Here is a 55,588-nt window from a genome sequence, read left to right as displayed (position 1 = left end):
CGCCCGGGTCATCAAGATCGAGCCGCCGGGATCGGGCGATCCCTATCGCAACCTGCCGAATTTGCCGGGCTACCCGCAGAGCGAACATAATTTCGCATGGCTGCTGGAAGCCCGCAACAAGCGTAGCCTGGCGCTCGATCTGAGCAAGCCGGAGGGACAGGCGGTGTTGCATCGGCTCGCCGCCGAGGCGGATGTCTTCATCACGAATTTTCCGCCGGCGGTGCGCGGCCGGCTCGGCATCGCCTATTCCGAGCTTGCCCCGCTCAATGAACGGCTGATCTACGCCTCGTTCACCGGCTATGGCGAAAAGGGCGAGGAGGCCAACAAACCCGGCTTCGACAGCAACGCCTATTGGGCGCGTTCGGGCCTGATGGATCTGGTGCGCGCCGATACCACCACCACGCCGGCGCGCTCGGTGGCCGGCATGGGCGACCACCCCTGCGCGATGGCGCTGTATGGCGCGATCGTCACCGCGCTCTACAAGCGCGAGCGCACCGGCAAAGGCTCGCATGTCGCCTCGAACCTGATGGCCAACGGCGTCTGGGCCAACGGGGTGATGGCGCAGGCCAAATTATGCGGCGCCAAATTCTCAGAGCGGCGGCCGCGCGAACACGCGCTCAACGCCGTGACCAATCACTACAAATGCCGCGACGGCCGCTGGATTATCCTGTCGCTGCTCAACGAGGAAAAGCAGTGGCCGGCGCTGACCCGCTGCCTCGGCCGCGAGGACCTGATCAGCGACTCGCGATTTGCCACCAAGACCGATCGCCACGCCCGCTCGCTGGAACTGATCAAGCTGTTCGACGAGATCTTCGCCACCCGGGACCTGGCCGAATGGCGCGCGCGGCTGGACGGTAACGGCCTGGTGTTCGGCGTGGTCGGCATCCTCGACGACATTCCGACCGACCGGCAGATGATCGACAACGACGTGCTGGTGCCGTTCGAAGGCGACAGCTTGCTGACCGTCAACAGCCCGATCTGGGTCGATGGCAGCACAAAGACCGCGCCGCGCCGCCCGCCCAATATCGGCGAGCACAGCGACGAGGTGCTGCGCGAGGCCGGCTATGACGAGGCCGCGATCCGGCAATTGCGCAATTTGGGCGCGGTCGGCTGAGCACATCCGTCATTGCAAGGAGCTCTTGCGACGAAGCAATCCAGTTCTTTCCGTGACCCTGGATTGCTTCGCTTGCGCTCGCAATGACAGCTTCTAGTTGTTGTGCAGCAGCACCCAGCCGACGGCGGCGAGGCCGATGACGACGGCGACCGCGATCGCCCATGTCGAGACCCGGATCGCGCTGACGGTTTGCCGTTGGGCTTCGTTCTCGGCGATCTCGCGGTTGCGTGCCTTGTCCTCATTAGCCTCGCCCATCGCCCGCCTCCCGGCCTGTTCGTTGGTTCCACCTGATCGAAGACTACCCTACAGGCCAGCCGTCGTCGATGGACGCAACGCCGCTTCGAACGCCGCCGATGAATCCGGCGCAGCGCCGCCATGGCCGCCGATGCCCGTCAGCCGGCTCAGGGAAAACGCCGCCAATGCGGCGCAGAGCGCGGCACAAGCCGCCGTCATGAAAACCTCCGCGGCGCTCCATTTCATGCTCAACAGGGCGCCGCCGACCAGCGGTCCGACGATCGAGCCGATCCGGCCGATGCCAAGCGCCCAGCCGACCCCGGTCGCCCTGACCGCGGTCGGATAGAACGCCGCGGCCAGCGCATTCGCCGCGATCTGGCCGCCGACGATACACAATCCGGCAACGAAGATCGCCAGCGTGACCAAAACAGCGGAATGTCCGAGATGGCCGATCGCACCGATGGCAAACACGGCGATGAAATAGACCAGCGCCAGCGCGCGAAACGAGAAGCGGTCGATGATGCTGCCGAGCGCGAACGTTCCGACAATGCCGCCGACCTGCAGCATCGAGCCGATCACCGCCGCTTCCGACACCGACGCGCCGAGGTCATTGAGAACCGTCGGCAGCCAGTTCGACAGGAAATAAAGGTCGAGCAGGCTCATGAAGAACACCACCCACAGCAGCAGCGTGACCAGGGTTCGTCCATCTCGAAATAGATGTAATACCGGAATCCCCGTCAGTTCCGGCTCATGCACGACGAACCGTGTCCCCGGCGCGAATGACGCCTTCGGGCCGATCGATCCGAGCAATTGCGCGACCCGCTGCGGCGCGCGTCCCCTGAGCACCAGGAACCGGACCGATTCCGGCAGGCGCTGCGCCAGGATCGGCACCAGCAACAGCGGCACGGCGCCGCCGACGACAAAGACCGAGCGCCAGCCAAATAGCGGAATGAGCGCGGCCGCAAGCAAGCCGCCAAGCGCCGCCCCCACCGAAAAACCGCAGAACATCATCATCACCATGGTCGCGCGGCGACGACGCGGATTGAATTCGGACGTCATCGCAATCGCATTCGGCATCGCGCCACCGAGGCCGAGCCCGGTCAGAAACCGGATCGCGAGCAGCGAATGGACGTCGCCGATAAAGGCGGTCGCGAACGTGCCGATGCCGAACGCCAGGGTCGAGAAAATAATAATCTTGCGGCGTCCGATGCGATCGGCCAGCGGCCCGAACAACAGCGCGCCGATCATCAGCCCGAACAAGCCCGCGCTGAACACCGGGCCAAGGGCCGCCTTGGTCAGGCCCCATTCACCGGCGAGCGCCGGGGCGACATAACCGATCGCCTGGGTGTCAAAGCCGTCGAGAAACAACACCGCCGCGCAAAGCAGCAGCAATTTTATCTGGAATCCGCCAACCGGCTGTTGATCGATGAATTCAACGACATCGACAGGCGCCGTGCTGCTTTGAGAGTTCGAAATGGCCATCTTGTTTCCCCGGAAACGTCACCGCGCGAGTCTTGTCAGCCCGGCTTCCTTGACGCTGTTGGTTTTCTATGTTCGTCATTGCGAGGAGCCCTTGCGACGAAGCAATCCAGTTCTTCGCTTGCGGCACTGGATTGCTTCGCTGCGCTCGCAATGACGATCCTTACGCACTACCCGCGCAACGCATCCTTCGAATAACCGGCGATCCGCTTGTAGGCTTCCGACAACCCGACCAGCTCATCGCGGCTGATAACATCCTCAATCGCCGCGAACGGACGATCGCGGGTGCGCTCGAACACCTCGCGCAGGATGGCGTCGGGCGGGTTGCTGCGGTTGGTCAGCACGATGCGCGTGGTGGCTTCGAGACGCTGCCTCTCGTAGACCGCGAGCGCCGCAGCCGGATCGGCATTCTCGAGCAGCGCCGAGGTCAACGCCCGCGCGTCGAGAATGGCCTGGCCGGCACCATTGGAACCGCGCGGCACCATCGGATGCGCGGCATCGCCCAGCAACGTCACCCGATCGAAACTCCAGCGTGGCAACGGGTCCTGATCCACCATCGGAAATTCCAGCACGCTGTCGGCGCCACGAATCAGCGCCGGGACATCGAGCCAATCGAAGTGCCAATCGGCGAAGGCGCCGATGAAATCGTCGATCGAGCCGGGCCGGTTCCAGTCACGCTTGCGATAAACCGGCGTCTCTATTTCCGCGACCCAGTTGACGAGCTGCAATCCGTCGGCAGCGGCGGGACGGATCGGATAGATCACCATCTTGCCGTGCGACATCCACCCCGCCCGCACCATGCTGGCGCCCGACAATATCGGTTTCCATCGCGTCACGCCGCGCCACATGTTGATGCCGGAATAGCGCGGCTCACCTTCGTCCGGGAAAAACTGCTTGCGGATCGCCGAATTGATGCCGTCGCAGGCGATCGCGACGCGGCCGCGTACCGTGCACCGGTTGTCGCCGTCCGGACGATCGGAAAAATGCACGCTGACGCCGCAAGCGTCCTGCTCGACGCCGGTGCAATGATGGCCGGTCAAGAACCGGTCGCCACCCGCGCGGGCGCGAAATGCATCGAGCAACGCCATCTGCAGATCGCCGCGATGGATCGAGAATTGCGGGTGCGCGTACCCCGCCGCCCGTCCGAGCGGCTCCTGATAAATCAGTTGGCCGAAGCGATTGAAGAAGGTCGCGTCGCTGGTCTCGATCGCAATCCGCGACAGCGCCTGTTCCAGCCCGAGCGCTGCAAGTTCCTTGCTGGCATGCGGCAGCAGATTGATGCCGACGCCGATCGGCCTGATTTCGGCCACCGACTCGAAGATCCGGCAGGGAATTCCGGCCGCGTGCAGCGCGAGCCCGAGCGTCAGCCCGCCAACGCCACCGCCGACGATGACGATATCGTCCATGTTTCCTTCCCGCACGCCGCGTTGGGCGATCCAGATCGTTGGGCGGATGAAACAGATTGATCAGTCTACTGTCAATCTCGAGGCTGTAGGCAGCACCCATTTCTAGCGGGTTTTGACGAAGCACATCCCCATCCGCGAAGCCTTGTCGACGACCTGGCACGCCAGTCCTTTGGCGCAGGTCCATGATCTAAAACTGCGGTCGTTGTCGGCGGCGCCGGCATGCGGCGCATAGCAATGCGCGCCCCAGCCGTCGTCATATTCGGTGCCGGCGAGTTCGGAGCTGCCGCGCAATTGTGGGCGGCTGGAGAAGCCGCGGGAATAATCCGGCGTCTTGCCGTCGCGCAACGCCATCAGGATATCGCGACGCCGGGCCTGGTCACCAAAGAAATGCGGCGACGCCGGCACGATATTGGCATTGGAAGGGTTGGGCGCCAGCCAGTCGACGCCAGGAAAATGAAAGCCGCCGATGCCGCGGGTCTGATGGCAACCCGCGCAGGTCACGTCGTTGAGCCGGCGTTCAAAGCCCGCCAGCGAGCGGATGTTCTGCAACGGGCCGCCACGCTCGGCGGCCTTTTTCAGGGCCGTGACGACATCGTCATTGCTGAAGACCGGATCGATCTTCGGGTCGATCTTGGCGGCATCGCCCTGCACCAGGCCAAATTCGGGCTGCAGGTTGGAGGCCGAAAATCCGACCGGTGTGGCGGCAATCGCGCCGGTGGCGAGATATTCGGGCGGGATCACAAGCGTGCCGCGATCGAGTTCGGTGAAATGCTGCGGATCGAGCAACCACGCCTTGAAGGCGCGCGCCAGCTTACGGTCGGCCAAGAGACGCGCGCGATCGATCTGGTTCTCGAGCGGCGTTTCCTCGAACGCGTGGTTTTGCGCATTATAATCGAACACCTTCAAGAGATAGTCGGTGCGGAAATCGCGGGTCGGCGATTTCAGCGCATGGACAATCTGGATGTTGGTTTCGATGCGGTCGATATTTTGCGGCGCAACCAGATCGAGCGGCCCCTCCGGCGCGGCCAGTTTTTCCGCAAGTACAGCACCGGTCAGCGGCAAGTCACCCGCCGCGAGCCATCGCCGCGCCACTTCGGCGCAGGTGACCGCCGCGCCATTGACTGCGACCGCGTGATCGCCTTTCGCCTTGAGCACGACATTGAGCGTCATCGGCAAGCGCGGCGAGGCCAGGCTGTCGGTGGCTTGCGCCGATTTGGTCGGGATCAGGCGGTAGATCAGCCGGATTTCGCCGCAGGTCTCCGGCGCCACATAGGCGCGGTCCATCCGGTTGACGATGCCCGACAGCACGAAGCGCGACTCGTCGGAATAAAGCTGCGCGCGATCGAACAGTTGAAAGTCGTTGGTGTCAGCAACGCCGATGCTCTCACCCGGATGATCGGCCTTGTGACTTGCGACGTAGCGGTCGAACTCGGCATCGATCGCGCTGCGGACCGGCGCCATCGACGGCAAGGCAAACAACTCGCCGTCCACGATCGACGTATCGGCTGATCGATCGGGCATCAGGATGCGGCCAAGACCGAACCTGCCGCGATCGAGTTCGCGCAACGCCAGCGGATCGGTGATCGCGGTGCCGCGCTCCAGCGGCGCGCCCTGCACCGCGTGCCACGCACCACAAAGCGCCAGCAATGGTACAAGAAATCGCAAGCCGTGACTCATATCCAGACTAACACCGTATCCTGACGCTTATTCAAGGCGTGTCGCACCCGGTGTGGGCGATAGTGTGGTAGCCCGAAATGCGAAAAAGCGCCTCACATGACAGTGAAGCGCTTTCGCAACTATAGCCTGTTTAATCGCGGCGATCGCAGCCTAGCGGGCAACGACCAGGCCCCTGCTGGTGACCACTACCCAATGGCCATCCTGGCGCCGCACCGCATCGATGCGGCCGAGGCCCGGCACCAGATCGCCGGCATAGACTTCGAAGATGCCTTGCCGTCCCTCGATCAGCGCGCCGCCATTGGCGACGTCGCGCAGGATCCAGCCGTCGATGGTCGGCAAGCGGCCGACCTCCATCTTGACGTCCGCGACCTTCGGCCCGGTCGCTGCGGCGTTCCCCGGCGGCGTAATCGAACCGGTCACTTCCTTCGGGGCCGCCGGCGGGGGTGCCGCGGCCGCGACCGGAGTTGGCGGCGTGGCGTGAAGCTTTTCGACCTGCTCGGAGAGCTTGGCGAGTTTCGCCAACGGTTCAAGCTCGGCCTTCTCGACCTTGTCGAGGCGGTCATTGGTCTTGCCGAACTGCGCCAGACCGACTTTCGAGGTGTGTTCGACGCTCGCCTTGAGTGCTGCGATGTCGGCGTCGATCCGCGCCACCGTCGCATCGAAAGCGGCATTGGTGGAGGGCATGGCGTTGGCGGCAAGCGCTGTGTCGTGACCGGCGAACTGCTGAAGGCCCGCGGTCGCCATGGCGCCGCCAATTGCACCCGCGATCGCGGCCAGCGCCACCACGGCGGCGAGCGCCGAAAGCCGGCGCTTGCCGAACATGCTCTGGCTTGGTTCGGAGTCTTGCGCCGGGCCGGTCTCTTCATGGTCCCAGCCGCGGTTGGCGGACGACATGATCATGACGTTGCCGGGCACGCGCGGTTCTGATTTGGAAGCCTCTGCCTTGAAGGACTCGGCCTTGAAGGCCTCAACCCTGGGAGCCTCGACCTTGGGAACGCTCACTTCCGGAGCTTCGCCAGCGCCTTGTTCAGGTACCAAAGCTGGAGACTCCACCTCGACAGGCGCTTCCGCCGATATCGCGGTGGGCTCGCTTGAAACATCCGAAGAATGGGCAACGATCGGCTCGGCCCCGGAAGAACCGGATTCAGCGCTCGTCTGCTCGGCTTGTTCGCTCACGGCTAAGTCTCCACAATGGGTTGACCTTTTGGTAACTTTCATTGCTTGCGAAATCGTTACCGGCCATCGGCTTACGGAAATTTTAGGAAGTCGTCCGGCCCACCTTTCTTGCGCCGCCAAGTTGTTGTTGCGGCGCGTTTGCCGCACCCGAACCGGCTGCCACTTGGCCTGAAAACGCGATAGCATGGCCCGACCGACCAGCCAGAAGGCAGGGGGCGCCATGACGATCGAAAAGTGCATCAACGAATTTGCGGTGGGCGACGTCATTTTCGAGGAGGGCTCGACCGGCCGCGAGCTGTTCGTCGTGCTCGACGGCAGGATCGACATCGTCAAGCAAAACGGCGCCAGCAAGACCGTGATCGTGACGCTCGGCAAGGGTGAGTTCTTCGGCGAAATGGCGGTGATCGATGGCTCGGCCCGTTCGGCCACCGCGATAGCCGCCGCCCCCGGCACCCGCGTGATGCGGATCAATCACGCCCGCTTCGTCTACCTGGTCAGTCAGCAGCCGGCCTTCGCGCTGATGGTGATGGATGCGCTGAGCAAGCGGCTGCGGGCCTCCAACGCCCTCACCTTCCGGGCCGCCACCCCATGAGCGAGCACAGACCGAGCCCGTTTCCGGTTCTCCGTGACAATAGCGTCTGCTCGCTGATTCAGGCCGCCGAGGACGTCTACCAGGTGCGGTTCAAGAATCGCGCCGCCAACGCCTATCTGGTGCGCGGCAAATCGCGAACCATCATGATCGATGTCGGGCTGTCCTCGAATTATCCGGCGCTGCTGGAATGCCTCGAACATGTCGGCTGCCCGCCGGACAAGATCGATATGGTGATCCTCAGCCACGAGCATCTCGATCACATCGGCGCGGCCTATCATTTCGGCGGCCGCACCATCATCGCCGCGCATCGCCTGGCCGCCAACAAGATCATGCTTCGTGACGACTTCTCGATGCTGCGCAAGATGTTCAACGAGCCGGATGTTCCGATCAATATCGATATCTGGCTGGAAGAAGGCAATCTGATCGACCTCGGCAATTTCCGCCTCAGCGTGATGTACACGCCGGGTCATACCTCGGCCTGCATCAGCCTGTTCGACCATGAAAAGGGACTGCTGTTCGCGGCCGACACCCTGATGCCGGGCGGGGTGATGGGCGGCGTGTTCGGATCGGGCAGCATCAGCGACTACATCCAGTCGCTGGAGCGGCTGAAGGGGCTGAATTCCAAAATCCTGCTGTCGGGTCATGGCCGCCTGTCCGACACGCCGCAGGACGATGTGCGGATCGCACTGCAGCGATCCCATGGATTGCTGTCGGACACAGCGCAATTGTTCGATGCGCTCGACGCGCGATCGAATTTCGAGCCGATCATGCAATCGGTGCGTGACCTCAACAAGCTCGACGACGGCTGAATCTTGTCGTCACCGGTTTGACAGACGCCCCGGCGGTCTGCTCAAAAGCGTCCCACAACGATAAAAAACAGGGGAGCAAACCGTGAAACTGTATGACTCGATCGGACCCAACCCGCGCATCGTCCGGATGTTTATGGCGGAAAAGGGCATCGACATGCCGCGGCAGGCTGTCGACCTGCGCAAGGGCGAGAATCGCGAAGCCGATCATTTGAGGCGGAATCCGCACGGCCAGATGCCGACGCTCGAACTCGACGACGGCAGCTACCTCTCCGAGATCACCGCGATCTGTGAATATCTCGAGGAGAAATATCCGGCGCCGCCGATGATCGGCGGAACGCCGGAAGCGCGCGCCGAGTGCCGGATGTGGACCCGGCGCGTCGATCTCAATATCTGCGAACCGCTCGCCAACGGCTATCGCTTCGGCGAGGCTCTGAGATTCTTTCAAAAGCGGATACCGGTAGCGCCGGACGCCTCTCCCGGCCTCAAGATGATCGCGGCTAACCGCCTGCAATGGCTCGACGGCCAGATCGCGGGTAAGGACTATCTGTGCGGCAAACGTTTCACGCTCGCCGATATCCTGCTCTATTGCTGGGTCGATTTCGGAGGCGAGGTCGGCCAGCCGCTCGATCCCGCCAACACCAACATCGCGAGCTGGTTTGCGCGCGTCGCGGAGCGGCCATCCGTCAAGGCGTGAGATCAGGTCTGGAACAGGATTTTCATGACCCTCGTTGGCCGGACTCGGATTGCCTTGTCCCGGTTGGCGACTACCGAAGAGAGCGTTTTCGAGCCAACGGGTCGCGCGACCGAAACCCGGACAAACCATCGACAACGCGGCAGGTTACGGGAAATTAAGTTGAGGTCTTCGTCGAACTTGAAACAGTAACGGATGCAGCTTGGTGCTGCGATGGGAGGCCAACCGGTGCGCGCGTCCAAACGCTTTGCGGCTCTGTTTCCAATGATTTCAATCGTCTCGGTGTTCGCACTGTCCGCGCAGGCAGAAGAACCGAGAAGGCCCGAGGCAAAGGGCGGACCGGCGCGGCCGGCCGGGCCAGCGATGCGCCCCGGCGGACCGGTACACCCCGGCCCCGGCGGACCGCAACATTTGGGAGGGCCCGGAGGCCCGCGCGTGGGGCGGCCCGGCGGACCTCGCATGGCGCACGGACCCTTGCCGATGCGCAATTTCGGCGGACACGGCTATCATGGTCATCTCGCCTGGGGTGGCGGCCGCTGGCATCACGAGGTTCGCGATGGCCGCGACGGCTGGTGGTGGGACGTCGGCGGCGCATGGTATTTCTATCCGCAACGGCTCGATGGTCCGCCGACCTACGTGTCCGATGTCGAATTTGCCGACGATGCCTATGCCGACGAAGGGCCGCCGCCCGGTCCGGACGGTTATGCGCCGCCCCCCGGAGGAGGCTATCCGCCGCCCGCGGTTGCTGCCTATCCCCCGCCCCCACCACCACCGCCTGACCCCGCTGCGAGCGCGATTGGCGGCGCGTTGATCGGCGGCATCCTGGGTGGCGCGCTGACCGGCCGGCCTGGTGGCGCGATTGCCGGCGCCGTTGTCGGCGGCACGACCGGAGCGCTGGTTGGCGCATCGGCCGCGGCCCGTCCCGGCTATTATCTGGCGCAAGGCGGTTGTTATTATCGCTACCCGTCCGGGCAATATGTCGTGGTCGACCCGCGCAATTGTAATTGAGGTGGGCCGCACAATAACGAAGGGCGTGCAGGCTTCGGCCTGCACGTTTGACCTGATTAAATCACCACCGGCGCGTCCGGCAGTTCATTCGGGCCCTTGCCGTGCGCGGGGAAATGCTGCGCCAATTGCCGCGAGACCGCCTCGATCCCCCGGATCACGCCGCTCTTGAATTTTCTCGCCTTGAAATCGCTCTCCATCCCGGCGCAAATCTTTTCCCAACCTGCGGCATTCACCTTCGCATCGATGCCGCGATCCGCGACGATCTCGACGTTTCGATCGGCCAGCAGCAGATAAATCAGAACGCCGTTGTTGTGGACGGTGTCCCAGATTCGCAACTGCGCGAAGACATCGATCGCGCGCTCCCGCGCCAGCTGCCCCCGAAACAGGGGCGCGCCGTCGAGCGCACCCTCCACCACAAAGCGGACCTGGCCGGAATGGGTGGTCTCACCGGTCTTGATCGCCTGTTCGATCGCGGCCAGCACCGGTGGCGGAAACAGCCGCTGCGCCCGCCAGCGGTGTTCGAGGAGATGTTTGCCGATACGCGCGATGCCCATATGCCCACCAGTTCCGATCTACCAGCTACCGGATGCGCCGCCGCCGCCGAAACTGCCGCCACCACCGCCGCTGTCGCTGCTTGAACTGCTGCTGCTGCCGCCGGAATAGGATCCGCCGCTATATCCGCCGCCGGACCAGCCGCCACTTCTGCGGCCGCCACGGCCGACCGGCGTCGGCGCCGTGATGCTGTCGGCGAACATCGTGAAGATCGATGTGACCACGCCGGCGAAGCCTGCGAGGATCCACGAGGTGAAGAAATACCAGGCGAGCAGCGCCGCCAGGCCACCGGCTGCCGCCGAGCCGAGCAGGCGGCCCAACAGTTTCCGCAACGCTCCGCCGAAGATCAATAACCCGATGAGAACGAACGGATTGAACGGGTTGAGAAACTCGAGCGAAGGCGAGCCCGATCGCGACTCCCGCTGCGGCGGCGGGGGCGCCGACAGTGGCTCGCCATCGACGACGCCGATGATGCGGTCGACGCCATCGGAAATGCCGCCGGCAAAATCCCCGCTGCGAAATTTCGGCGTAATGATCTCGTCGATGATGCGCTTGGAGGTCGCGTCGGTCAGCGCACCTTCGAGGCCATAGCCGACCTCGATGCGAAGCTTGCGATCGTTCTTGGCGACGAGAAGTATCGCGCCGTCATCGATTTTCTTGCGTCCGATCTTCCAGGCTTCGGCCACCCGGATCGAGTATTGCTCGATGGCCTCGGGTTCCGTGGTCGGCACGATCAGCACCGCGATCTGGCTGCCCTTGCGCGCTTCGAAATCCCTGATCTTCTGGTTCAGCGAAGCGATGTCGTCGCTGGACAGCGTGCCGGTCTGATCGACCACGCGCCCCACAAGCGGCGGCACCGCGACCTGGGCTAACGCCAACGAGGCCCAGCACAGCAATAACGCAACGAGAGAGGCTCTGGCAGCGTTCATCGCGCTCAATCTCTTTGCCGGATTATTTGGCGGGCGCCGGCGCCGGATTGAAATCCACTTTCGGCGCGGTGGAGATTTCCTTCTCGTTCTCGACCGAGAAGTTGGCCTTCTCCTTGTAGCCGAACACCATCGCGGTCAGGTTGGTCGGAAACGTGCGGATGCCGACATTGTAGTCCTGCACCGACTTGATGTAGCGATTGCGCGCCACCGTGATGCGATTTTCGGTGCCTTCCAGTTGTGACATCAGATCGTGAAACAGCGCGTCGGATTTGAGCTGCGGATAGTTCTCGGTGACCACCAGCAGTTTTGAAAGCGCGCTACTGAGCTCGCCCTGGGCGGCCTGGAATTTGGCGAACGCGCCGGGATCGTTGACGAGTTCCGGCGTGGCCTGGATGCTGCCGACCTTGGCGCGGGCATTGGTGACGCCGAGCAGCACGTCCTTTTCCTGCTGGGCAAAGCCCTTCACCGAATTGACGAGGTTGGGCACGAGATCCGCGCGGCGCTGGTACTGGTTCAAAACCTCCGACCAGGCCGACTTGACCTGTTCATCATTGGTCTGGATCGCGTTGTAGCCGCAATTGGTCAGGCTCAACATCGCCAGCGCTGCCAGCACCGTCCAAAGTCTGCGCATCGAATCCTCCCGGTTAACTCGTGGCAAACTAGCAGAAGGATTGGAACGGCTGTAGTATTTTAAGTCGTCGTTCCGGGGCGCGCTCCTGCGCGAACCCGGAATCCAGACTCCCTGTGGCAACGTTTCGTGCGGACAACAACACAGGGGTTATGGATTCCGGGTCTGCGCCAAGAGGGCGCATCCCGGAATGACGAGCGTTGATTCAGTAACCGCCAGCCCCTAAACTCTCGCCGCCTTCGCTTGCTGGATCGCCTGCCAGATCTTGACCGGCGTCAGGGGCGTATTCAGGCCGCTGATGCCGAGGTCGCTGAGCGCGTCCATCACGCCATTGGCGATGCAGGGCGGGCCGCCGATCGCACCGGATTCGCCGCAGCCCTTGGCGCCCAGCGGATTGGTGCGGCAGGGCGCGGAATCATCCAGCGTGACCGTGATCGGCGGAATGTCGTCGGCGCGCGGCACGCAATAATCCTGATAGCTTGCGGTCAGCAACTGGCCTTCCTCGTCGTAAGACACGCCCTCATAGAGCGCCTGTCCGATCCCCTGCGCGACACCGCCGTGAACCTGTCCCGTCACCAGCATCGGATTGACCGCGACGCCGACGTCATCGACCGTGGTGTAGCGTACCACCTTGCTGACGCCGGTCTCCGGATCGATCTCGACCTCGCAAATGTGCGTGCCGTTGGGCCAGCTCGGACCGTCGACCTCACCTTCGCTATCGACGCTGAGCCGCGCGCCAGTTTCCTTTTTGGCGATATCGAACAACCCGATGCGCCGGTCGGTGCCGACCACCGTGAGCCAGCCGTCGCGGTATTCGATGTCGTCGATCGAGGTCTCCAGCAGGTTCGAGGCCTTTTCGCGCGCCTTCGCGATCATGTCGTTGGTCGAGACCGCCACGGCCGTGCCGCCGACGAACAGCGAGCGCGAACCGACGCTGCCGAAACCGGTCGCCAAATCGGTATCGCCCTGGATTACATCGATCTTGTCCATCGGGACGCCGAGCGACGCCGCGACCATCTGGGTGTAGGTGGTCTGCAACCCCTGCCCCATCGCCATGGTGCCGGAATGCAGCACGATGCGGCCCTCGGCGGTCGCGTGCAGGCTGACCTTTTCGGTGTGCGCCCGGCCGCCGGTCCATTCGATGTAGCTGGTCAGGCCGCGGCCGTAGAGCAGGCCTTTTTTCTTTGCCGCCTTCTTGCGCGCGGCAAAACCATCCCAATCCGCCAGCTCGGACGCGCGCTCCAGCATGTGCGCGAACGCGCCGCTGTCGTAAACTTGCCCGACGGCATTGGTGTAGGGCAACTGTGCCGGCTTGATGTAATTGACCTTGCGGATGGTGCGCGGATCGATCCCGATCTGGCGGGCTGCTGCGTCCATCAACCGCTCCACGATGAACACGCCTTCCGGCCGGCCCGCGCCGCGATAGGCTCCGACCGGCGCGGTGTTGGTCATCACCGCCTTGATCTCGTAGTGAACCAGCGGAAGGTCATACACGCCGGACTGCACGAAGGGCCCGAGCACCAGGGGAATGATCGCGCCGGTGCCGGTGAGATAGGCGCCGGTGCCGCCGACCGAGCGCACCCGATAGGCCTGCACGCGACCTTTGGCGTCGAGCGCGAACTCGCCGGTCGAGGTCAGGTCGCGACCATGGGTGCCACCGACGAAATCGTCGGTGCGCTCGCCGCGCCAGCGCACCTTGCGCCCCAGTTTGACCGCCGCGTAAGCCACGATGCCGTCTTCCGGATAAAGGCTGGTCTTCTGGCCGAAGCCGCCGCCGATATCGCCGACCAGCACCCGCACGCTTTCCTTCGGCCGCTTCAATACCGCCTCGGCCAGCAGATCTCGGGTCGAGCCCGGCGTTTGCGACTGGACGTGCAGGGTCAGCCGTCCGGATTTCTTGTCGACCTCGGCGATGGTCGAGCGCGGCTCCATGGCCGAGGGGATCAGCTTCTGGCTGATGAGATCGAGCGAGACCACATGCCTGGCGCTGGCGAAAGCCGCCTCCACGGCGGCTGCATCGCCATAGCTCATGACCGCCGCGATATTGTCCGGCGCCCCGGACCATACCGCCGGCGCGCCGGGCTTGATCGCGGCCACCGGATCGACCACCGACGGCAGCACGTCGTATTCGATCGCAATCGCCTCGGCCGCGCTCTGAGCCGTCACCCGCGAGGTCGCCACCACAGCGGCGATCGGTTCGCCGGCAAAGCGCACGATCTCATGCGCCAGCAGGCGGCGGGGCGGCGCCGTCATCGGCGAGCCGTCCGGCCGCTTGAATACCAGCAGCGTCGGGAGGGTGCCGATGTCGTCGGCAATCAGATCGGCGCCGGTATAGACCGCTTCAACGCCCGGCATCGCCTTGGCGGCGGCGGTGTCGATCGACCCGATCCTGGCGTGGGCGTGCGGCGAGCGCAGCACATACAGCCACAGCGCGCCGTCCTCCGGTTTGTCGTCGATGAACTGCCCCTTCCCGGTGAGCAGTCTTTGATCTTCCAGGCGCTTGACCGGTTGGCCCGCACCAAAACGCATATTGCCGGGAAGAATATTCATCCGTTTGTCCTTCGAGTATTTTTGCTAAGTCTTTCGAGCATTTAGTCGGGTTTTAACGGGTTTTTCGAGCAAAACAACTCGCCGTCATTCCGGGGCGCGCTCTTGCGCGAGCCCGGAATCCATAACCACTGCCGGGAGTATGGATTCCGGGCCTGCGCCAAGTGGCGCATCCCGGAATGACGGTGCCATTGGCAAGCAGCCCGCGTGCCAATCACCCGATATCCCGCAACACCGCGGCGACCACCTCGCGCTGGTCCGCGGTCAAGGCCGCTTGCGGCGGGATCGGATCGCCGACATCGTAGCCCTGGATCGCAAGGCCGGCCTTGATGCAGGCCGCCAGATTGTAGCGCGCGAAGGCTTCGTTGATGCGCCACAGCCGCCGCTGCAAGGCCATCGCCTCGTCCCAGCGTTTGGCCTTGCCGAGGTTGTAAAGCTCGACGCTCTGGCGTGGGATGATGCAGGCCGGCCCGGCCATCCAGCCAACCCCGCCGATCAGCATCACCGCGACCGGAATATGCGCCGACGCCGAGAACACTTTTATCCCGTCGCCGCATCGGTTCATGATCGACAGCAAGCGCCCGGTATTGGTCGAGGCATCCTTGATGTAACCGATGCGCGGATGGGTCGCGAGCCGTGCAATGACATCGAGCGTCAGGTCGGAGCGCTGGAATTGCGGATTGGTGTAGATCACGACGGGGATATCGACCGCGTCGGCAATGGCGCGGAAATAAGATTCGATCTGCGCGTCCGCCAGCGGAAAATACGCTTCCAGGATTGCGAGAATGCCGTCGGCGCCGAGCTTCTGGTAGGATTTCGCCTGCGCGACCGCATCCGCGGTCGATGTCGAGACGACGCCGGCGACGACGGGGACGCGGCCCCTGGCGGCCTCGATCGTGGTCTGCACCACGACCGTGCGCTGCGCATTGTCCAGATAGGCGAACTCGCCGGTCGAGCCGAGCGGCGTCAGCCCGTGCACCCCTGACGTGATCAGATCGTCGCAGAGTTTTGCCAGCACGCCGGTGCGGATCTTGCCGTCGGGATCGACCGGGGAGACCAGATAGGGAAAGACGCCGTGGAAATCGGTCATGGGGCGAGCCTCGAAAGCGCGGGAACTTGACGTATCTTTTGCCGTGTCTTGCCGTCTCTTGGCGTGCCCCCAGGGCTTAGTCAATTGCGCGGCTGTCGAGGGCTTCGTCACCAGCGATCGGTATATTTTCGCTGGAAACCCGCGGCTTTAGTGACCGGCATCACACCTCGAGCCCATGCTTTACCGCTATAACGGCCGGGTGATACCCTCCATGGTCCGCATCCGGGATCTTGCATGCGCGCCTGTGCCGCCATCGTCTTTGCCGTTCTGGCCTTTTGCGCCTCTAGCCACGCCGCATTGGCGGAGAAGCGGGTCGCGCTGGTGGTCGGCAATTCGGCCTATGAAAACGTCGTCGGGCTGACCAATCCGGCGCACGACGCCGCCGTCATATCGGACATGTTCAAGCGCGCCGGCTTCGACGTGGTGGACGCCAAGCATGACCTGAAGAACGCCGAGATGCGCCGCGCGTTGCGCGAATTCACCGACAAGGCGCGCGATTCGGATATCGCGGTGATCTATTACGCCGGCCACGGCATCGAAGTGAACGGCGTCAATTATCTCGTCCCGGTGGATGCGATGCTGGAGCGCGACACCGACGCCTATGACGAGGCGATCTCGCTCGACCGGATCCTTCAGGCGATCGAGCCCGCCAAGCGGCTTCATCTCGTCATTCTCGATGCCTGCCGCAACAACCCGTTCCTGAAAAAGATGACGCGCACGGTGGCCTCGCGATCGATGGATCGCGGGCTGATCGGCGTCGAGCCGAATGGACAGAACACCTTGATCGCCTATGCCGCCAAGGCCGGCTTCACCGCGATGGACGGCGACGGCCAGAACAGTCCGTTCGCGCTGGCGCTGTTAAAACACCTGACGACGCCGGGCCTCGACCTGCGCAGGTCGTTGGGGCTGGTGCGCGACGACGTGCTGGCCGCCACCGCCAACAAGCAGGAGCCCTATTACACCGGCTCGCTCGGCGGCGAGGACATGGCGCTGGTGCCCGCGCCGGCGGCGCCGGTTGCTCCGCCGGTCGCCGCGAAATCCGACGTGCGCGGTGACTATGAACTTGCCGAACGGGTCGGCACCAAGGACGCCTGGGATTCCTTCGTCGCGGCCTATCCGTCGGGCTTCTATGCCGATCTGGCCAAGGCGCAGCGCAACAAGCTCGGCGCTGAAACCGCGCGTCTGGCAGCGACCGAAAAGGCGCGTGCCGCGACCGAGGAGAAGGCCCGATTGGCCGCCGAAGGCGCCAAGGCCAGCGAGCAAGCCAGGGCAGCCGCGGAAGCAAAGGCGGCTGAGGACGCGCGGCTTGCCGCCGAGAAGAAAAAGCAGGCCGAGGAAGCCAAGGTAGCGCTGGCCGCGCAAGCCAATGCCGCGGCGCAGGCCAAGGCGGCCGAAAAGGCCGCCGCAGAAAAGCCTGCCGAAAAGCCGCGCGAGCAGGTCATCGCGTCGCTGCCGTCTGCCGATCAGGCCGGCCCCAAAGCATCAACATCGTCGAGCTCCGATGCTGCCGTTCCGCAGGACGTTCCGCGATTGCTGCAATCCGAACTGAAGCGGGTCGGATGCGGCATTACTGACATCAACGGCGAATGGAGCGCACCGTCACGACGGGCGCTGGATTCCTTCAACAAAAACGCCGGGACGAAATTCGACATCAAGCTCGCGAGCCTCGATGCGCTCGATGCGGTGCGCGGCAAGACCGAGCGGGTCTGCCCGCTCGAATGCGACAGCGGCTATCGCGCCACCGGCGACCATTGCGTCAAGATCACCTGCGACGACGGGCAGGCGCTGGGATCGAACGGCACATGCCACGCCAAGCCGGAACCGCAACGCGCGGAAAGAGCCCCGGCGCACAGGGCCCCGTCCGGCGGGGGTGGCAAGTGTTTCTCGTTCGAGGGAACGCGAGTCTGCCAGTAGCCGCGGTTAAAGCGGCTCGCAGGAGGCGCTGACGACGCGCGGACGGCCGCAATACGCCAGCCCACCAAAACGCGTCGTGAAGGTGTATTCCCGCTTGCCGGGCTTCAGTCGGTTGTCGATCGTCAGCGTACAGCCGTGGCCGACCACGGTAATATCGGCAACCAAGATGTTGTTCGGATACGACCTGATGGCCTGAATATGGTGTTTGCCCAGCACCCGCAACGAGGCCGAGCCGGCCGCCGCCTCGGTGGGCCTGCCGCCGAGGGTGGTCTCATAATGCTCCTGCCCGGAGACGGTGCTGTCGACATCCAGCGACGCATGTCGGTCGACGGTTAAAGTTCCGGTTCCTTCGGCATGAATCGGGAAATTGCTGACGGAAGGATTTTCGCAATCGGCAACGCCGTCATAGGTAAATTTGGCTCTCATGGTCGAACCCGCGGCAAAACAGCTCGCCGGCAACACGATCAGCCCCGCAACGACTGCCGCGCCGAACGCGCGATTGAAATTTTTGCGTTTCATCATCCATCCCTTCAAATTTCCGACCGGTCCATCCGTCGGGCCGCGATCGATCAAGCGCCGGAGCACCGGCAAGGCATGATCGGTCGCCCGCGGAAAACCGCGGCTGTTCAGTTAGTTGCAAAAAGGGTTGTACGGTTCAAAGCTGGCCGCATCATTCGCGTCGCCGCCCTCTGGCGCAAAAGCCGGCAGCACCAGCACCGGGCCGATAAACGGCAGATTTGGCTGTTCGACCAAACGATCGATCAGCGCCGTTCGTAACAGTGAAATGCACCGTAGATGCCGGACCGGTCGCGCTCAAAGCCGATCGCGCTGCGCTCCTCGTCGCGGCGCCAGATGTCGCGCAGCGGCGCAAGCTCATGGCTTTCCAACGGGGATTCCGTGCCCGCGGTGCGGAAGATCACGCGGACATCGTCGCTGCCGGCACGATCGATCGCGTTCCAGAGCGCACCGATTTCGTCCGGCGCCATCCAGTCCTGCGAGTCGAGCAGCACGACCGCATCGATCTGGCGCGCGGGAAGGCTTTCGAGGAACTGGCGCAGATTGGCGTGAACCGGAATGATCAATCCGGCGCCATCGCGCATGCGGGCGAATTGGCTGGCCTGTAAATAAGGCGGCAGGCAGAGGTCGCCGGGACCGCGGTAACGGCGATGAAGCGCCTGCCAGGCGAAATAGTTGGTGTCGTTGGGATGGCCGTTGATCAGGCGCGACAATCGCTCGTAGAGCACCTCATGGAGCGGCGCGCCTGCGCCCAACAGCTCGCGCTGCTGCGGCGGAATGCCCAGGCTGAACAGCAGGGCCGGCGTGCCCGTGATCAGCTTGGCGAGCGGCGAATGAAACAGACGATGCAGACGGGCCAGCGCCTCAATGCGCTCGGGAGCATCGACCTTGCCGCTCAGCAACGCCTTGAGATCGATCCGGGCCAGCTTTGCCAGCCTATGCGCAAGGCCGATAAAACGGCCGAGCATGCCGTGGCGATAGAACCCGTCGGTGAAATAACGATACCGCGGACGCCCGACCACATTGCGCTTGTCCCAGTAAGCCCGCGCATCGGCGTCGAGCCAGAGCCACAAATGATCGCGATAGAGTTCGGCGTTGGCGGGCGAGGCGGCCTCGCCGAAGAACTGCCAAAAATCAGCGTATTTGGAAAACGCGCGAAGCCCCGCGAGCTTGAGCTTGAGCAGCGACAGATGAGCTTCGTTGAGATCGACGGCGAACACTTGGGCAGGCCGGGCCGTCAGGTAGGATAATGCGTTACATCCGCCGGATGAGATGGTGACGATGGTCGAGCCTACCGGCAATTGCAACGCCGCGAGGTCGGCTTCCGGATCTTCCCATATCTGGGTGTAAACCAGGCGGCGAAACCAGAAGGAAAACAGGCGGTCCCACACAGTCGATTGTTCGTCACCTCGGCTGTTGCGGACCGCGTCCGCGATAAGTTGCGTGCTCATCTATTCCCCGAATCAGCAATCTGACGACGGTATCGTGCTCTCGCTGCAGTTTTGCGACAGCCGCGAATGCACCCGCGCGTCACTGTCACATCCCTGTCGCGCGAACATCGGAATAAGCGAGACCTGCCGCAGGAGGCTGATGGATGTCCGCATTTCCTTCCGATATCGGCGCAGACATGGCCGGAGATATCCCCGCTAATCTCAGCGCCAATTTTAGCGACAATCTCGGTGACAAGTTTTTCTGGGCGACCGAAGCAACCGATCGCATGAACCGGATGTACCGCCGGCAGCGTCACATCTACGACGGCACCCGACGATATTACCTGCTCGGCCGCGACCGGCTGATCGCCGATTTGAAGCCTGAGGCCGGCGCCAATGTGCTGGAAGTCGGCTGCGGCACCGGCCGCAATTTGGTGCTGGCCGCCCGCCGGTTTCCCGGGGCATGCTGGTTCGGCATCGACGTCTCGACGGAAATGCTGACCTCGGCGATTACCGCGATCGCGCGGCGAGACCTGACATCCCGGATCAAGGTCACCCATGGCGATGCGACCGCGTTCGATCCGGAGCTGCTGTTCGGCATCCCGTCGTTCGACCACATCATGATTTCCTACAGCCTCTCGATGATCCCGAACTGGAAGGCGGTGCTGGAAGCCGCCATCAGCCGGCTCAAACCCGGCGGCCGTTTGCACATCGTCGACTTCGGCCGGCAGGAGCGATTGCCCGGCATCGCCCGCGCGCTGCTGCTGCGATGGCTCACATTGTTTGACGTCACGCCGCGCGACGATCTCGAGCGCGTGCTGTCCACGATGGCCGCCGCATCAGGCGCTGGTGTGAAGTTCGAACGTCCGTTCCGCGGCTATGCCCAATATGCGGTGCTGACGCTTCCATCGGGGCCGGCAAAACCGTGAACGCGTGGCTTGCATTGCTGGCGGCGGGCGTGTTGGAGATCGCCTGGGCACTGGGCCTGAAATATTCCGACGGCCTCACGCGATTTTGGCCGACCGCGCTGACCTTGGTGGCGATCGCGCTGAGTTTCAGCCTGATGGCGCTGGCGCTGCGATCGCTGCCGTTCGGCACCGCCTATGCGGTGTGGACCGGCATCGGCGCCGCCGGCAGCATCATCGTCGGCATGCTGATGTTCAGCGAATCCGCCGATCCGGTGCGGATCCTCTGCCTGACATTGATCGTGGCGGGAATGGTCGGGCTCAAGCTTAATTCGCCGGTTTAAAGGCGGCGCGTTGTTCTCGGCGCTGCCGCTTCGCACGCAGGCCTCGCCAGCCTTCGACGGCGCCGAACAATGCGAGCGCCAGCACGAACGGAATAACGTGATACAGCACGCGAAACATCAGCAGTCCCGCGATCAACGGATCCTTGTCCTCACCGCCAAGCCCGAGCAGGATCGTCGCGTCGAATACGCCAAGGCCCGCCGGCGCGTGGCTGGCGAATCCAAGCAAGGTCGCGACGATGAAAACGACGACGAGCTGAAAGATCTCGACGTTGGCCTCCGGCGGAATCAACACGTACATCGCGAGCGCCGCGGCGCAGAGATCGAAAACGCCGATCAATATCTGCACCAACGTCATCGGCCCGGACGGCAGCCGCACCGGCCACCGAAGCGTGCCGATATTTCTCGGCGACAGCCAGCTCCACGCCAGGAAAACGATCACGCCCAGCAACAGCGCGACCGCGAGGCATCGATTGAGCTCCGGCGAGAGCAAATCGATCACGCTGATGGCATCAGGTTGCGACAGCACGCTGAGCCCGAATGCGGTCAAATTGCCTAACCAGAATGTGAGTCCGGTCAGGAAGCAAATGTTGGCGACATCGAGGCCGCCAAGGCCGCTGGCCGAATAGATCCGGTAGCGGATCACCGGCGAGATCAGCGCCACCGCGCCGATGCCGTGCGCGATCGGATAACTGGTAAAGCTGGCCAATGCCGCGATCCGGTAGGGAACATCGGCGCGCCCGATGGTGCGCAGCGCCAACAAATCATACAGCGTCAAACTGCCATAGGACGTCGCAACCAGCAGCAGCGCCAGTGCGATCGAATGCCACGGGGTATGCTCGATGACCGCCAGGACGTCGTCGACATCGATGCGTTTGATGGCATGCGTCAACGCGAATATCGCCATCACGGCAATCGCAATGCCGATCACGACACCCAGGCCTTTGAGCCGGGCGCTGGGCAGGATCGGCTTCTGCAGCACGTTGATTTCCAGGGTAGCTATCCATTCGGGCCACGACTTAGCATCGTCGTGCCACCTGATTCGGCGCGGTCTGAGTCATCCATTGACACGTAGATGTGACAGCCGCGTTACCTGCCATCGTTAACCACACGCGACTTTAGAATCGCTGCAACGGCCGGAATCCCGGCGCATTGCCGTCGCAACTTGTTCACGCCGCCTCGGTAAGACCCGCGCGAAACCAACCGATCGATTCGAGGAATCATGAGTGCGGAATTCGATTACGAGCTCACGCCCGACCAGTGGGACGTGCTCCGGGCGCTTCGGCGGCCGACGCCGAGAAGCCGGCGCCTGAATGTATCAGTGGTGGACGGCCTGATCGCGTTGCAACTCGCCGCGATGATCGACGATGGACCGGTCATGACGCCACGCGGCCGCGAAGTGCTGGTGCGCGGTTCGTCGCGGCTGTTGTTGGATCTCGCGGCTTGAGGTCCACTATTTCGACGAACTCATTTCGTGGCGCATTTCCCTCTGAGACGACGCGAGACGTCACGTCATAAAAAAGCGCCCCTCAGGCGTATCGTCTGAGGGGCGCGTCGATTTGACGAAAGCAATGACGACAGCGACGCCGGAAAATTATTCCGCGGCTTGCGCCAGACCGTCGGCTTGCGCTTCCTTGTTGTAGTCATAGACCACGCGACCGTAGGGCAGCGTGAGGTCGGCGAGGAAATGATGCGCGCCGATCACCCGGCGCACCGGGAAATCAGCTACCGGTGCGTTGACATGCGGCACCAGATGCAGTCGGCCAGGTCCGCTCCACGATCCCTTGACGACGATATCGGTGAGATTGATCGCGACCAGTTGGCAGACTTCCGCGCGGCCGTCGACGCCGGGGATCAGTTTCAGATTGATCTGCGTCTTGGACAATGTCGCGAGCGTCGCTTCGCCGTGGCCTGCCATCGCTTCATGCTTGTAGCCCATGGTGCCCATGGCGACGAGCTGATTGGCGTATTCGAGCGTGCCGGTCAGCGTGTCCTTGACGATTTCGAGCTTTGGGTGCGCATATTTCTTCGGAAAGCCCCAGATCTCGCGGCCGGCGGCAATCGGCGGGTCATCGTCGAGATACATCTGCGAAACGAAATTGACTTCTTCGCCGTTCAGGCGCGCCGGGATCACCAGGCCGGACTCGGTATAGCTGCCGAATCCGGAGCTGTCCGGCATCTTGATCCATTCATAATGGACGATCGCCTGGTCGATCGGCTCCAGCGGCTCGGGCAAACCAGCACGGATCAACTCCGGATCGGTCTCATAGGTGATCACCAGGAATTCACGATTGATGAATCGATAGGGCCCCGCCGGATAGCTCGGGCTCGCCATCGGCATCGACGGCAGCTTGAGAATATCAGCCTTGCGCATGTGATGATCCCCTATTCCCCGGTGAATGATGAGCGACGAGTTGCCGTCATCGGCCGGCAGCCCGCCATAAGAAATTGCTAACGGCAGTGTTTGACAGCGATGTGAAGCGGTTTGCGACCGTTAAGAATACCGGCGCGATATCGCGCAACGGCGCCGTCCCCGTGCCGAAACAAGCGTCCTTGTCACACCAGCGTCATCGCCTCCGGTGAATTCTAACCGTCGCCCGCCACCCTGGAAATTCAGGAAGAACTCCGGGAACAAATCCGGGAATTCTTCCAGAGAACGCGTCAGAACAACGCTTCCAGAAAAACATCGAGAGCATCATCATGGACGCACGAACGCCGGACTCAGACGTTGCCGCGATCGCGAACTGGCGGCCCGACCATTGCGACCGGGTGGCGCTGGTGCTGCAAGGCGGCGGCGCGTTGGGCGCTTACCAGGCCGGCGTCTACCAGGCGCTGCATGAAGGCGGCATGGAGCCCGACTGGGTGTGCGGCGTGTCGATCGGCGCGATCAATTCGGCGATCATCGCCGGCAATCCGCCGGAGCGTCGGCTGGAACGGCTTCAGATCTTCTGGGACCGGATCACCGCGCGCAAGGTGTGGCACTACACGCCTGACGGCGACGTCTATCGCAAAGCGCGCAATCTCACCAGTTCATGGCTGACCACGACGCTGGGCCAGCCCGGCTTCTTCAAGCCGCACGACATGAATCCCTGGTTCAGTCCCGCCGGCGCCAAGACCGCGACCAGTTATTACGACACCACGCCGCTGCGCGACACCTTGCTGGAGCTGGTGGATTTCGACCTGATCAATTCGCAAAAAATGCATTTCGCGGTCGGCGCGGTCAATGTCCTGACCGGTAACTTCCTGTATTTCGACAACAAGAAGGAAGTGATCGCGCCCGAACACGTGATGGCGAGCGGCGCGTTGCCGCCGGCGTTGCCGATGGTGAAGATCGGCACCGATCATTTCTGGGACGGCGGCATCGTCTCCAATACGCCGCTGCAACATCTGTTGGACCAGGACGACAGCAAAAACTCGCTGGTGTTCCAGGTCGACCTGTTCAGCGCCCGCGGCGCGCTGCCGCGCGACATCCAGGAGGTTCTGGCGCGGCAAAAGGACATCGTCTACTCCTCGCGCACCCGTCACAACACCGACATCTACCGGCGCATGAACAATCTGAAGGCAGACTATTTCAAGGCGCTGTCGAAGATCCCGGACGATCAGTTGAGCCCGCAGGAACGCATCAGCCGCGATCATCTGGCGCATCTGCCGGGGATCACGATCCTGCAGATGATCTATCAGCAAAAGGCCTATGAAGGCGATTCGAAGGATCACGAGTTCTCGGCGACCTCGATGCACGAGCACTGGCAAAGCGGCCTGGAAGACACCAGGCGTACCCTGCAGCACCGCGACTGGCTGACGATGCCGGAGGATAACATGGGCATCGTCGTGCACGACGTGCATCGCGAACGGGATTATTGATCGACCAAGACGTTGACGGCGTCATCCTGAGGTGCGAGCTCTTGCGAGCCTCGAAGGATGGCCGCACGTACGGTGCTGAACACCATCCTTCGAGACGCGGCGAAGACGCCGCTCCTCAGGATGACGCCCGAGATAACTTCACGGGCTCTCAGGGTGAGGTAGCTATGTTTTCCGCGCTCGTATCGTGGCTTCACCACATGGAATTCTTGGCGCGTTCCGGCCATTCCCGGTCGTAGCTGTCGCCGCCGACCTTGTCGTCGCTCATCGAGGCCAGGATCTGTCCCGGGGTCGGCAAGCTCCTGGGGTCGACGCGCTTGTCGGGGTTCCACAGGTCGGACCGCACGATGGCGCGGGCGCATTGAAAATAGATCTCGTCCACGGTCATGACGATGACCGTACGCGGCGCCTTGCCGTCCATCTTGAACGACGCCAGCAAATCCGGGGCCGCCGAGACCTCGGCGCGGCCGTTGACGCGCAGCGTGCTGCCGGAGCCCGGAATCAGGAACAACAGCGCAATCCTGGGATCGCGCACGATGTTACGCAGCGAGTCGACCCGGTTGTTGCCGCGGCGATCCGGCATCATCAGCGTCTTTGCGTCGTGGATGCGGACAAAGCCGGGCAGATCGCCGCGCGGCGAACAATCGAGCCCCTCCGGTCCGGAAGTCGCCAGCGCCGCGAATGGTGACTTTTCGATCAGCACGCGATAGAGCGGCGTCACGCGATCGGCGACCTTCACCATGGAGGCATCGCCGGTCTCGCCGTAGATCGCCTCAAGCTGTTCGGTGGTCGCGATGATCGTCATGCTTTCTCCTGCTAACCGACAAAGTCAACGCAACGGCGAAATCCTATTCGTCCCACCGATCGCCCTTGATGATCCGAACCAGTTGGCGCGCGTGATATTCGGCGCTGCTGACATTCATGATGGTGAAATCGGGAGCCGCTGCGGCATCATCGACCGTGCGGCCAAGCCGTTGCTCGATTTTCCCGTCGCTGCCGCGCGCGCGCATCGCCAGCCGTTCGGCCAGAACCTGCGGCGGCGCCGTAATCGACACCACCGCGACGTCGGCGTAGGCGCGGCGCGCCGCACCGATCACGGTGCGCGACACATTGGCGATCACGGTATGGCCGGCGCGGATATCGTCATCGATCGCGCGCGGCAACGCGTAGCAATGGCCGTGCGCCTCCCAATGCATCGCGTAGGCCTGTTGCGCGAGCGCCTGCCGGAAGGCCTCGGGGTCGACTTGTTCATTGTCCTCGAATACCGAGGCCTCGCGCGTGACGACACGGCGTGCAAACACGATATGGCGATCATCGGCGCAGGCAGCTTTCGCCAATCCGAGCAGCGTGTCCTTACCGGCGCCGCTCGGGCCCACCGCCAGGACGAGCCGCCCCGGCCCGATCGCTCCCGGCCTGGAGCCGGTTATCGTGATCTGTTCGCTCACGCCACCCGCTGCCCTTTGCGCCAGACCGCGCGCACCACCGGAACGTCGTGCGCGACATGGACGCGGATCAAATCGGCGCGCTTGCCCACGGCGATTTCGCCACGATCATGAAGCCCGACGGCTTCGGCGGGCGCCTTGGTCACGGTGCGCACCGCCGCGGCCAGATCGATCGCGGGAACATGCCGCGGCAATTGCAGCGCGCCCATGAGGAGACTGGAAGGGACGTAATCGGACGACAGAATGTCCAACAGTCCTTCGCGCGCCAGATCGACCGCGGCGATGTTGCCGGAATGCGACCCGCCGCGCACGACATTGGGTGCGCCCATCAGGATGCCGATGCCGGCCTGGTGCAGCGCGTGCGCAGCTTCCATCGTGGTCGGAAATTCCGCGACCGAGACCCGGTCGCGGATCGCGTCGGTAACATTCTCGCCGGTGGTGTCGTCATGGCTCGCCAGCGGAATCTTGTGCGCATGGGCCTGCGCCACCACTTCGCGCAGATTGGTTTCCGCATACGCCTTCTGGTAGGCGGTGCGCCGCTCGAACATCACGTCGAGTTCGGCATCAGTCTTGCCGCCCTTGCCGCGATAATAGATGCGCAGCTTGGCCTCATCGCGAAACTGGCGCTGCCCCGGCGTGTGATCCATCAGCGACATCAGCCGCACATCCGGCCGGCCGATCAGCTCCTGCATTTCGTCGAGCACGTTCGGCATCGGGATTTCGCAGCGCAGATGCAGGAAATGATCGACGCGCATCATGCCGGCGTCGCGCGCCGACGTGATGGCCTCGGCCAGCCCGCCATCCCTCACGTCGTCGTCGCGCCCGACCCGCAGCGAATCCAGTACCGTGGTGATGCCGCAGGTCGCCAATTGTCCGTCATAGGAAACCACGGCCGCGATCGGATTCCAGAACACTTTTGGGCGCGGCTCGTAATGTGCCTCGAGATGATCGGTATGCAGTTCGATCAGGCCCGGCATGACCAGGTCGCCGCCGGCATCCTCGCACCCGGCCGGCCCATCGCCCTCGCCGAATTCGGCAACGTGCCCGTCGGAAAACGCGATCCAGCCGCGCTCGATCACGCGATCGGCCAGAACGATTCGGGCGTTGCCGATGGTTGTTTCGGACTTTGCATTCATCTTGCAAGCATCTCTCTTCTTGAAAGCATCTCTCTTCAGGCCGCGGCGGCAAACGAAGTCACGTCGACGATCCGGTCGGCGATCAAATGGCGAATCTCGTCGTCATGGACGATCGCGACCATGGCGACGCCCTGACGTTTCTTACTGTCGACCAGCTCGACCACCACCGCGCGATTGGCGGCATCGAGCGAGGCGGTCGGTTCGTCCAGCAGCAATATCGGCAGGTCGGAGATGAAGCCGCGCGCAATGTTGACGCGCTGCTGCTCGCCGCCGGAGAAGGTCGAGGGCGGCAGCGCCCAGAGGCGTTCGGGAATATTCAGACGGCGCAGCAACTGACCTGATTTTTCGCGCGCCTCGGCGCGCGCGACGCCGTTCGCGATCAAGGGCTCGGCGACCACATCGATGGTGGCAACCCGGGGCACCGCGCGCAGGAACTGGCTGACATAACCGATGGTGGCGCGGCGCACACTGAGAATCTGCCGCGGCTCGGCCTTGGCCAGATCGATCTGCGTCCCCTGGTGCCGGATACCGATCCGGCCGCTATCGCAGCGGTAGTTGCCGAAGATCATCTTGAGAATAGAGGATTTGCCGGCGCCCGACGGCCCCGCCAGCACGACGCATTCGCCGGGCTCGACGTGAAACGAAACGCCGCGCACCACCGGCAGTTCGATGCCGCCCTGCAAATGCATCACGAAACTCTTTTGCGCGTTGTTGATGTCGATCATCGCGGTCATTTCAGCTGTTCTCCGCGCTCATGCCGGTAAAATCGAGGAGACGAGCAATTGCGTATAGGGCTCGCAGGGATCGTCGAGCACCTGATCAGTCAGTCCGGTCTCGATCACGCGGCCGCCCTTCATCACCATCACCCGATGCGACAACAGCCGCGCCACGGCGAGATCATGCGTCACCACGATCGCCGCCAGTCCGAGTTCGCTGACCAGATTGCGCATCAGGTCGAGCAGCCGGGCCTGCACTGACACATCGAGCCCCCCGGTCGGCTCGTCCATGAACACCAGCCGCGGCTCGGTGACGAGATTGCGCGCGATCTGTAACCGCTGCCGCATGCCGCCGGAATAGGTCCGCGGCGCGTCGTCGATGCGCCCGGTGTCGATCTCGACCCGCTCCAGCCAGGACGAAGCGGTATCGCGGATGCGGCCGTAGTGATTCCAGCCCACCGCCATCAGGCGCTCGCCGACATTGGCGCCGGCCGATACCGCCATCCGCAGGCCCATCGCGGGATCCTGATGCACATAGCCCCAGTCGGTGCGGAACAGAAAGCGCCGCTCGGCTTCGCCGAGGGCGGCCAAGTCGCGCATCACGCCGTCGCGCATCCGATAGGACACGCTTCCCGCGCTCGGCGTCAGTTGCGCCGACAGCAATTGCAACAGCGTCGACTTGCCGGAGCCGGATTCGCCGACGATCGCCAGCACCTCGCCCGGATACAGCGCAAAGGACACGTCGCGGCAGGCCATCAAATGGCCGTAGGATTTGCCGAGGCCCTCGGCGGTCAGCAGCGGCTGGTCGCTATCGCCATTTAAGGTCTCAGCCATTTTAGTTTCAGCCATGCGCCCTCTCCTTGTGCGGAGCCGCGCTCTCGCTGCCGCGATGGCCCTGGCTTTGCCGGGTCTCGCAGTAATCGGTATCGGAACAGACGAACATCCGGCTGCCCTTGTCGTCGGTGACGATCTCATCGAGATAGGAATCGCCGGCGCCGCACAACGCGCAGGGCGCATCGAACCGGTAGCGGGTGAACGGATGATCCTCGAAATCCAGCGACACCACCGAGGTATGCGGCGGGATCGCATAGATGCGCTTTTCACGGCCGGCGCCGAACAGTTGCAGCGCCGCGCAATTATCCATCTTCGGATTGTCGAATTTCGGCGTCGGCGACGGATCCATCACGTAGCGGGCATTGACCTTCACCGGATAGGCATAGGCGGTCGCGATATGGCCGAAGCGGGCGATGTCCTCATAGAGCTTGACATGCATCAGGCCGTATTCGCCGAGCGCGTGCATGCGCCTTGTCTCGGTCTCGCGCGGCTCGAGAAAGCGCAGGGGTTCCGGGATCGGCACCTGATAGACCAGCACCTGCCCCGCATGCAGCGCGCCTTCCGGAATCCGGTGCCGGGTCTGGATCACGGTCGCGTCCGTCGTAGAGGTGGTGGTCGCGACACCGGCGGTCTTGGCGAAGAACTTGCGGATCGAGATCGCGTTGGTGGTGTCGTCGGATCCCTGGTCGATCACCTTCAACACGTCGTCGCGACCGAGGATCGCGGCCGTCACCTGCACGCCGCCGGTGCCCCAGCCATAAGGCATCGGCATCTCGCGGCTGGCGAACGGCACCTGGTAGCCCGGTATCGCGATCGCTTTCAGGATCGCGCGCCGGATCATCCGTTTGGTCTGCTCGTCCAGATAAGCGAAATTGTAGGTTGGCGCGTTCATTCGGCGGCCTCTCGTAGCGGCGGCGAAGCCTCTGCCTCGGCGAACTCCTGGCGCAGCTTGCGCAGCAGGCCGAGTTCGGACTGGAAGTCGACATAATGTGGCAGCTTGAGATGTTCGACGAAGCCCGTCGCCTGCACATTGTCGGAGTGCGACATCACGAACTCCTCGTCCTGGCTCGGCGCGAGAACCTCTTCGCCAAGCTCGCGCGCGCGCAAGGAGCGATCGACCAGCGCCATCGACATGACCTTGCGCTCGCAATGTCCGAACGCCAATCCATAGCCGCGGGTAAAGCACGGCCCTTCGGTGGCCGAGCCCTTGAACTGATTGACCATCTGGCATTCGGTCAGCGTGATCGATCCAAGCGGCACCGCGAAACCGACATCTTCCGCCAAAAATTCCACCTCGACTTCGCCGAGCCGGATTTCGCCGGCAAACGGATGGGTGCGTCCATAGCCGCGCTGCGACGAATAGCCGAGCGCCAAGAGAAAGCCTTCGTCCGCCCGCGCCAGGTTTTGCAGGCGCAGGTCGCGGTCGGCGGGAAAGCTCAGCGGCTCGCGGGTGAGATCGCCGACCGGCGCATCGTCATCGGGGCGCGGCGAGGATTCGATCAGCCCGTCGCGGCCGAGGATATCGGTGACGCGCGGCATCGCCCCGGCAGGCGCGTCCGACGTCGCGGGAAGCTCGGGCGCAAAGCCTTCCGCCAATTGCGGATCGAGCAGCCGATGGGTGTAGTCGAAGGTCGGTCCGAGGATCTGACCACCGGGGATATCCTTGAAGGTCGACGATATCCGCCGCCGCACCTGCATCCGGCCGGTGTCGACCGGTTCGGTGGCGCCGAACCGCGGCAGCGTGGCGCGAAACGCCCGCACCAGAAAAATCGCCTCGATCATGTCGCCGCGCGCCTGCTTGATCGCGAGCGATGCGAGCTCGCGGTCATACAGCGAGCCTTCGGTCATGACGCGGTCGACGCCGAGGCTGAGCTGTTCGGAGATCTGGGCGAGCGACACTTCCGGAACGTCGCGATCGCCGCGACGCTCATGCGCCAGCAGCCGATGGGCGTTCTCGATGGCGCGCTCGCCACCCTTGACGGCGACATACATGATTAATCTCCCTCGGCGACAAGCCGCGTGGTGCGGGGGATCGCGACGACGGCGTCGTCGGCCACCAGCACCACGTCGATGCCGCGCGGAAACAGCGTCGCGTTGATCGCGAGCCGCGCGAACAGATCCAACGGCTCGATCGTGGCCTGCAGTACGGTCGTGCCGTCGATGCCCGGCCCGCTGAGCTCGAAGGCCAGCCCCTCACGCAGGCTCTCGACCTGCAGGATCAGCGTGGTCGAGCGATCGGGGTATTCATTGCTGCCGAACGAGAATTGGTCCAGCGCGGGAAGTTCGGCAGCGTTGCCGATCAACGCAAAGCTGCAGATCGAGGAATCCGAGACGATCGGCGCGCTGGTATGGAATTTGAGCCATTTCTCGACTTCCGGCGCTTGCGCCATTCGCGGATCGAGCCAGAGCGGCGTGTCGTGATCGAACAGCGTCAGCGCGATCGCGGCGGTGCCGCGCATCACACCGGGAGGCGTGCCGGAGGCCGAGGCGATGCAATGCACGCTGCCCGGCCGCGCCATCGCATCCATCACGGAGCGAAAGGTGGTCTGCGCCGACAACACCTTGTCGGCAAAACCGGACGGCAATTCGGCAAATGTCGTCATCGCTCAGCCCTCGCCACGCACCATCGTGTAGAAATCGACTCGCGTCGCCGCGGTCTCGGCAGCCTTGCGGTTTTGCGCGGCGGCGATCGCCGCGCGCAGCGGCGCCAGCACGTTGGCTTCAATTGTGCCGGCATGATCGGCGCTCTGGATCAGGGCATCGCACAACGCGATCATCTGCGCCTTTTGCCGATCGCGGCCCAGCGCGTAGCCAAAGCCGACCTCGCCGGTCGAAAGCCGCACCGCCGCGCGCGACACCGTGGCCTCGCCCAGGTTGAACGGCGCGCCGTCGCCGCCGGTGCGGCCGCGCACCATCACGAGGCCATTCTCCGGCTCGCGCAGGTTTTCATGATCCGGTAGCGAGATCGCGGCAAGACGTCCCGCGATCTCGACCGCGCCGGAATGCGCCAGCACCGCCATCGCTGCTTTTCGCTTGGCCTGCTGGCCGCTCTCTTCGGTCGTCAACATCAAGGCAGCCTTGGCTTCAACAATCTTGCCTGAATCAAGTTGTCTATGATACTAGACAACTTGATAAGCGAACGCCATGACTGTTTGGTGACAAAATGATGATTTTCGCGATCCCCCTCCCCGGCCCGACGCCATGACCTTGCAGGAAACGTCATCCGGCGTGGCATTGTGGCGGCAAGTCGCCGACGGCATCGAGCGCGGCATCGCTGACGGCCGTTTTGCCGCGGGCGAAAAGCTGCCCGGCGAAATGGAGATCGCCGAGACCTATCGCGTCAACCGCCACACCGTGCGCCGCGCGCTGGCAACGCTCGCCGAACGCGGGCTGGTGCGCGCCGAGCGCGGCAGCGGCACCTATGTCGAGGCGGCAAAGCTGGCTTATCCCTTGCGTTCGCGCACGCGGTTCTCCGAGATCGTCGGCGCCGGCGGCCATGAGCCGCGCGGCCAGTTGATCGATGCATCGGACGACGTGGCGACCCGCGAACTGGCGCGGGAGTTGGGGCTGAAAACCGGCGCGCCACTGATCCGGATCGAATCAGTTCGGCTGGCCGACCGCACGCCGATCTGCGTCAGCACCACCTGGCTTTCCACAACACGCTTTCCGGATGCCGGGCGCGTCTTCGCCACTACCCGCTCGATGACCAAGCTGTTGGTGCATTACGGCATTCGCGATTATCGGCGCGGCACGACCAAAATCACCGCCGCCATCGCCGACGCCGCCGATGCCGCGCGGCTCGATCTGGCGCTGGGCCGTCCGGTCCTCGTCGTCGACAGCACCGACGTCGATACCGACGGCACGCCACTCGTGACCAAACGTTCACGCTTTGCCGCCGAGCGCATCGAATTCGTGGTGGAGAGCGGTTAGGGCGTAGGGTGGGCAAAGGCGCGCTCGCGCCGTGCCCACCATCTATCGAATCGCGAGCCTTATGGTGGGCACGCTTCGCTTTGCCCACCCTACCAACTGTCGCTCACCGCCTCACGCCACCGCGCGCGGACCGATGATGGCGAAGCGCAGTTTGCCTGAAATCCAGTCGATCATGGCGACCGCGATCAGGATCATCAGGATCAGGAACGATACCTTCTGCCATTCCAGCACGCGGATCTGTTCGGCCAGTTGCAAGCCGATGCCGCCGGCGCCGACGATGCCGATGATGGTGGCCGAACGGGTGTTAGACTCGAAAAAGTAAAGCATCTGCCCGGCGATCACAGGAAATACCTGCGGCATCAGGCCAAATCGAATCTCGTGCAGCGCATTGCCGCCGGAGGCGCGGATGCCCTCGACCTGCTTCCTGTCGGCGCCCTCGATCGCCTCCGAGAACAGCTTGCCAAGCGCGCCGAAATCCGACAAGGCGATGGCGAGCACGCCGGCGAACGGGCCGAGACCGACCACATTGATCCAGACCAGCGCCCAGATCAGTGTATCGACGCCCCGGATGGTGTCGAGGAAGCGCCGGATCGGAAACCGGAAGAAGTTCGACGGCACGATGTTTTTCGCCGCCAGCAGGCTGACCGGGAATGCGAACACCGCGGCCAGCGTGGTGCCAAGCAAGGCGATCGACAGGGTTTCTCCCAGCGCCCTCAGATAAAGCGGCAGCGACGCGCCGGGATTGGGCGGCAGCATCATCAACGAGATCCAGCCGAGCTGATGAATGCCATTCAGCATGCGGATCGGCGAAAAGCCAAGATGGATCAGGCCGAACACGAAGATCGCGAGCGCGCCTGCTAGCATCGACGGCCACGCCAACCGCGAGGAGACCGGACGGTTGAAGACATCGGGATATCTGGCGCGCAGGCCATCGGTCTCCAGCATCGAGCGTTTGGTCATGTGCGCCGCTCCTTGCCGAACAGCCGCCCGCGCACCCAGCCGGTGCCGATATCGATGACAAACACCGTCAGGATGATCAGCAGCAGGATCGCGCTGACATCGGAGTAGTAGAATTTTCGGATCGCCGTGATCAGCTCGACGCCGATGCCGCCGGCGCCGACAAAGCCCATCACCGAGGCGCTGCGCACATTGATCTCGAAGCGCAGCAGCGTGTAACTGGCGAAGCCGGCCACGACCTGCGGCAGCACCGCGAAGCGCATGCAGGCGATCCAGCCTGCCCCGGTGGAACGCAGACCTTCGACCGGCTTCATGTCGATATTCTCGACCATCTCGGCATATTGCTTGCCCAGCGCGCCGATCGAGTGGATCGTGATGGCGAGAACGCCAGCCATCGGACCGAGACCGAAGGCGATCACGAAGATCAGCGCGAACACGATATCGGGCACGGTGCGGCAGAATTCCATCAGGCGCTTGACGATGAAACGCACCCAGGGACCCGGCGAGGTGTTTTCAGCCGCCAGGAAATTGAACGCAAAACCCAACACCGCGCCGAACAAGGTGCCGACATAGCTGATCAGGATGGTTTCACCCAATAGCAGCGACCATTTCTTCCAGCCCCACAGCCATTCGGGAATGTTGGTCCAGACCCGGCTGCCATTGTCCAGCGTGAGCAGGCGATCGAAATAGCTGACGAAATGACCAAAATAAGTGAACAGCGTGCGCAGGTTCACTTCGGCGCCGATCGAGGCGATCGCCAGCGCGGCAAGAAACGCGGCAGCGCCGAGCGCCACGCGCAGCCGCTTGCGCGCGACAGCCTTACGATAGACCTCGTTCAGCGCGGCAAGCTGCTGATCCGGGAGTATCGAGACTGCGATGGTCAAGGTGCCGCACTCCGCCGCGCATCGAAATAAAGCGAAAGAGCCGGGTCAAAGGACCCGGCTCTTATGTCAGTTGCAGCGAATCAGGACGCCTTCTTGCGCAAACTGTCGACGAACTTGATCAGCTCGATGGTCTTGTCGTAGTCCGGGTTGGTCACCGGCTGCCAGGGACGGTTCTTGCCGTCCGACAGCTTCTTGAACGCTTCGGGGTCCTTCTGCGCGGCATCGAGGAATGCCTGCTTGATCGCGGCCTTCATGTCGCCGGGCAGATCGTCCAGATAGGCATAGGGCGAGTTGATGATGAGATCGGACTTCACGATCACACGGAAGTCTTCCTTCTTCAGCGGCGTGCCGTCGCTCGACTTGACCATGTTCTTGTTCAGCATGCGCGTCAGGTTGGAATCGTCTTCGGCGTTCCACCAATTGGCACAGACATCGACGGTGCCCTGCGCCAGCGCCAGCACGGCGTTTTCGTGGCTGCCGGTGAGCACCACCTGAGAGAAGAACTTGTCGGGATCGACGCCCATCTGATCCATCTTGAAGCGCGGCATGTTGTTGCCGGAGGTCGAGTTGGGATCGACCAAACCGAGGTTCTTGCCCTTGAGGTCGTCCAGTTTCTGGTACGGGCTCTTGGCCAGCACGTAGAACACCGAATAATAGCCTTTGGAGCCGTCGGAATTGACATCGATCACAAAGGCGTCGGTCTTGACGCCGGTGACAAGGGCACGCGCGAACGACGCCGGACCGTAATAGCCGATATGGATGTTGCCGGCGCGCTGGCCTTCGATCACCGCGGCGTAGTCGTTGGCCACCCGCAGGGTGACCTTGATGCCGAGTTCCTTCGACAGATAGGCCACGAACGGCGCGTAGCGCTCGGTGACGCCCGAACCGTTCTCGGCTGGAATCACCGCGAAGGTGATTTCCGGATATTTGGCCTTCCAGTCTTCGGCGGACGTGGCGGAGCGGACGAAGGCCAGCGACGCGGCGCCAGCCAGAACAATACGGCGATTGATCATGATGAATTCCCCTGTGGTCGTGAAAAGCTGACGGCCCGCTACAGGCTTGTAGCGGCCGCCCTTGACAGTCGCGTTACTTCAGGCCGCAGCCGCCGTGCCCAGCGCCGGAACGTCGACATTGGCGGGGACATGGACCGGCGCCCCGCCCATGACGTCGTTGGCTTCGAGATCGTACAGTTCGCGCGCGATGTGGTCGGTGAGCATCGCCGGGACGTCGTCGAACACGACGCGGCCGGCCGCCATGCCGATCAGGCGATCGCAATAGGTCCGCGCCAGATCGAGCGAATGCAGGTTGCAGAGTACCGTGATGCCGAAATGCTTGTTAATGCGCAACAGTGCATCCATCACGACCCTGGTATTTCGCGGGTCGAGCGAAGCGATCGGCTCGTCCGCCAGAATGATATCGGGCTGCTGCACCAGCGCTCGCGCAATCGCGACGCGCTGTTGCTGACCACCGGAAAGCTGGTCGGCGCGTTGCGCCGCCAGCGAGGCGATATCGAATTGCTCCAACGCCGACATCGCCAGCGCCCGGTCCTGCTCGGGCCAAAGCTGCGCGAGGGAACGCCAGGCCGGGATTTCAGCCAGCCGCCCCATCAGCACATTGGTAAGGACATCGAGCCGGCCGACCAGATTGAATTGCTGAAAGATCATCGCCGAACGGGCCCGCCATTGCCGCAGCTCCCTGCCACGCAACGCGGTGACGTCCTCGCCTTCGAACAAAATCCGCCCGGAGGTCGGCTGGGCGAGGCGATTGATCATCCGCAGCATCGTCGACTTGCCTGCGCCGGAGCGGCCGATCACGCCGACGAAGCTGCCGGGCGGGATCGAGAACGAGGCATTATCAACAGCGGCCTTGGTGCCAAATCGGCACGTCAAACCTTCGACTACCAGCATCACTTGCTCCAGGAAGCCTGACCGAGGGCTATCTGGTGCTATCGCTAGTCTCCGGATTTTACAGTTATGTGACAGTCGTGCTGCGGCCGCGGCCTTCGTCCACATCCCGCACGCCGTCATCGAAGCGTCACGTTATCGTCATCATGCCCGTCGATGACGGGCGGCAACTGAATCAACCCGCATCACCTGGAAGCCCGCATGGCCGGCAAAAGGCTCTCCGTCGAACCGACGATCGACCCTTCCGCAAAATTGAACGACGTCAAGCTCGGCGCGTACACCGAAGTCGGCGCGCGGACGATTTTGCAGGAAGTGACGATGGACGATTATTCCTATGTCGTGAACGACGCCCAGATCACCTACACATCAATCGGAAAGTTCTGCTCGATCGCAGCGATGACCCGAATCAATCCCGGCAACCATCCGATGCACCGGGCGACGCAGGCGCATTTCACCTATCGCGCCAGCGCCTATTTCGATGGCGAAGCCGATGATGCCGAGTTCTTCGCCTGGCGGCGCGCGCATCACGTCAATATCGGCCATGATGTCTGGATCGGGCATGGCGCCATTGTGCTGCCGGGCCGCAACATCGGCACCGGCGCCGTGATCGCGGCGGGAGCCATCGTAACCAAGGACGTCGCGGCCTACACCATCGTCGGGGGCAATCCGGCACGGGTGATCAAGCGGCGGTTTCCCGAAGCGATCGCGGACCGGCTCGCCGAACTCGAATGGTGGGACTGGGACCACGAGACCTTACGGCTCGCCTTGCCCGACTTTCGAAAACTCGCGGTCGAGGCGTTCCTCGAAAAATATGAAGCTATCGCGCGTGCACAGCGCACGGCTTCTCAGCGACAAAAGGCCGCGTCGTGATGCACATCTTTATCGAAGGCGGCCGGGCGTTGCTCGGCGGGCAAATCGGCGAAGCGTCGATCGAGATCGCCGACGGTAAAATCAGCGCCGTGGACGGCGCGACGGTGCACACTGCCCTCAACATCGATGCCGGCGGGCTTTTGGTGCTCCCGGGCATCATCGATCTGCATGGCGACGCCTTTGAGCGGCAGATGATGCCGCGGCCGGGCGTCGATTTCCCGATCGACGTGGCATTGATCGACAGCGACCGGCAGGCGATCGGTAACGGCATCACCACGGTGTTCCACGGCACCACTTGGTCGTGGGAACCGGGCCTGCGCAGCGGCGACAACGCGCGGCGATTGCTGGAGACCATCGAAGCGCTGAGGCCGCAGCTCGCGGCCGACACCCGCTTCCATTTGCGGCACGAGACCTACAATCTCGACGCCGAAGCCGAGATCGTTGGATGGCTGTCGACGCGGCGGATCGATCTGCTCGCCTTCAACGACCACATGGATTCGACCGTCGGCAATCTCACAAAGCCGCAAAAACGCAGCCGCATGGTCGAGCGCAGCGGCCTCTCCGACCGCGCGTTCGATGCGCTGGTCGAGCGTGTCGTCGGCCGCGCCCAGCTTGTGCCCGCATCGATTGCGCGGCTTGCCGAGGCCGCACGCGCCGCCGGCATCCGCATGCTGTCGCATGACGACAATACGCCGGCGATGCGGCAGGCTTTTCGCGCGCAGGGCGTCGCCATCGCCGAATTCCCTATCAACGAGGAAACCGCGCGCGAGGCGGCCGAGGCGGGCGACTTCATCGTGTTCGGTGCTCCGAACGTGGTGCGCGGCGGCAGCCATACCGGTTGGACCAAGGCCAGCGACATGATCGCCAAGGGCCTGTGCTCTGTTCTGGCCTCGGATTATTATTATCCGGCGCAATTGCTGGCGGCGTTTCGGCTGGTCGCCGACGGCGTGCTGGCGTTACCGGCGGCCTGGAATTTGATTTCGGCGGCGCCCGCCCGCGCCGCGGGCCTTGCCGATCGCGGCGTGCTCGGTGCCGGCCACCGGGCAGATCTCATCCTGGTCGATGACGAACAGCCGCTGCGGCCGCGCATCGTTGCGGTGATATCGGCCGGCCGTCTCGTTCATCTCACCGATGCCAGCCGTCTGAACCGGACCTCGGCGCCGGCGCGCAAGGCAGTTGCGGCGGCGTGATCGCACTCTATTGTGACAATCATGACCAATACGCCGCGCTATGCGCTCTATTATGCCCCCGCACCCCGAAGTGAACTCGGTCGCTTCGGCGCGCATCTGCTGGGTTATGACGCCTTCAGCCACAAGACCTTGCGGTTTCCCGTCGATATCGAGCAGGCCTTGCCGGATTGGGGCGAACTGGCACAGGACCCACGCAAATACGGCTTTCACGCCACGCTGAAGGCGCCGTTCATACTGGCTGACGGCAAGACCGAGGCCGAATTGCTTGCCGCTTGCGCGGAGTTTGCAGCCATGCCCCGGCCTATCCCGGTGATAGCGCCCGTCGTCGGCGCGATCGGCGATTTCATCGCCATCGTGCCATCGCAGCCCTTCGCTGAACTGCAGGCATTGGCCGCCGATGCGGTCAGCCGATTCGATGACTTCCGCGCGCCGCTCACCACAAAAGATCGTGCGCGGCGCAATCCGGAGCGGCTGACGCCGCGCCAGCGCGACTATCTCGATCGCTGGGGATATCCTTACGTGATGGAAGAGTTTCGCTTCCATATGACACTGACGGGCAGACTTCCGGCACAACGGCATGAAGCAGTGCTGGCGATCCTGCGGCAGCGCTTTGCGGCGCTCGACATGCATTCGCTCGCGGTCGATCGGCTGGCGCTGTTCCGCCAGAGCGATTCCCATTCGCAATTCCGGATCGTGCGGCACTACAATCTGACGCAGGCTTAACGCCTGTCAGCGGGCCGCCCCGACCAACATCGGAACCACGCGCAGCGGTCTCTCCGCCTGGCGCTATCAAGTTCTTGATTTGTTCATTTTTCAATGAAAGAATCGCCGAAGACGCGCGAAGCCACCGATGAGTCGCCAATCGAATGACGATCTCGTTGCGGTGACGGACAAATCGCCGGGCGTCCTGCATGCAAGGGGGACTGCTCGTGCTGGCTGCGTTGACCGCTCCATATCTGGATACGCTCAATCCGCAACAGCGCCGCGCGGTCGAGCACGGCGTCACGGCCGATGGCCATGTCGGCACGCCGCTGCTGGTGATCGCCGGCGCCGGATCCGGCAAGACCAACACGCTGGCGCATCGGGTGGCGCATCTCATCGTCAACAATGCCGATCCGCGCCGCATCCTTTTAATGACCTTTTCCCGGCGCGCGGCGTCCGAAATGTCGCGCCGGATCGAGCGAATCGCCCGCAAGGTGTTGGGCGACAAGGCCGGCATCATGACCGACGCGCTGAGCTGGGCCGGCACGTTTCACGGCATCGGCGCGCGATTATTGCGCGAATATGCCGAGCAGATCGGGGTCGATCCCGCCTTCACCATCCATGACAGGGAAGATTCTGGCGACCTGATCAATCTCGCCCGCCACGAACTCGGCCTGTCGAAAACCGAAAGCCGGTTTCCGACCAAGGGAACCTGCCTCTCGATCTATTCGCGCTGCGTCAATACCGAGGCGCCGATCGAACAGGTGCTCGGAAAATTCTTTCCGTGGTGTTCGGGGTGGAGCAACGAGCTCAAGCAATTATTCGCCGCCTATGTCGAGGCCAAGCAGGCGCAGAACGTGCTCGATTACGACGATCTGCTGCTGTATTGGGCGCAGATGATGTCGGAAGCGGCGATTGCCGATGATATCGGCGGCCGCTTCGACCACGTGCTGGTCGACGAATACCAGGACACCAACCGTATCCAATCCTCGATCCTGCTGGCGCTGCGGCCGGGCGGTCGCGGACTGACGGTGGTCGGCGACGACGCGCAGTCGATCTATTCGTTCCGGGCCGCGACCGTGCGCAACATCCTGGATTTTCCGGACCAGTTCACGCCGCGCGCCGAGATCATCACGCTGGACCGCAACTACCGCTCGACGCAGCCGATCCTGTCGGCGGCCAACGGCGTGATCGATCTCGCCAGGGAACGTTTTACCAAGAACCTGTGGACCGAGCGGACCTCGTCGGACAAGCCTCGCCTGGTCACGGTGCGCGACGAAACCGATCAGGCGCGTTACATCGTCGAACGCGTGCTGGAAAACCGGGAAGGCGGCGCGCTGCTCAAGCAACAGGCCGTGCTGTTTCGCGCGTCATCGCACAGCGGTCCGCTGGAAGTCGAATTGACCCGCCGCAACATTCCGTTCGTGAAATTCGGCGGCCTGAAATTCCTCGACGCCGCCCATGTCAAGGACGTACTGGCGTTGCTGCGCCTGATCGAAAACCCGCGCGACCGCGTCGCCGGTTTCAGGGTGCTGCATCTGTTGCCGGGCATAGGTCCTGCTTCGGCGCAGCGCATCCTCGACCAGATGGCGGAAGCCTCCGATCCGATTGATGCGCTGTGCAAGCTGCCCTCGCCGCCCCGCGCCGGCGCCGATTGGAAATCCTTTACGCAGACCGTTGCCGATCTGCGCTATTCGGAATGGCCAGCCGATCTCGAGCGGGCGCGGCTGTGGTACGAGCCGCATCTCGATCGTATCCATGAGGAAGCGGAGACGCGAAAGGCCGACCTCATTCAGCTGGAGCAGATCGCAAGCGGCTATCCGTCGCGCGAGCGTTTCCTCACCGAACTCACGCTCGATCCGCCGGATGCGACCAGCGACCAGGCCGGCGTTCCCCTGCTCGACGAGGATTATTTGATCCTGTCCACGATTCATTCGGCCAAGGGCCAGGAATGGAAATCGGTCTATGTGCTGAATGTGGTCGATGGCTGCATGCCCTCCGATCTCGGCGTCGGCACCTCCGCCGAACTCGAGGAGGAGCGGCGGCTATTATACGTGGCCATGACACGCGCCAAGGACGATCTGCATTTGGTCGTGCCGCAGCGCTTCTTCACCCACGGCCAGGCCGCGCAAGGCGACCGTCACGTCTACGCCTCGCGGACCCGCTTCATTCCGGAACGATTGCTCGGCCTGTTCGAGCGCGCCAGTTGGCCGGCCCAGGCTGCGGCCCAATCCGCGCGCAGCATGGGACCGCGAATCGACGTCGGCGCGCGGATGCGCGGCATGTGGCGATAGATTAACCCGGGCTATGGGCTGGTCCCTGCACCGTCAGGAAATCGATCGGGCCGCCAGGTTCGTCGTCATCGAACACCGCGATCACGAAGCGACCGGTTTTCCAGGCGCGGGTGTCGAGGTTGCTGCGGCCCTCGTACAATTTCGGCCCGTCGGCAAAAGAATCGTGGCCATGCACGACATGATGGTCGCCGAAGCCCGCGGCATATCCTTCCGGATAGCGCTTCCACAACAGCGTCTTTTCGGTTTGCCGGTCGAGCGGCAATTCCGGATCGAGGCCGGCATGCACGTAGATCCGCTGGCGGTCGACGTGCATCAGGGCAAGCCGGTCCAGCCATTCGATATCGCGCGGCGCAACCTTCGACGGATCGCCGCCATATGATTTGAGTGCGGTTTCACCGCCGCGCTCCAGCCAATATGGCAGGCGGGAGGGGTCGCGCAGCGCCTCGACCATCATCGCGTCATGATTGCCCTTGAGCGGAAAGAACGACCACCCACGCGGCGGTCCTGCCAGTAGGAAATCGATCACCGCCTTGCTGTCCGGCCCCTTGTCGACATAATCGCCGAGCGTCACGATGGTGCCGAGCCGGCCGGCGGCGTGCCCGACGATCCCGGCAAAACCGTCGCGCAGCAGATCGATTCTGCCGTGAATGTCGGGAATGACGTAGGTAAAACTCATTAGGTAAAGCTCATGCGGCGCGCCTCGCTCAGCCTTGCGACGGCCGCGTCCTGCCCGCGGGACGAAGGGCGCGTATATTCGAGGCGACGGCCTCGATGCCATAGACCGGCTCGCCCAGCGGCACGCCGGCTTTCAGAAGTCCGTCGCGATAATGGGCGGTGTCGCCGGGCAGCTTCCAGCGGAAATTCTTCAGATGCCGTTCGACGGTGAATTGCGGAAAATGGCCGAGCAGGACTTCGACCGCTTTTACCGCTTCCTCCGACCGCCCCAATTGCGCCAAAGCCGCCGTTCGCAGCGCCAGGACCTGAAGATGTCCGGGGTTCACGTACAGAGCTTCGCGCGCCCATGACAGCGAGGCGTCATATTGGCCGAGAAGGTAATGGCTGAACGCGTTCAACGCCGCCCACCGGTATCTCGGATCGGAGTTGCCCTGCTGCGCCGCCACCGAAAACAGCTCGATGGCCTGCCGATGCTCGCCGCTCACGAGATGACATATCCCGAGAACGCCGCGCGCGCCCATATCGTAGGGGTTGAGCTTGACCGCGCGCTGCGAGGCGTCCATCGCCGCCTCAAAGTGCCCTTCCATCGCGTGCAAATAAGACAGCAGTGAATAAGCAAAGGACGAACGGGGATCGAGCCGCACCGCGCTCTCGGCGTGGCTCATCGACGCCGCCCATAATTCGCGGGTGCTCTTGATCCAGCCGAACTGCACGGCCTGGACCTGGATGAGGCTGAGATAAGCTCGCGCAATCGAAAGCGTCGGATCGAGCGCGATCGCCTCCTCGAACAGGCCGATCGCAGTTTCGAAATCGGCTCTGGTCTGCAGATAATAATGCGACAGGCCCTTGAGGAACCTGTCCCACGCGGTGACATCGTTCGACGGCGAGCGCGACGGCGCGGAAGCTTCCGCGCGATAGATCTCGGCGGCGATCGCGGCGGACAGGCTGGTAGTGATTTCATCCTGCATCGCGAACAGCTCGCCCATGTCCCGGTCATATCGGCCGGTCCACAATTGCTCGCCGCTTTCCGGCGCGATCAGTTCGGCGGTGACGCGAATCTTGCTTCCGGCTCGCCGCACCGAGCCCTGGATCAAATAGGTCGCGTCGATCTCCCGCGCGATCAGGCGCGTGCTCTGCTGGTTGCCTTTGAAGGAGAATGTCGAATTGCGGCTCAGCACCCGATAGAACGATTGCAATGAAAGCGCGTGAATCAAATCCTCGGTCAGACCATCGGAAAAATATTCGTCGGCGCTGTCGCTGAGATTGGCGAACGGCAGCACGCCCACGATCGCCGTGCGATATTGCGCGGCCAGGCTCGACATATCCTTCGAGGTCCTGATCTCCCGGCCGGTCGTTTCGGCGCCGGCCGGCTCCCAGGTCCAGACATGGACCGGTTCGTCGATATTCTTGAAACGGTGACTGCCGGCCTCGATCAGGACGGCGCCGAGATGCTTGCCGGCCTCGTGATAGGCCTTTGCCGAAACCGCCACGCCACCGGGGGCAGCCACCGCTTCGAGGCGGACGGCGATGTTGACGCCGTCCCCGAACACCTCGTCTTCGTCGGCCATCACATCGCCCATGTGAACGCCGAGACGGAATTGCATGGCGCGATCGGCGGGAAGGTGGTTATTCCGCTCAGCCATCAGCATCTGCATCGCGATCGCGGCCTTGACGGCCCCGACCACGCTCGGGAACTCCAGCAGGAATCCGTCCCCGGTGTTCTTCACGACCCGACCGCCATGATTGAGGATGATCGGATAGATCGCGCTCCGATGCGCCTTGAACGTGGCGTGCGTCCCCTCCTCGTCGCCCCCCATCATGCGCGAGTAGCCGGCGACATCAGCGCAGACGATGGCGGCGAGGCGTCTTTCCATATCTTCCCGCGTTCCTGAACCGGCTGCCGACACGGTACGTGGCCGGCCGGCATGATCCCATGGCTTTATAACAAGTGGCTTTATAACATACGGCTGCGGCAGAAAATCAGATGATGATCGAACTGCGACGGTTTGACCTGCCGGCCACCCTATTTCAGCCGGCGCCAGACCGAGATCGGGATGTTCCCGTCCGGCCGCGGCGGTACGCGGTAGCTAAGTTCATCGCCGCTCAACTCGAAGCTGCGCTTCTGCTCGGTTCCCTCCCAATTGGGGAAGGATGCGTTTTCGATTCTGAACGTGATCTTGCCGGCGGCAGGCTCGACAACGATTGTGCCAAAGTGGGTGCTCGAACCCATCACGGCCGCCTGGTACTCGCCCGGCGCCGCCGTCTGCTTGTCGCCCGACGCGAAACGCGGTCGCTCGGCCTTGAATATCTGCAGCGAGTAACGTCCTTGCGCGTCGATCATCAGCAAGCCCCTGGGCGCGGCGCCATAGTCGGGGCCCCGTGTGCCGTCGGCATGCAGCACGTCGGCCGCAACCAGGGTCCAGGTCCCGGCAAGAGACACCACCTCGGCGCGGGCCATGGAAGTAACGCTCATCAAACAGAACAGGCCGACGGCAACGGCTTTCAGCATAGCGACATTCATCCCAGATTCTCCAGATTGGATCTGAACTCCAGAGTTACAGACATTTGAGCTTATTGGAAAACGCAGCCCGTCCGATCACAAAGGTTTGAGTCGGTGCTATCAGTACAAATCCAACATTGTTGTGGGCGACGGCTCAGCGATAGCTGCCGCAAGGTGGTCGAGAGCCGCGCAAAATAATCGCGATAGTCTTAGAGATAGCGGCTCGGCGAGAACGCCGCCACATCGAAGGACGGCTCCGCTCCGGCGATCATCGCCGCGATCGCAGCGCCGGTGGCGGGGCCCGTGGTGAAGCCGATGTGCTGGTTGCCGAAAGCGAGCCACAGGCCGGAATGCCGTGGCGCCGGCCCGATCATCGGCAAACTATCCGGCAGCGTCGGCCGCGACCCGCGCCAGGGTTCGCCGACAGTCTCGCCGAATTGGAGCACGCCGCGCGCGACCTCGGCCACCGCATCGATCTGGACCAACGATGACGGCGCGTCGCGGGCCGTCAGCTCGACGCCGGACGTGACGCGGATGCCCTGCTCCATCGGCGTCATCAGGAAACTGCCGTCGGCGTCATGGATCGGGCGTTGCAACGAACGCACCGGATTGGGCCTGAACTCGCGATGGTAGCCGCGCTCGAAAGCCAGCGGAACGCGATAGCCGAGCGGCCGCAGCAGATCGGCCGACCAAGGGCCGAGCGCGACCACGATATGGCGCGCCGACATCACGCCGTCCGCCAGCACCACGCGCCAGCCGTCGCCTTCCGGCGCGATGGCCTTGATATCCGACTGACTGACCTCGCCGCCGGAGCCCGCGAACATCCGCGCATAGGCCTTGACCACCGCGCCCGGTGAATCGACCGACGCCGTCTGGGTGTGCAACAGGCCGACCTGGTAGACCGGCAGGATGTTCGGCTCGAGCGCCGAAATCGCCTGACGGTCTAGCAGCTGGCTTGCGATGCCATATTCCGCTAGCAGCGCCTGCTCGGCTTTGGCCGCCGCCACGGCGTCGCCGCGCCATGCCTTCAGCCAGCCGGTCTCGCGGATGCGCTGTGCGGCGTCGGCCTTGACGATCCATTCGCGATGCAGCTTCAGCGATGCGCCGATCAGCCCGTGCAGGGCGGTTGCGCGTGGCCTGGTGCGAGACGGTGTGGCGTTGGCCAGGAAGCGCACCACCCAGTCGATATTCCTGATCGCCCAGACCGGATCCCAACGCAGCGCCGGATGGCGGTTGGTCAGATATTTTGGCAGCGCCTTCCAGAGCGAGGGATTGTTGAGCGGCGATATCGAACCGCTGGAGAGAATGCCGGCATTGCCATAGGAGGTTTCGCTGCCCGGCTCCCGCCGATCGACGAGGATGACGGACAGGCCCCGCTGCCGCGCGGCATAGGCCGCCGACACGCCGACGATGCCCGCGCCCAGCACGATCACATCCGCTTTGTTGCTTGTTGCAGCGTCCGTCATCACTTGAACTTACATCAACGTCAGGCTGCCATCCCGACGCTCACGATGCGGCGCCCTGAACGGCGCCGCCGACCAGCCCGCGACGCACCGCCTCCTGATATCCGTCGTCGAGCGCCCCCGACAGCGCGCCCACCAGTTCGTCGATCTGAGGTTTGGTGATGATCAAGGGCGGGCAGATGAATATCGCATCAGGCGCGGCGCGGAGCACAACGCCGCGATCCATCGCGCGCTGCTGGATCAGCGCGCCAATGCCGGCGGCGGGCGGCAGCGGCGTGCGATTGGCCTTGTCGGCAACAATGTGAACCGCACCGATCAGCCCGACACCCCGCGTCTCGCCGACCAGCGGATGGTCGGCGAGGCCTTGCAGCTTCTGCTGCAGATAGGGGCCGACCTTGCCGACCTCGCCGACGATGTCGCGCTCGGCATAGATCTTCAGGGTCTCGACGGCGACCGCCGCGGACACCGGATGCCCGGCATAGGTAAAACCATGGGCGAAGTTTCCGAGTTTTCCCGAATGACGGCTGATCGCGTCCGCAATCTCGTCACTGATGATGGTCGCGGAAATCGGCAGGTAAGCCGAAGACAGCGCCTTCGCCACCGTCATGATGTCGGGTTCGATGCCGAAGGTCTCGCAGCCGAACATCTTTCCGGTGCGGCCGAACCCGCAAATCACTTCATCGGCGATGAACAGGATGTCGTAGCGACGCAGCACCTCCTGCACGCGGGGAAAGTAATCGAGGGGCGGCACGATGACGCCGCCGGCGCCATTGACGGGCTCGGCAATGAACGCCGCGATGGTGTCCGGTCCCTCACGGATGATCAGCTGTTCGAGATTGCCGACCAGCCGATCGACGAAAGCCTGCTCGCTCTCGCCCGGCAGGCCGTAGAGATAATGGCTCGGGCAGTCGGTACGCAGCACGCCGCCCACCGGCAGATCGAAATCAGTATGGTTCGGCTGCAGACCCGTCATGCTGCCGGCAAACACGGTGATGCCGTGATAGGCCCGCACGCGGCTGATGATTTTCTTCTTGCGCGGCCGGCCGATCGCATTGTTGTAGTACCAGACGATCTTGGCCGCCTGATCGTTGGCCTCGGAGCCTGAATTCGCAAACAGCACCTTGCCGAGCCCCTTGGGCACGATCTTCAGCAGCGCTTCGGCCAACTCGATGGTCGGCTCGGTCGAGCGGCCGTTGAAGATGTGATAGGTCGGAAGCTTCTCCATCTGGCGCATCGCGGCCTCCACCAGCCGCTTTTCGCTGAAGCCCAGCGACGTGCTCCAGAGCCCCGCCATCCCCTCCAGATATCGCTTGCCGCTGTCGTCATAGACGTAGACGCCCTCGCCTTTCGCGATCACGGTCGGACCGACGATCTTGTGCTGCTCCAGGTTGGTGTAGGGGTGAATGACGGATGCGATATCACGACCCGCGAGCGAGTTCGGATGAGAGGTCATAGGGGTATCTCCGCAAGGTTCTGATGGCATCGGGCCATCATCATGTCGGACATGATCTTGTGCCACCGGCGTGTGAACAACAATGACAAATTATGCAGGGAACCTATGGCGGTGTGGTGGCCTTCACCCTTCCACAGGGCGCGCCGCCAAAATATCGAAAACAACCCCATGCAAAGTAACCGGCCGCCGGCAGCCGGAAAAGCAACTTGACCCGTCGGGCAAATCACCCTCATAGTTGCATCATTCCGAAAATCTGTAATGCCGTCGGCCTGCCATAGCGGGCGCGTCCGTTTACGATTGCCGCCGAAAATCCTCCCCCCAACATTGAACTGCACCCGCTCGCTGCCGCGAGCGATCGCCCGCGCGTGGCCAGGCCGCGCGCGGGCGGCTTGCGTGCCAGGAAACATCGACATGAACACCGCCTTTTCCGACACCGCCACGACAATGGCGATCGCCGCCACCGAGCCGACCAAAGCCGATGCGGCCCCGCCTCTCGCGCCCGAATGCTCCATCGGGCATCCTGATCCGCAACTCAGCGAACAGCTCATGATGACCGCACTGGGGGTCGCCGATCGCGACGCGATGGATGGCATCCTCCGGCAATTGGTCAGGGCCAGTGCGAGCGGCGGGGGTGCTGACGAGGTCAACCTCTCCTTCATGATTTCGATGGTGAAGAGCCTCAAGCCGAGGGATTCCGTCGAGGCCATGCTGGTGGCGCAGATGGTTTCGATTCATGTGATGACAATGCGGTGTGCCCAGCTCCTCGCGACGGCGGACGACCTCGCCCAACACGACAGCGCCGCGCGCGCCTTGGGCAGGCTCGCCCGCACGTTTCCAGCCCAGATCGAGGCGCTCAACCGCTACCGCAGCCATGGTGAACCTGCCATCACCCTGCAGAACGTGTCGGTCGCGGATGGCGGCAAGGCTATTGTCGGCAACGTCACGCAGCATGCGAAAATGATCGGTTCGGACAAAACCCCGGCTTCCACAGCGCGGAAGCCGCCGAAAGCCGCGGGCCCCAGGCGACGGAGCGCGCCCGCGACCGCCGAGCGGGAAGCACAGGCATGAGCCATCACCTCCGCCATACCGGCCCGATGCTGGCGAGCCCGCGTTGTGGCGCCAAAACCCGTTCCGGCGGCGCGTGCCGCTCTCCGGCGGTGCACGGCAAAAAGCGTTGCCGCATGCACGGCGGCGCACAAGGATCCGGCGCGCCAAAGGCAAACCAGAACGCGCGCAAGCACGGCCTTTTCACCAGGGATGCGATCACCGAGCGCAGGCAGATTCAGGCGCTGTTGGGTGACGCGCGGAAGCTGCTGGAGGAGATGAAGTGATGAGCCGTCATTGCGAGGACGTCGTCAAGCCGTCGTCCAAATCTTAGATATTTTGAGCCAGCCACTTACTTCCGCTGTCATTGACGCCGGCCCATCCCGCAAGGTCGCCAGAGATGTCAACGATGAGCAACTGGTCCTCACTCCCGATGTGCGATTTCAGCCGATCGCGGATCTCGGCCGGCGTATGAGCGCACTGGACAATCCAAACCGTTTCGAGGTGATGCCACCAAGCGCCCAACGACCTGATGGCGTCGATCAGGTTTTCGTAGGCCTCGCCTTTGGGAGGGTGGATATCATAGGCGACAAGGATGGAGGGCAAACCGGCAGTCTTTTCCATCAAACGCTTGAGCGCTTGGTGCTCTGGTCCGCTGGCGCTGCCTGACAGGAATTTTTCGACCTCGATGAACGATACCTTTCCGCCTGATTGCGGATTTGGGCGGTGCATCACGCCGCGCGCGCCAGTGGCAGGATCCCGAGTTAAACTCCAGGAGTCGCCATTGCTGCTTTCGTAAATGAGCTCGCTATGGCTTGGCGCCGCTTTTTCGTCGATTTGCTTGCCAAGCACATAACTAAACGCGCCTTGAAGAGGATATTTGCGCATCAACTGGAACTGGACTTCCGGGTTCTTCTTCCAGATGGCCATTTCGGCAAAAGCGACCGTGATCGTCCCGTCGCGGAACGGATAATCCCCGGGCTCCTGAACGTTTAGATCGTTCCAAGATACGTACATGGCAAATCAATGGGGCGGGCGCGGTTCCGTTCCACCACAATCTACGAACCCGAGCGAATCCTGAAGAGAAGGGCCCGGTCAAACGGCCCGTGAATGTTCCGATCCGGGACCGGGGGCTAGAGCGGGATGACTTATCTTCGAATCGCCATCCCGCTCTAGTCTATTGTTTGAGCATGAACTTTTCGGAAAACCGGTTTCCACTTTTCCGGATCATGCTCTCATTCAACGTGATTTTTGGGCTCGCGCCACCGCAATTGGCAAGCATCTTGCTTCACCAAATCCGTCAGATTCGAAGAATCGAGGATGGATATGAACTTTGCGAAGATGTTGCTCGTCGCTCTTCTCATCGCGGCAGGCGTGAATGCAAGCAAAGCAGCCATTCGGATTGCTGATGATCGCGGCGGCAAGATCGGGAACTATCTCGATCGATATGCGGCCCTTCGCACGTCCGGCGAGACTGTCGTCATCGACGGCCTGTGCCTCTCCGCATGCACCATCGTTCTCGGCTCCGTTTCTCACGATAAGATATGCGTCACCTCGCAGGCCAATCTGGGTTTCCACGCCGCGTACGATCTCGACGCGAATGGCCGAACCGTCCCCAACCGCGAGGCGACGCAGATGCTTTATTCGCATTATCCCTCTCCGGTACGGCGGTGGATCGCCGCGCGCGGCGGCTTGACATCCCAGGTGCTCTATCTGCGCGGCAAGGAGCTGATGAGCCTATACCGACCCTGCTATCTCGACGCCCAGGCGTCCTCGGCACACTGATACGCCGCGCGATCGGCTACGCCTTGCGGGGAAAACTCCTTGCGACGCCCAATCAATTGACGTGAAGTTGCACGCCCGCGCGCTTTTGCAGATAGCCAAGCACACTGAATAGATTCCTGGCTTGCGGGTTTCCGCGCGGACCGAACATTCGGATGAGGCTCTTGGGCGGTGCGCCGGTTGCCTGACCCAGCTTTTCAAAACCAACCGTCGCCTTGATGCAATCGCGCAGAATGGTCTTGCCGGCATCAACATCGCCACTCAGCATCGCATTGATGCCCTCGCGCAGAAGCGCCTCGGCGAACTTCTTGTCGGTCTTGACCCGGCCCCGAACCAATTCTTTGAAAGGTTTTGCTTTCGCCATCGTTCGTCTCCGTTCAGCGCCGTCCGCGTTTAGCTTTTTTGTAATCCTGCCAATAGCCATGCGCTGCCTCGATATCCGCTGCTGCCGCTTCTTCGTTCCACCGGTCAGGCAGCGGAATTGCGCGCCAAAAGCTGATTGCAGCTAGACCGTCGCACAATTCCAGATAGATTGGAGCTGGCTAAGGTTCTTCCATAGGGGGTGACTGTGAACAAAAAAGTTATATGGGGTTTACTGATTGGGATTATTTGTTGGATCTCTCCGGATGGCGCCTTCGCCTCAACTGAGGACGATCACCTCCTGGCAATGATGCGCAAGCTCGAAGCGCGCGTCGAAGCTTTAGAAGCAAAGAATTCGCAATATCGTGATGAAATTGCTGAAGCACGGCGGACGGCCAAGGTCGCAGTCGAAAAGCTCAAGTCAGCCTCAACAGCGTCATCGCCAGTGCGAGATAGTTACGCAAGTTACCCCGACAAGCTGCTGCCCAAAATTGTAGAGCCCCCTGTTTGGTCAGGCGCATATTGGGGAGCGTCGGCGGGCGGCGGGGTTACAAAATCAAGAGTGACGTCAAACGAGCAATTCAGTGAAAACTTTCAATCCAACTCTTACCCCTTCAACGTAAACGGCGAAAACATGACCGATACCTCGGGTCCAGGACATCGAGGAGGCGCCATGATCGATTTATTTGGCGGTTGGAATTTCCAAATATCACAAGCTTTCGTCGTTGGCGGCCAACTCGAAGCCTCGGTATCTGACCTGAACTTCAATTCGGCCGGCACCAGGACATACAGCTATTTTAACGCAGCGGGACCAACGGGACAAACGGCGGTAGAGGATTTCCGTCCGCAGGTTTCCTCGAATTGGATGGCGTCGGCGCTTTTTCGCGCCGGCCTCCTCGTAGACGCAAAGACCCTGATTTATGGGATCGGTGGGGTGACCCTGGCTGAATTTGAAGCCCGTAACCTCGCAGACAATTCGTTTTATCAGCTTGAAGAATCTTTCATGGCGACCGGCTGGACGGCTGGAGCGGGTATAGAGCGAAAACTCACTTCCGACTGGAGTGTGAGGGCCGAATATCGATATACGAACTTCGGCAGTCAAAGCTCTAACGGCCAGTTCAATTTTCAATCGACTGGCCCGCTTGCTGGGACTCAGCCCTATCAGCGACAGGCTCAGTTTGAACAATCGATGCAAGTCGGCCGGATAGGTGTTGCCTATGCTTTTGGTGACCTTCGGTAGTTCGAGACGCCGAATGACGACGACGGGCGAGGCGGGATAAGCACGATGATGGTATCAGTCATCAATTGAGTGCACTGGCACCGTAATTTGCATGGCTATATGATGTGATGATGCGACCGCGCAGATAAATGCACTCGTCGACTAACGCCTTCTGCTCATCAGTCAGCATATAATCCTCGGCACAACGATCAGGATATTCGGAAGATTGTAAGACTCTGGCTTGGCTTTGCGGTGCGGCCCTGATTGAATTGGGCCGGGTCGGCAGGGGTACATCATGACAGCAATTATCGGGTTTTTCGGGGCCGTACTACTTGGAGCCTTGGGTTGGTTCGCAACTTCTTTCGTCGCGACTCCAATTCGCTCATTTTTCGATCTGCGGAAAGAGGCACGGCGCCAGATGCTCCTTTTCGACGAACGGGACGTTGTCGTTTATCTGAACGAAGAAGGCGAGCCGGAGGACGCGCAAGAAGCACAAAAAGCCAGAGACAAGCTGTCCGCAGCAAAAAGGACCATCAGGGACCTAGGATCACAGCTGATAGCCTTCGCTGAGAGCGAGCCTGTAGCAGCGATGGCCCTTAAGATCCTGGGATACCGAGCAAGGCAAGCCGGTGAATATCTTATTGGACTTTCGGAACATCTTGCGGCGTGGGGCCCTGAAGAGCAGCGGTATAAGATTTCCGCAGAAGCCGCTTTGGGCTTCAAGAGAGCGCCGCGGGGAGTTGCACATTGATCTATGAAAGTGGCCCATGGAAAGCCCAATTGCTCCGAGATGCTGGGCGCTTAAGACGAATAGCTGAAACCAGGTTAGACGTTGAACAGCCGGCGCAAGTCGATAAAGCAATGGTTGCCTTTGAGAGGCTTGTTTTTCTAACCGCTTACTCAATGCGAAAACTTTGGGAATCTGGAAAGCTATCGACAAGTTGGCCTAAGAACCGCCTGCCCTGTAATCGACTTCCTAACTCCGGAAGCGTGCCGGATCGATTGAATTGGCACGACTTGGATCGACATTACGACATGAACTTCGACGAGCCCGTCATGATGCCCGCAGATGAATTTTGCAGTCGCATTGTTCACAGCTTCATTTTCCTCCCCGTCATCAATATCCAGGGTTCGATCGACTCGTTTTATTTCACGTCTGACACCCATCGCAAAAAGGCGCTTTGGATTACCGGGGTCGCTGACGTTGCTCACCTGATCACGGTTACTGGTAAAGATTTTCCGAGTACCGGCGTCTTTAAACGGGCCAATAACGGGGAGTTGGTTGTCTGGTCTGGGCACGGAGACCCGCCAAAACACATGAGGTAAGTCGCGGCCGTTGGGCATCCTGTAGCCTGCATTCCTGGCTTCCGATAATGAGAGTTGTTGGAAGTCAGCCGCTGTAAGCGCTAGTGCCGGGTCACAACCAGACGTTAGTCTGGGATGGACTCCCCCCTTCCACATCGGTCAAAATCGGAAGCGGGGGGATTCTGATGCTGAGAAAGGTGGTTGCCCTGGAGTTCGTGCGCCAAATGGGCGCCGGTCGAACCTGTCCGCTCCTGGTCAATTGCGAGAAAGCAGACGGGTCGGTCATCTCCGTTGTCGCCAAATTTTCGGACTTCTGCGAGCAGCGCGAAACCCATCTGGCTCGGGAAATAGTCGGGGCGTGCTTGGCTGGTGACCTCGGCTTGCCGGTGCCAGAACCTATGCTCGTCGAAATCCCGGCCGGCTGGAGCGAAATCGTGCCGGATGCGCCCTTGAGGGCGCGAGTAGCGGCGAGCAGCCCCCTCGCTTTCGGATCGACGCTGATGACAGGCGGCTTTTCAGCCTGGACCCCGAACACACGGATAAAGGAGGCCATGTACGAAACGGCCGCCGCCGTGTTCGCCTTCGACGCAATTATCCAAAACCCGGATCGCCGTACCGCTAACCCTAATTGCCTTGTCCGGGGGGAGGATATCCGGATTATCGACCACGAACTGGCATTCGCCCATCGAGTTGTACTAGGGTGGAGACCTCCCTGGGCCCCGGGAGGGCTTAACTGGTTGGAGACAAAGGGAAGTCATATATTTCTAAACGATTTGAAGCGCTCTCTCCTGGATTTTGCTCCAATTCGGCAGCGTTGGAGTGCTCTTGCCGATGATCGGCTGGTCGAGTATCGAGCAGCGGTTCCACCTGAATGGGCTCACGTCGCGGCCGACGTAGATTCCGCGTTGAAGCTCATTCGAGACGCTCGAGACAACATCGACGCGTGTATAACTGAAATCCGACGGGTACTGTCATGAAGGACATGCAGCAATACGGCTTCGTAATCCTTCGCTACGTTCACGACGTGCTGACGGCTGAATTTATCAACGTTGGCGTGGTTCTGTACGTGCCGTCTCAGGGCCGCGTGATCGCCAAGACGAGGAACACGATGGGGCGCCTCCGGGGAGTTTTCCCGGACCTAGATCGCGCAGCGTTCAACTCCGCCATGTCGAGTGTCAGGCACGGTTTTCGAAAGATTGCCAAGCGCAAGTCCACCGCAGGTCTGTTTACGTCTCATGACTCCGTACTCGCCATAGCGAAGGAAGCAGTCCCCCACGACGACAGTTCGCTGCAGTGGTCGTCTGTTGGCGGCGGTCTCACTGGCGACGTCCAAGAGACCTTCGATCGTCTCTACAATCAATTTGTGGCTCGGTATGATCATAGGTCGTCGCACCGCCGAACTGATGATGAGATATGGCGTCCTGTGCTTGCTAAGCTCGAAGAACGAAATTTGGCGACAAAACTGCACGAAAAGGTGATCGCCGGATCCTTGGACGACGTGACATTCAAGCACGCATGGAAGAACGGACAGTGGCACGTTTATGAGCCAGTCTCGTTCGACCTAGCAGAGGCTGATAGTATAAAGGGAAAAGCTCGAGAATGGCTCGGTCATCTAGCCGCGGTCGTCGCCGACGGAAAGACTGAAGCTTTCAAGCCGCATTTCTTCGTGGGGGCACCTTCTGACCCACGTTTGAATGCAGCTTATGAGGTGGCGAAGAAGATACTGAGCCAAGCACCAAATAACCCTGAGGTTTTCGAAGAAGCCCAGTTAGACGAGTTCGTTTCTCAGATTGAGGACGAAGTGCGGGCGCACGACGCTCAGTAAGGGTGCCCATTCGAGGCTGACCCAGATGTGGGCCAACGAAGAACTGACGCGCCGCGCCGTTGAGATCATTCGGCGCCTGCCGGGAGAGGCAGAATACGCTCGGCTTATACCAATTAAGCTAGAAGGTAACGGCAGTTCGTGGGTGCCTAGGCAGCACAACTGCCACGCCAACGTCGCCACAGTCGTCAGTTGGTATGAGGGCCTAAA

Annotated in this window: 59 protein-coding genes (1 of these 59 only partly in view); 24 read left to right on the top strand and 35 right to left on the bottom strand. The window is 62.4% G+C overall.

Annotated features, from left to right (window positions below; genetic code table 11):
- Positions 1-1,114, top strand: the 3' portion of a protein-coding gene (locus GSQ88_RS33445) for a CaiB/BaiF CoA transferase family protein (protein WP_159012510.1). It extends 92 nt beyond the left edge of the window; the window shows 1,114 of its 1,206 coding nt (coding positions 93-1,206); its start codon lies off the left edge, out of view; it ends in the stop codon at positions 1,112-1,114.
- Positions 1,115-1,207: 93 nt separating this feature from the next.
- Here GSQ88_RS33445 and GSQ88_RS35090 read toward each other — a convergent pair whose 3' ends face one another.
- The 5 genes from GSQ88_RS35090 to GSQ88_RS33425 form a co-directional block, all read right to left on the bottom strand.
- Entirely contained in the window at positions 1,208-1,369 is a 162-nt protein-coding gene (locus tag GSQ88_RS35090) for a hypothetical protein (RefSeq protein WP_174248173.1), read from the bottom strand.
- A gap of 48 nt (positions 1,370-1,417) precedes the next feature.
- Complete coding sequence (locus tag GSQ88_RS33440; RefSeq protein WP_159012509.1) at positions 1,418-2,830, bottom strand: MFS transporter; 1,413 nt, start codon at positions 2,828-2,830, stop codon at positions 1,418-1,420.
- Positions 2,831-2,997: 167 nt separating this feature from the next.
- Positions 2,998-4,233, bottom strand: coding sequence for a flavin-dependent oxidoreductase (locus GSQ88_RS33435; protein WP_159012508.1), 1,236 nt, complete (start codon positions 4,231-4,233; stop codon positions 2,998-3,000).
- Positions 4,234-4,335: 102 nt separating this feature from the next.
- Positions 4,336-5,910, bottom strand: coding sequence for a hypothetical protein (locus GSQ88_RS33430; RefSeq protein WP_159012507.1), 1,575 nt, complete (start codon positions 5,908-5,910; stop codon positions 4,336-4,338).
- A 150-nt stretch (positions 5,911-6,060) separates the two neighbouring features.
- Entirely contained in the window at positions 6,061-7,086 is a 1,026-nt protein-coding gene (locus tag GSQ88_RS33425) for a hypothetical protein (RefSeq protein ID WP_246785191.1), read from the bottom strand.
- Between the two features lie 220 nt (positions 7,087-7,306).
- On the opposite strand from GSQ88_RS33425, the gene GSQ88_RS33420 reads away from it, so the two are divergent.
- From GSQ88_RS33420 to GSQ88_RS33405, 4 genes are all read left to right on the top strand, one after another.
- The gene (locus GSQ88_RS33420; RefSeq protein WP_159012505.1) at positions 7,307-7,678 is read left to right on the top strand and encodes a Crp/Fnr family transcriptional regulator; all 372 of its coding nucleotides are present in this window, start codon (positions 7,307-7,309) and stop codon (positions 7,676-7,678) included.
- Positions 7,675-8,487 carry an MBL fold metallo-hydrolase gene (locus GSQ88_RS33415; protein WP_159012504.1) on the top strand — a complete coding sequence of 271 codons (813 nt, stop codon included), beginning with the start codon at positions 7,675-7,677 and terminating at the stop codon, positions 8,485-8,487. The genes GSQ88_RS33420 and GSQ88_RS33415 overlap by 4 nt, the downstream gene beginning before the upstream one ends.
- A gap of 82 nt (positions 8,488-8,569) precedes the next feature.
- On the top strand, positions 8,570-9,181 hold the full coding sequence (locus GSQ88_RS33410; protein WP_159012503.1) for a glutathione S-transferase family protein: 612 nt from the start codon (positions 8,570-8,572) through the stop codon (positions 9,179-9,181).
- A gap of 456 nt (positions 9,182-9,637) precedes the next feature.
- Positions 9,638-10,186 carry a hypothetical protein gene (locus GSQ88_RS33405; RefSeq protein WP_349628254.1) on the top strand — a complete coding sequence of 183 codons (549 nt, stop codon included), beginning with the start codon at positions 9,638-9,640 and terminating at the stop codon, positions 10,184-10,186.
- Between the two features lie 56 nt (positions 10,187-10,242).
- On the opposite strand, the gene GSQ88_RS33400 is transcribed toward GSQ88_RS33405, so the two are convergent.
- From GSQ88_RS33400 to GSQ88_RS33380, 5 genes are all read right to left on the bottom strand, one after another.
- Positions 10,243-10,740: a TPM domain-containing protein gene (locus GSQ88_RS33400; protein ID WP_159012502.1), complete on the bottom strand. Its 498-nt coding sequence runs from the start codon at positions 10,738-10,740 to the stop codon at positions 10,243-10,245.
- Between the two features lie 18 nt (positions 10,741-10,758).
- Positions 10,759-11,667, bottom strand: coding sequence for a TPM domain-containing protein (locus tag GSQ88_RS33395; RefSeq protein ID WP_159012501.1), 909 nt, complete (start codon positions 11,665-11,667; stop codon positions 10,759-10,761).
- 22 nt (positions 11,668-11,689) lie between these two features.
- Complete coding sequence (locus GSQ88_RS33390; protein WP_159012500.1) at positions 11,690-12,298, bottom strand: LemA family protein; 609 nt, start codon at positions 12,296-12,298, stop codon at positions 11,690-11,692.
- A gap of 219 nt (positions 12,299-12,517) precedes the next feature.
- A complete protein-coding gene (locus GSQ88_RS33385) occupies positions 12,518-14,845 on the bottom strand; it encodes a xanthine dehydrogenase family protein molybdopterin-binding subunit (protein WP_159012499.1) in 2,328 nt (775 codons plus the stop codon).
- Positions 14,846-15,056: 211 nt separating this feature from the next.
- Positions 15,057-15,932: a dihydrodipicolinate synthase family protein gene (locus tag GSQ88_RS33380; RefSeq protein WP_159012498.1), complete on the bottom strand. Its 876-nt coding sequence runs from the start codon at positions 15,930-15,932 to the stop codon at positions 15,057-15,059.
- A 234-nt stretch (positions 15,933-16,166) separates the two neighbouring features.
- Here GSQ88_RS33380 and GSQ88_RS33375 point away from each other — a divergent pair, with 234 nt between their 5' ends.
- The gene (locus tag GSQ88_RS33375) at positions 16,167-17,846 is read left to right on the top strand and encodes a caspase family protein (RefSeq protein ID WP_159012497.1); all 1,680 of its coding nucleotides are present in this window, start codon (positions 16,167-16,169) and stop codon (positions 17,844-17,846) included.
- A gap of 6 nt (positions 17,847-17,852) precedes the next feature.
- Here the strand turns inward: GSQ88_RS33375 and GSQ88_RS33370 are convergent, their stop codons facing one another.
- Both GSQ88_RS33370 and GSQ88_RS33365 read right to left on the bottom strand, forming a co-directional pair.
- Complete coding sequence (locus tag GSQ88_RS33370) at positions 17,853-18,365, bottom strand: hypothetical protein (RefSeq protein ID WP_210253953.1); 513 nt, start codon at positions 18,363-18,365, stop codon at positions 17,853-17,855.
- 242 nt (positions 18,366-18,607) lie between these two features.
- Entirely contained in the window at positions 18,608-19,813 is a 1,206-nt protein-coding gene (locus GSQ88_RS33365; RefSeq protein ID WP_159012495.1) for a BtaA family protein, read from the bottom strand.
- 266 nt (positions 19,814-20,079) lie between these two features.
- On the opposite strand from GSQ88_RS33365, the gene GSQ88_RS33360 reads away from it, so the two are divergent.
- Positions 20,080-20,721, top strand: a complete 642-nt coding sequence (locus GSQ88_RS33360) for a class I SAM-dependent methyltransferase (protein ID WP_246785210.1) — start codon at positions 20,080-20,082, stop codon at positions 20,719-20,721.
- A complete protein-coding gene (locus GSQ88_RS33355) occupies positions 20,718-21,041 on the top strand; it encodes a DMT family transporter (RefSeq protein WP_159012493.1) in 324 nt (107 codons plus the stop codon). The genes GSQ88_RS33360 and GSQ88_RS33355 overlap by 4 nt, the downstream gene beginning before the upstream one ends.
- Here GSQ88_RS33355 and GSQ88_RS33350 read toward each other — a convergent pair.
- Positions 21,025-22,020, bottom strand: a complete 996-nt coding sequence (locus GSQ88_RS33350; protein ID WP_246785190.1) for a putative bifunctional lysylphosphatidylglycerol flippase/synthetase — start codon at positions 22,018-22,020, stop codon at positions 21,025-21,027. The two genes, GSQ88_RS33355 and GSQ88_RS33350, sit on opposite strands and share 17 nt — an antisense overlap.
- Before the next feature lie 240 nt (positions 22,021-22,260).
- Here GSQ88_RS33350 and GSQ88_RS33345 point away from each other — a divergent pair, with 240 nt between their 5' ends.
- Positions 22,261-22,485: a hypothetical protein gene (locus GSQ88_RS33345; protein ID WP_159012492.1), complete on the top strand. Its 225-nt coding sequence runs from the start codon at positions 22,261-22,263 to the stop codon at positions 22,483-22,485.
- Positions 22,486-22,632: 147 nt separating this feature from the next.
- Here the strand turns inward: GSQ88_RS33345 and GSQ88_RS33340 are convergent, their stop codons facing one another.
- On the bottom strand, positions 22,633-23,412 hold the full coding sequence (locus GSQ88_RS33340) for an acetoacetate decarboxylase (protein ID WP_159012491.1): 780 nt from the start codon (positions 23,410-23,412) through the stop codon (positions 22,633-22,635).
- Between the two features lie 326 nt (positions 23,413-23,738).
- Between GSQ88_RS33340 and GSQ88_RS33335 the strand changes: the two genes are divergently transcribed.
- Complete coding sequence (locus GSQ88_RS33335; RefSeq protein ID WP_159012490.1) at positions 23,739-24,899, top strand: patatin-like phospholipase family protein; 1,161 nt, start codon at positions 23,739-23,741, stop codon at positions 24,897-24,899.
- Between the two features lie 190 nt (positions 24,900-25,089).
- Here the strand turns inward: GSQ88_RS33335 and GSQ88_RS33330 are convergent, their stop codons facing one another.
- The 9 genes from GSQ88_RS33330 to phnG are packed head-to-tail and all read right to left on the bottom strand — an operon-like array spanning position 25,090 to position 32,092.
- Positions 25,090-25,701 (bottom strand): pyridoxamine 5'-phosphate oxidase family protein, encoded by a 612-nt coding sequence (locus tag GSQ88_RS33330; protein WP_159012489.1) that lies wholly within the window; start codon positions 25,699-25,701, stop codon positions 25,090-25,092.
- A 43-nt stretch (positions 25,702-25,744) separates the two neighbouring features.
- Complete coding sequence (gene phnN, locus GSQ88_RS33325; RefSeq protein ID WP_159012488.1) at positions 25,745-26,341, bottom strand: phosphonate metabolism protein/1,5-bisphosphokinase (PRPP-forming) PhnN; 597 nt, start codon at positions 26,339-26,341, stop codon at positions 25,745-25,747.
- Positions 26,338-27,474 (bottom strand): alpha-D-ribose 1-methylphosphonate 5-triphosphate diphosphatase, encoded by a 1,137-nt coding sequence (locus GSQ88_RS33320; RefSeq protein ID WP_159012487.1) that lies wholly within the window; start codon positions 27,472-27,474, stop codon positions 26,338-26,340. Before GSQ88_RS33320 ends, phnN begins: the two co-directional genes overlap by 4 nt.
- 35 nt (positions 27,475-27,509) lie before the next feature.
- Entirely contained in the window at positions 27,510-28,208 is a 699-nt protein-coding gene (gene phnL, locus GSQ88_RS33315; RefSeq protein ID WP_159012486.1) for a phosphonate C-P lyase system protein PhnL, read from the bottom strand.
- Between the two features lie 18 nt (positions 28,209-28,226).
- Positions 28,227-29,024, bottom strand: a complete 798-nt coding sequence (phnK, locus tag GSQ88_RS33310) for a phosphonate C-P lyase system protein PhnK (protein WP_159012787.1) — start codon at positions 29,022-29,024, stop codon at positions 28,227-28,229.
- A 7-nt stretch (positions 29,025-29,031) separates the two neighbouring features.
- Positions 29,032-29,916: an alpha-D-ribose 1-methylphosphonate 5-phosphate C-P-lyase PhnJ gene (locus GSQ88_RS33305; RefSeq protein ID WP_159012485.1), complete on the bottom strand. Its 885-nt coding sequence runs from the start codon at positions 29,914-29,916 to the stop codon at positions 29,032-29,034.
- A complete protein-coding gene (locus GSQ88_RS33300) occupies positions 29,913-31,016 on the bottom strand; it encodes a carbon-phosphorus lyase complex subunit (RefSeq protein ID WP_159012484.1) in 1,104 nt (367 codons plus the stop codon). Before GSQ88_RS33300 ends, GSQ88_RS33305 begins: the two co-directional genes overlap by 4 nt.
- A 2-nt stretch (positions 31,017-31,018) precedes the next feature.
- On the bottom strand, positions 31,019-31,627 hold the full coding sequence (gene phnH / locus GSQ88_RS33295) for a phosphonate C-P lyase system protein PhnH (RefSeq protein WP_159012483.1): 609 nt from the start codon (positions 31,625-31,627) through the stop codon (positions 31,019-31,021).
- 3 nt (positions 31,628-31,630) lie between these two features.
- Positions 31,631-32,092, bottom strand: a complete 462-nt coding sequence (gene phnG / locus GSQ88_RS33290; protein WP_159012482.1) for a phosphonate C-P lyase system protein PhnG — start codon at positions 32,090-32,092, stop codon at positions 31,631-31,633.
- Positions 32,093-32,225: 133 nt separating this feature from the next.
- Here phnG and phnF point away from each other — a divergent pair, with 133 nt between their 5' ends.
- Complete coding sequence (phnF, locus tag GSQ88_RS33285; protein ID WP_159012481.1) at positions 32,226-32,954, top strand: phosphonate metabolism transcriptional regulator PhnF; 729 nt, start codon at positions 32,226-32,228, stop codon at positions 32,952-32,954.
- Positions 32,955-33,065: 111 nt separating this feature from the next.
- On the opposite strand, the gene phnE (GSQ88_RS33280) is transcribed toward phnF, so the two are convergent.
- From phnE (GSQ88_RS33280) to phnC, 4 genes are all read right to left on the bottom strand, one after another.
- The gene (phnE, locus tag GSQ88_RS33280; RefSeq protein WP_159012480.1) at positions 33,066-33,914 is read right to left on the bottom strand and encodes a phosphonate ABC transporter, permease protein PhnE; all 849 of its coding nucleotides are present in this window, start codon (positions 33,912-33,914) and stop codon (positions 33,066-33,068) included.
- Positions 33,911-34,795: a phosphonate ABC transporter, permease protein PhnE gene (phnE, locus tag GSQ88_RS33275; protein ID WP_159012479.1), complete on the bottom strand. Its 885-nt coding sequence runs from the start codon at positions 34,793-34,795 to the stop codon at positions 33,911-33,913. Before phnE (GSQ88_RS33275) ends, phnE (GSQ88_RS33280) begins: the two co-directional genes overlap by 4 nt.
- A gap of 80 nt (positions 34,796-34,875) precedes the next feature.
- Positions 34,876-35,808 (bottom strand): phosphonate ABC transporter substrate-binding protein, encoded by a 933-nt coding sequence (phnD, locus tag GSQ88_RS33270; RefSeq protein ID WP_159012478.1) that lies wholly within the window; start codon positions 35,806-35,808, stop codon positions 34,876-34,878.
- Between the two features lie 78 nt (positions 35,809-35,886).
- On the bottom strand, positions 35,887-36,702 hold the full coding sequence (gene phnC, locus GSQ88_RS33265; RefSeq protein WP_159012477.1) for a phosphonate ABC transporter ATP-binding protein: 816 nt from the start codon (positions 36,700-36,702) through the stop codon (positions 35,887-35,889).
- A gap of 198 nt (positions 36,703-36,900) precedes the next feature.
- On the opposite strand from phnC, the gene GSQ88_RS33260 reads away from it, so the two are divergent.
- The 4 genes from GSQ88_RS33260 to GSQ88_RS33245 all read left to right on the top strand — a co-directional run bounded on the left by GSQ88_RS33260 (position 36,901) and on the right by GSQ88_RS33245 (position 41,755).
- Complete coding sequence (locus GSQ88_RS33260; protein ID WP_159012476.1) at positions 36,901-37,569, top strand: transferase hexapeptide repeat family protein; 669 nt, start codon at positions 36,901-36,903, stop codon at positions 37,567-37,569.
- Positions 37,566-38,759: an alpha-D-ribose 1-methylphosphonate 5-triphosphate diphosphatase gene (locus GSQ88_RS33255; protein WP_159012475.1), complete on the top strand. Its 1,194-nt coding sequence runs from the start codon at positions 37,566-37,568 to the stop codon at positions 38,757-38,759. Before GSQ88_RS33260 ends, GSQ88_RS33255 begins: the two co-directional genes overlap by 4 nt.
- 21 nt (positions 38,760-38,780) lie before the next feature.
- A complete protein-coding gene (locus GSQ88_RS33250) occupies positions 38,781-39,482 on the top strand; it encodes a DUF1045 domain-containing protein (protein WP_159012474.1) in 702 nt (233 codons plus the stop codon).
- Positions 39,483-39,688: 206 nt separating this feature from the next.
- Complete coding sequence (locus tag GSQ88_RS33245; protein WP_502706787.1) at positions 39,689-41,755, top strand: ATP-dependent helicase; 2,067 nt, start codon at positions 39,689-39,691, stop codon at positions 41,753-41,755.
- A 1-nt stretch (position 41,756) separates the two neighbouring features.
- Here GSQ88_RS33245 and GSQ88_RS33240 read toward each other — a convergent pair whose 3' ends face one another.
- The 6 genes from GSQ88_RS33240 to GSQ88_RS33215 all read right to left on the bottom strand — a co-directional run bounded on the left by GSQ88_RS33240 (position 41,757) and on the right by GSQ88_RS33215 (position 48,259).
- A complete protein-coding gene (locus GSQ88_RS33240) occupies positions 41,757-42,431 on the bottom strand; it encodes a metallophosphoesterase (protein WP_159012472.1) in 675 nt (224 codons plus the stop codon).
- A gap of 28 nt (positions 42,432-42,459) precedes the next feature.
- Positions 42,460-44,304 (bottom strand): adenylate/guanylate cyclase domain-containing protein, encoded by a 1,845-nt coding sequence (locus GSQ88_RS33235; RefSeq protein ID WP_159012471.1) that lies wholly within the window; start codon positions 44,302-44,304, stop codon positions 42,460-42,462.
- Positions 44,305-44,453: 149 nt separating this feature from the next.
- Entirely contained in the window at positions 44,454-44,939 is a 486-nt protein-coding gene (locus GSQ88_RS33230) for a lipocalin-like domain-containing protein (protein ID WP_159012470.1), read from the bottom strand.
- A 200-nt stretch (positions 44,940-45,139) separates the two neighbouring features.
- Positions 45,140-46,396 carry an NAD(P)/FAD-dependent oxidoreductase gene (locus GSQ88_RS33225; RefSeq protein ID WP_159012469.1) on the bottom strand — a complete coding sequence of 419 codons (1,257 nt, stop codon included), beginning with the start codon at positions 46,394-46,396 and terminating at the stop codon, positions 45,140-45,142.
- 40 nt (positions 46,397-46,436) lie between these two features.
- Positions 46,437-47,846: an aspartate aminotransferase family protein gene (locus GSQ88_RS33220; RefSeq protein WP_159012468.1), complete on the bottom strand. Its 1,410-nt coding sequence runs from the start codon at positions 47,844-47,846 to the stop codon at positions 46,437-46,439.
- Positions 47,843-48,259 carry a hypothetical protein gene (locus GSQ88_RS33215; protein ID WP_159012467.1) on the bottom strand — a complete coding sequence of 139 codons (417 nt, stop codon included), beginning with the start codon at positions 48,257-48,259 and terminating at the stop codon, positions 47,843-47,845. Before GSQ88_RS33215 ends, GSQ88_RS33220 begins: the two co-directional genes overlap by 4 nt.
- On the opposite strand from GSQ88_RS33215, the gene GSQ88_RS33210 reads away from it, so the two are divergent.
- On the top strand, positions 48,258-48,914 hold the full coding sequence (locus tag GSQ88_RS33210) for a hypothetical protein (protein WP_159012466.1): 657 nt from the start codon (positions 48,258-48,260) through the stop codon (positions 48,912-48,914). The two genes, GSQ88_RS33215 and GSQ88_RS33210, sit on opposite strands and share 2 nt — an antisense overlap.
- The gene (locus tag GSQ88_RS33205; protein ID WP_159012465.1) at positions 48,911-49,177 is read left to right on the top strand and encodes an HGGxSTG domain-containing protein; all 267 of its coding nucleotides are present in this window, start codon (positions 48,911-48,913) and stop codon (positions 49,175-49,177) included. Before GSQ88_RS33210 ends, GSQ88_RS33205 begins: the two co-directional genes overlap by 4 nt.
- A gap of 43 nt (positions 49,178-49,220) precedes the next feature.
- Here the strand turns inward: GSQ88_RS33205 and GSQ88_RS33200 are convergent, their stop codons facing one another.
- Positions 49,221-49,907, bottom strand: a complete 687-nt coding sequence (locus GSQ88_RS33200) for a hypothetical protein (RefSeq protein WP_159012464.1) — start codon at positions 49,905-49,907, stop codon at positions 49,221-49,223.
- A gap of 309 nt (positions 49,908-50,216) precedes the next feature.
- Between GSQ88_RS33200 and GSQ88_RS33195 the strand changes: the two genes are divergently transcribed.
- Positions 50,217-50,675 carry a hypothetical protein gene (locus GSQ88_RS33195; RefSeq protein WP_159012786.1) on the top strand — a complete coding sequence of 153 codons (459 nt, stop codon included), beginning with the start codon at positions 50,217-50,219 and terminating at the stop codon, positions 50,673-50,675.
- 52 nt (positions 50,676-50,727) lie between these two features.
- On the opposite strand, the gene GSQ88_RS33190 is transcribed toward GSQ88_RS33195, so the two are convergent.
- Entirely contained in the window at positions 50,728-51,036 is a 309-nt protein-coding gene (locus GSQ88_RS33190; RefSeq protein ID WP_159012463.1) for a transcriptional regulator, read from the bottom strand.
- A 204-nt stretch (positions 51,037-51,240) separates the two neighbouring features.
- Here GSQ88_RS33190 and GSQ88_RS33185 point away from each other — a divergent pair, with 204 nt between their 5' ends.
- The 6 genes from GSQ88_RS33185 to GSQ88_RS35445 form a co-directional block, all read left to right on the top strand.
- On the top strand, positions 51,241-52,272 hold the full coding sequence (locus tag GSQ88_RS33185) for an outer membrane protein (protein ID WP_159012462.1): 1,032 nt from the start codon (positions 51,241-51,243) through the stop codon (positions 52,270-52,272).
- A 274-nt stretch (positions 52,273-52,546) separates the two neighbouring features.
- Positions 52,547-53,002 (top strand): hypothetical protein, encoded by a 456-nt coding sequence (locus tag GSQ88_RS33180; RefSeq protein WP_159012461.1) that lies wholly within the window; start codon positions 52,547-52,549, stop codon positions 53,000-53,002.
- Positions 52,999-53,577, top strand: a complete 579-nt coding sequence (locus GSQ88_RS33175; RefSeq protein ID WP_159012460.1) for a hypothetical protein — start codon at positions 52,999-53,001, stop codon at positions 53,575-53,577. Before GSQ88_RS33180 ends, GSQ88_RS33175 begins: the two co-directional genes overlap by 4 nt.
- Positions 53,578-53,741: 164 nt before the next feature.
- Positions 53,742-54,533 (top strand): HipA family kinase, encoded by a 792-nt coding sequence (locus tag GSQ88_RS33170; protein ID WP_159012459.1) that lies wholly within the window; start codon positions 53,742-53,744, stop codon positions 54,531-54,533.
- Positions 54,530-55,381, top strand: coding sequence for a DUF3037 domain-containing protein (locus GSQ88_RS33165; RefSeq protein ID WP_159012458.1), 852 nt, complete (start codon positions 54,530-54,532; stop codon positions 55,379-55,381). The genes GSQ88_RS33170 and GSQ88_RS33165 overlap by 4 nt, the downstream gene beginning before the upstream one ends.
- Before the next feature lie 25 nt (positions 55,382-55,406).
- Positions 55,407-55,588 (top strand): hypothetical protein (locus tag GSQ88_RS35445; protein ID WP_210253952.1); only part of this gene is annotated, 182 nt, incomplete at its 3' end.

The organism is Bradyrhizobium sp. S69 (assembly GCF_009766005.1).
GTDB lineage: Bacteria > Pseudomonadota > Alphaproteobacteria > Rhizobiales > Xanthobacteraceae > Bradyrhizobium.
The sequence above is the reverse complement of the archived record's forward strand: the minus strand, read 5'-3'. Positions and strand labels throughout refer to the sequence as shown.

Excerpts from the sequence above, each read along its gene's own strand:
- GSQ88_RS35090 (WP_174248173.1), bottom strand. The coding sequence starts at position 1,369 with ATGGGCGAGGCTAATGAGGACAAGGCACGCAACCGCGAGATCGCCGAG.
- GSQ88_RS33440 (WP_159012509.1), bottom strand. The coding sequence starts at position 2,830 with ATGGCCATTTCGAACTCTCAAAGCAGCACGGCGCCTGTCGATGTCGTT.
- GSQ88_RS33435 (WP_159012508.1), bottom strand. The coding sequence starts at position 4,233 with ATGGACGATATCGTCATCGTCGGCGGTGGCGTTGGCGGGCTGACGCTC.
- GSQ88_RS33430 (WP_159012507.1), bottom strand. The coding sequence starts at position 5,910 with ATGAGTCACGGCTTGCGATTTCTTGTACCATTGCTGGCGCTTTGTGGT.
- GSQ88_RS33420 (WP_159012505.1), top strand. The coding sequence starts at position 7,307 with ATGACGATCGAAAAGTGCATCAACGAATTTGCGGTGGGCGACGTCATT.
- GSQ88_RS33415 (WP_159012504.1), top strand. The coding sequence starts at position 7,675 with ATGAGCGAGCACAGACCGAGCCCGTTTCCGGTTCTCCGTGACAATAGC.
- GSQ88_RS33405 (WP_349628254.1), top strand. The coding sequence starts at position 9,638 with ATGGCGCACGGACCCTTGCCGATGCGCAATTTCGGCGGACACGGCTAT.
- GSQ88_RS33400 (WP_159012502.1), bottom strand. The coding sequence starts at position 10,740 with ATGGGCATCGCGCGTATCGGCAAACATCTCCTCGAACACCGCTGGCGG.
- GSQ88_RS33395 (WP_159012501.1), bottom strand. The coding sequence starts at position 11,667 with ATGAACGCTGCCAGAGCCTCTCTCGTTGCGTTATTGCTGTGCTGGGCC.
- GSQ88_RS33390 (WP_159012500.1), bottom strand. The coding sequence starts at position 12,298 with ATGCGCAGACTTTGGACGGTGCTGGCAGCGCTGGCGATGTTGAGCCTG.
- GSQ88_RS33385 (WP_159012499.1), bottom strand. The coding sequence starts at position 14,845 with ATGAATATTCTTCCCGGCAATATGCGTTTTGGTGCGGGCCAACCGGTC.
- GSQ88_RS33380 (WP_159012498.1), bottom strand. The coding sequence starts at position 15,932 with ATGACCGATTTCCACGGCGTCTTTCCCTATCTGGTCTCCCCGGTCGAT.
- GSQ88_RS33375 (WP_159012497.1), top strand. The coding sequence starts at position 16,167 with ATGCGCGCCTGTGCCGCCATCGTCTTTGCCGTTCTGGCCTTTTGCGCC.
- GSQ88_RS33370 (WP_210253953.1), bottom strand. The coding sequence starts at position 18,365 with ATGAAACGCAAAAATTTCAATCGCGCGTTCGGCGCGGCAGTCGTTGCG.
- GSQ88_RS33365 (WP_159012495.1), bottom strand. The coding sequence starts at position 19,813 with ATGAGCACGCAACTTATCGCGGACGCGGTCCGCAACAGCCGAGGTGAC.
- GSQ88_RS33360 (WP_246785210.1), top strand. The coding sequence starts at position 20,080 with ATGAACCGGATGTACCGCCGGCAGCGTCACATCTACGACGGCACCCGA.
- GSQ88_RS33345 (WP_159012492.1), top strand. The coding sequence starts at position 22,261 with ATGAGTGCGGAATTCGATTACGAGCTCACGCCCGACCAGTGGGACGTG.
- GSQ88_RS33340 (WP_159012491.1), bottom strand. The coding sequence starts at position 23,412 with ATGCGCAAGGCTGATATTCTCAAGCTGCCGTCGATGCCGATGGCGAGC.
- GSQ88_RS33335 (WP_159012490.1), top strand. The coding sequence starts at position 23,739 with ATGGACGCACGAACGCCGGACTCAGACGTTGCCGCGATCGCGAACTGG.
- GSQ88_RS33330 (WP_159012489.1), bottom strand. The coding sequence starts at position 25,701 with ATGACGATCATCGCGACCACCGAACAGCTTGAGGCGATCTACGGCGAG.
- GSQ88_RS33320 (WP_159012487.1), bottom strand. The coding sequence starts at position 27,474 with ATGAATGCAAAGTCCGAAACAACCATCGGCAACGCCCGAATCGTTCTG.
- phnL (WP_159012486.1), bottom strand. The coding sequence starts at position 28,208 with ATGACCGCGATGATCGACATCAACAACGCGCAAAAGAGTTTCGTGATG.
- phnK (WP_159012787.1), bottom strand. The coding sequence starts at position 29,024 with ATGGCTGAGACCTTAAATGGCGATAGCGACCAGCCGCTGCTGACCGCC.
- GSQ88_RS33305 (WP_159012485.1), bottom strand. The coding sequence starts at position 29,916 with ATGAACGCGCCAACCTACAATTTCGCTTATCTGGACGAGCAGACCAAA.
- GSQ88_RS33300 (WP_159012484.1), bottom strand. The coding sequence starts at position 31,016 with ATGTATGTCGCCGTCAAGGGTGGCGAGCGCGCCATCGAGAACGCCCAT.
- phnH (WP_159012483.1), bottom strand. The coding sequence starts at position 31,627 with ATGACGACATTTGCCGAATTGCCGTCCGGTTTTGCCGACAAGGTGTTG.
- phnG (WP_159012482.1), bottom strand. The coding sequence starts at position 32,092 with ATGTTGACGACCGAAGAGAGCGGCCAGCAGGCCAAGCGAAAAGCAGCG.
- phnF (WP_159012481.1), top strand. The coding sequence starts at position 32,226 with ATGACCTTGCAGGAAACGTCATCCGGCGTGGCATTGTGGCGGCAAGTC.
- phnE (WP_159012480.1), bottom strand. The coding sequence starts at position 33,914 with ATGACCAAACGCTCGATGCTGGAGACCGATGGCCTGCGCGCCAGATAT.
- phnD (WP_159012478.1), bottom strand. The coding sequence starts at position 35,808 with ATGATCAATCGCCGTATTGTTCTGGCTGGCGCCGCGTCGCTGGCCTTC.
- phnC (WP_159012477.1), bottom strand. The coding sequence starts at position 36,702 with ATGCTGGTAGTCGAAGGTTTGACGTGCCGATTTGGCACCAAGGCCGCT.
- GSQ88_RS33260 (WP_159012476.1), top strand. The coding sequence starts at position 36,901 with ATGGCCGGCAAAAGGCTCTCCGTCGAACCGACGATCGACCCTTCCGCA.
- GSQ88_RS33250 (WP_159012474.1), top strand. The coding sequence starts at position 38,781 with ATGACCAATACGCCGCGCTATGCGCTCTATTATGCCCCCGCACCCCGA.
- GSQ88_RS33240 (WP_159012472.1), bottom strand. The coding sequence starts at position 42,431 with ATGAGTTTTACCTACGTCATTCCCGACATTCACGGCAGAATCGATCTG.
- GSQ88_RS33235 (WP_159012471.1), bottom strand. The coding sequence starts at position 44,304 with ATGGAAAGACGCCTCGCCGCCATCGTCTGCGCTGATGTCGCCGGCTAC.
- GSQ88_RS33230 (WP_159012470.1), bottom strand. The coding sequence starts at position 44,939 with ATGCTGAAAGCCGTTGCCGTCGGCCTGTTCTGTTTGATGAGCGTTACT.
- GSQ88_RS33225 (WP_159012469.1), bottom strand. The coding sequence starts at position 46,396 with ATGACGGACGCTGCAACAAGCAACAAAGCGGATGTGATCGTGCTGGGC.
- GSQ88_RS33220 (WP_159012468.1), bottom strand. The coding sequence starts at position 47,846 with ATGACCTCTCATCCGAACTCGCTCGCGGGTCGTGATATCGCATCCGTC.
- GSQ88_RS33210 (WP_159012466.1), top strand. The coding sequence starts at position 48,258 with ATGAACACCGCCTTTTCCGACACCGCCACGACAATGGCGATCGCCGCC.
- GSQ88_RS33215 (WP_159012467.1), bottom strand. The coding sequence starts at position 48,259 with ATGTCGATGTTTCCTGGCACGCAAGCCGCCCGCGCGCGGCCTGGCCAC.
- GSQ88_RS33205 (WP_159012465.1), top strand. The coding sequence starts at position 48,911 with ATGAGCCATCACCTCCGCCATACCGGCCCGATGCTGGCGAGCCCGCGT.
- GSQ88_RS33200 (WP_159012464.1), bottom strand. The coding sequence starts at position 49,907 with ATGTACGTATCTTGGAACGATCTAAACGTTCAGGAGCCCGGGGATTAT.
- GSQ88_RS33195 (WP_159012786.1), top strand. The coding sequence starts at position 50,217 with ATGAACTTTGCGAAGATGTTGCTCGTCGCTCTTCTCATCGCGGCAGGC.
- GSQ88_RS33190 (WP_159012463.1), bottom strand. The coding sequence starts at position 51,036 with ATGGCGAAAGCAAAACCTTTCAAAGAATTGGTTCGGGGCCGGGTCAAG.
- GSQ88_RS33180 (WP_159012461.1), top strand. The coding sequence starts at position 52,547 with ATGACAGCAATTATCGGGTTTTTCGGGGCCGTACTACTTGGAGCCTTG.
- GSQ88_RS33170 (WP_159012459.1), top strand. The coding sequence starts at position 53,742 with ATGCTGAGAAAGGTGGTTGCCCTGGAGTTCGTGCGCCAAATGGGCGCC.
- GSQ88_RS33165 (WP_159012458.1), top strand. The coding sequence starts at position 54,530 with ATGAAGGACATGCAGCAATACGGCTTCGTAATCCTTCGCTACGTTCAC.